General features: G+C 66.9%; 48 protein-coding genes and 11 pseudogenes (1 of these 59 running past the window's edge). 32 read left to right on the forward strand and 27 right to left on the reverse strand.

Annotated features, from left to right (window positions below):
- The 3 genes from ACMTAK_RS00865 to ACMTAK_RS00875 form a co-directional block, all read left to right on the forward strand.
- Positions 1-333 (forward strand): hypothetical protein (locus ACMTAK_RS00865; RefSeq protein ID WP_413804353.1); only part of this gene is annotated, 333 nt, incomplete at its 5' end.
- A 334-nt stretch (positions 334-667) separates the two neighbouring features.
- A complete protein-coding gene (locus tag ACMTAK_RS00870) occupies positions 668-1,030 on the forward strand; it encodes a hypothetical protein (protein ID WP_413804343.1) in 363 nt (120 codons plus the stop codon).
- A 627-nt stretch (positions 1,031-1,657) separates the two neighbouring features.
- Entirely contained in the window at positions 1,658-2,830 is a 1,173-nt protein-coding gene (locus ACMTAK_RS00875; protein ID WP_413804344.1) for a hypothetical protein, read from the forward strand.
- Between the two features lie 491 nt (positions 2,831-3,321).
- Here ACMTAK_RS00875 and ACMTAK_RS00880 read toward each other — a convergent pair whose 3' ends face one another.
- A complete protein-coding gene (locus ACMTAK_RS00880) occupies positions 3,322-5,580 on the reverse strand; it encodes an ATP-binding protein (protein ID WP_413804345.1) in 2,259 nt (752 codons plus the stop codon).
- 397 nt (positions 5,581-5,977) lie between these two features.
- On the opposite strand from ACMTAK_RS00880, the gene ACMTAK_RS00885 reads away from it, so the two are divergent.
- On the forward strand, positions 5,978-9,028 hold the full coding sequence (locus ACMTAK_RS00885) for an AfsR/SARP family transcriptional regulator (protein WP_413804346.1): 3,051 nt from the start codon (positions 5,978-5,980) through the stop codon (positions 9,026-9,028).
- 644 nt (positions 9,029-9,672) lie between these two features.
- On the opposite strand, the gene ACMTAK_RS00890 is transcribed toward ACMTAK_RS00885, so the two are convergent.
- The 11 genes from ACMTAK_RS00890 to ACMTAK_RS00940 all read right to left on the reverse strand — a co-directional run bounded on the left by ACMTAK_RS00890 (position 9,673) and on the right by ACMTAK_RS00940 (position 19,005).
- Positions 9,673-10,455, reverse strand: coding sequence for an aldo/keto reductase (locus ACMTAK_RS00890; protein WP_413804347.1), 783 nt, complete (start codon positions 10,453-10,455; stop codon positions 9,673-9,675).
- Complete coding sequence (locus tag ACMTAK_RS00895; RefSeq protein WP_413804348.1) at positions 10,452-11,048, reverse strand: AAA family ATPase; 597 nt, start codon at positions 11,046-11,048, stop codon at positions 10,452-10,454. The genes ACMTAK_RS00890 and ACMTAK_RS00895 overlap by 4 nt, the downstream gene beginning before the upstream one ends.
- Positions 11,045-11,647: a 3'-5' exonuclease gene (locus tag ACMTAK_RS00900; protein ID WP_413804349.1), complete on the reverse strand. Its 603-nt coding sequence runs from the start codon at positions 11,645-11,647 to the stop codon at positions 11,045-11,047. Before ACMTAK_RS00900 ends, ACMTAK_RS00895 begins: the two co-directional genes overlap by 4 nt.
- Positions 11,644-12,828 carry a radical SAM protein gene (locus ACMTAK_RS00905; RefSeq protein ID WP_413804350.1) on the reverse strand — a complete coding sequence of 395 codons (1,185 nt, stop codon included), beginning with the start codon at positions 12,826-12,828 and terminating at the stop codon, positions 11,644-11,646. Before ACMTAK_RS00905 ends, ACMTAK_RS00900 begins: the two co-directional genes overlap by 4 nt.
- Before the next feature lie 26 nt (positions 12,829-12,854).
- Complete coding sequence (locus ACMTAK_RS00910; RefSeq protein WP_413804354.1) at positions 12,855-13,868, reverse strand: nucleoside-diphosphate kinase; 1,014 nt, start codon at positions 13,866-13,868, stop codon at positions 12,855-12,857.
- A 23-nt stretch (positions 13,869-13,891) separates the two neighbouring features.
- Positions 13,892-14,917, reverse strand: coding sequence for a thymidylate synthase (locus ACMTAK_RS00915; protein WP_413804355.1), 1,026 nt, complete (start codon positions 14,915-14,917; stop codon positions 13,892-13,894).
- A 498-nt stretch (positions 14,918-15,415) separates the two neighbouring features.
- Positions 15,416-16,204, reverse strand: a complete 789-nt coding sequence (locus ACMTAK_RS00920) for a helix-turn-helix domain-containing protein (protein WP_413804356.1) — start codon at positions 16,202-16,204, stop codon at positions 15,416-15,418.
- A gap of 47 nt (positions 16,205-16,251) precedes the next feature.
- Positions 16,252-16,497 carry a helix-turn-helix domain-containing protein gene (locus ACMTAK_RS00925; RefSeq protein WP_413804357.1) on the reverse strand — a complete coding sequence of 82 codons (246 nt, stop codon included), beginning with the start codon at positions 16,495-16,497 and terminating at the stop codon, positions 16,252-16,254.
- Between the two features lie 704 nt (positions 16,498-17,201).
- Positions 17,202-17,348 carry a hypothetical protein gene (locus ACMTAK_RS00930; protein ID WP_413804358.1) on the reverse strand — a complete coding sequence of 49 codons (147 nt, stop codon included), beginning with the start codon at positions 17,346-17,348 and terminating at the stop codon, positions 17,202-17,204.
- Between the two features lie 875 nt (positions 17,349-18,223).
- Positions 18,224-18,691: a hypothetical protein gene (locus tag ACMTAK_RS00935; RefSeq protein WP_413804359.1), complete on the reverse strand. Its 468-nt coding sequence runs from the start codon at positions 18,689-18,691 to the stop codon at positions 18,224-18,226.
- Positions 18,692-18,738: 47 nt separating this feature from the next.
- Positions 18,739-19,005 carry a hypothetical protein gene (locus ACMTAK_RS00940; protein WP_413804360.1) on the reverse strand — a complete coding sequence of 89 codons (267 nt, stop codon included), beginning with the start codon at positions 19,003-19,005 and terminating at the stop codon, positions 18,739-18,741.
- Between the two features lie 182 nt (positions 19,006-19,187).
- Here ACMTAK_RS00940 and ACMTAK_RS00945 point away from each other — a divergent pair, with 182 nt between their 5' ends.
- The 11 genes and pseudogenes from ACMTAK_RS00945 to ACMTAK_RS00995 all read left to right on the forward strand — a co-directional run bounded on the left by ACMTAK_RS00945 (position 19,188) and on the right by ACMTAK_RS00995 (position 27,266).
- Positions 19,188-19,595: a hypothetical protein gene (locus ACMTAK_RS00945; RefSeq protein ID WP_413804361.1), complete on the forward strand. Its 408-nt coding sequence runs from the start codon at positions 19,188-19,190 to the stop codon at positions 19,593-19,595.
- A complete protein-coding gene (locus tag ACMTAK_RS00950) occupies positions 19,567-20,091 on the forward strand; it encodes a DUF6879 family protein (protein WP_413804362.1) in 525 nt (174 codons plus the stop codon). Before ACMTAK_RS00945 ends, ACMTAK_RS00950 begins: the two co-directional genes overlap by 29 nt.
- A gap of 8 nt (positions 20,092-20,099) precedes the next feature.
- Positions 20,100-20,954 (forward strand): helix-turn-helix domain-containing protein, encoded by an 855-nt coding sequence (locus tag ACMTAK_RS00955; protein ID WP_413804363.1) that lies wholly within the window; start codon positions 20,100-20,102, stop codon positions 20,952-20,954.
- A 12-nt stretch (positions 20,955-20,966) separates the two neighbouring features.
- Entirely contained in the window at positions 20,967-21,170 is a 204-nt protein-coding gene (locus tag ACMTAK_RS00960; protein ID WP_413804364.1) for a DUF397 domain-containing protein, read from the forward strand.
- A 592-nt stretch (positions 21,171-21,762) separates the two neighbouring features.
- Entirely contained in the window at positions 21,763-21,987 is a 225-nt protein-coding gene (locus ACMTAK_RS00965) for an e9imm peptide (protein ID WP_413812761.1), read from the forward strand.
- 123 nt (positions 21,988-22,110) lie between these two features.
- Complete coding sequence (locus ACMTAK_RS00970) at positions 22,111-22,545, forward strand: DUF6086 family protein (RefSeq protein ID WP_413804365.1); 435 nt, start codon at positions 22,111-22,113, stop codon at positions 22,543-22,545.
- A 180-nt stretch (positions 22,546-22,725) separates the two neighbouring features.
- Positions 22,726-24,372 (forward strand): annotated as a pseudogene (locus tag ACMTAK_RS00975) (DEAD/DEAH box helicase family protein); the annotation flags it as partial.
- Between the two features lie 28 nt (positions 24,373-24,400).
- Complete coding sequence (locus tag ACMTAK_RS00980; RefSeq protein ID WP_413804366.1) at positions 24,401-25,594, forward strand: restriction endonuclease-related protein; 1,194 nt, start codon at positions 24,401-24,403, stop codon at positions 25,592-25,594.
- 2 nt (positions 25,595-25,596) lie between these two features.
- On the forward strand, positions 25,597-26,088 hold the full coding sequence (locus ACMTAK_RS00985; RefSeq protein WP_413804367.1) for a pPIWI_RE_Z domain-containing protein: 492 nt from the start codon (positions 25,597-25,599) through the stop codon (positions 26,086-26,088).
- A gap of 78 nt (positions 26,089-26,166) precedes the next feature.
- A pseudogene (locus ACMTAK_RS00990) lies at positions 26,167-26,346 on the forward strand (RacP protein); the annotation flags it as partial.
- Between the two features lie 73 nt (positions 26,347-26,419).
- A pseudogene (locus ACMTAK_RS00995) lies at positions 26,420-27,266 on the forward strand (IS5 family transposase).
- A gap of 386 nt (positions 27,267-27,652) precedes the next feature.
- Here ACMTAK_RS00995 and ACMTAK_RS01000 read toward each other — a convergent pair.
- On the reverse strand, positions 27,653-27,955 hold the full coding sequence (locus ACMTAK_RS01000; protein ID WP_413804368.1) for an SH3 domain-containing protein: 303 nt from the start codon (positions 27,953-27,955) through the stop codon (positions 27,653-27,655).
- A gap of 276 nt (positions 27,956-28,231) precedes the next feature.
- Between ACMTAK_RS01000 and ACMTAK_RS01005 the strand changes: the two genes are divergently transcribed.
- Complete coding sequence (locus ACMTAK_RS01005) at positions 28,232-29,242, forward strand: winged helix-turn-helix domain-containing protein (protein ID WP_413804369.1); 1,011 nt, start codon at positions 28,232-28,234, stop codon at positions 29,240-29,242.
- Positions 29,243-29,329: 87 nt separating this feature from the next.
- Here ACMTAK_RS01005 and ACMTAK_RS01010 read toward each other — a convergent pair.
- Positions 29,330-29,566 (reverse strand): annotated as a pseudogene (locus tag ACMTAK_RS01010) (transposase); the annotation flags it as partial.
- A 324-nt stretch (positions 29,567-29,890) separates the two neighbouring features.
- Positions 29,891-31,144, reverse strand: a complete 1,254-nt coding sequence (ltrA, locus tag ACMTAK_RS01015) for a group II intron reverse transcriptase/maturase (RefSeq protein WP_413804370.1) — start codon at positions 31,142-31,144, stop codon at positions 29,891-29,893.
- A gap of 914 nt (positions 31,145-32,058) precedes the next feature.
- On the opposite strand from ltrA, the gene ACMTAK_RS01020 reads away from it, so the two are divergent.
- The 3 genes and pseudogenes from ACMTAK_RS01020 to ACMTAK_RS01030 all read left to right on the forward strand — a co-directional run.
- Complete coding sequence (locus ACMTAK_RS01020) at positions 32,059-33,012, forward strand: hypothetical protein (RefSeq protein WP_413804371.1); 954 nt, start codon at positions 32,059-32,061, stop codon at positions 33,010-33,012.
- 242 nt (positions 33,013-33,254) lie between these two features.
- Positions 33,255-34,277 carry a helix-turn-helix domain-containing protein gene (locus tag ACMTAK_RS01025; protein WP_461773802.1) on the forward strand — a complete coding sequence of 341 codons (1,023 nt, stop codon included), beginning with the start codon at positions 33,255-33,257 and terminating at the stop codon, positions 34,275-34,277.
- A 399-nt stretch (positions 34,278-34,676) separates the two neighbouring features.
- A pseudogene (locus ACMTAK_RS01030) lies at positions 34,677-35,039 on the forward strand (transposase); the annotation flags it as partial.
- Here ACMTAK_RS01030 and ACMTAK_RS01035 read toward each other — a convergent pair.
- Positions 35,039-36,732, reverse strand: a pseudogene (locus ACMTAK_RS01035) (ISAzo13 family transposase); the annotation flags it as partial. The pseudogenes ACMTAK_RS01030 and ACMTAK_RS01035 sit on opposite strands and share 1 nt — an antisense overlap.
- A gap of 56 nt (positions 36,733-36,788) precedes the next feature.
- Here ACMTAK_RS01035 and ACMTAK_RS52615 point away from each other — a divergent pair.
- The 7 genes and pseudogenes from ACMTAK_RS52615 to ACMTAK_RS01075 all read left to right on the forward strand — a co-directional run.
- Positions 36,789-37,408: pseudogene (locus ACMTAK_RS52615) on the forward strand (IS701 family transposase); the annotation flags it as partial.
- 517 nt (positions 37,409-37,925) lie between these two features.
- Positions 37,926-38,021: pseudogene (locus ACMTAK_RS01050) on the forward strand (reverse transcriptase/maturase family protein); the annotation flags it as partial.
- A gap of 532 nt (positions 38,022-38,553) precedes the next feature.
- Positions 38,554-40,368, forward strand: a complete 1,815-nt coding sequence (locus tag ACMTAK_RS01055) for a reverse transcriptase/maturase family protein (protein WP_413804374.1) — start codon at positions 38,554-38,556, stop codon at positions 40,366-40,368.
- The gene (locus ACMTAK_RS01060; RefSeq protein WP_413804375.1) at positions 40,365-42,131 is read left to right on the forward strand and encodes a reverse transcriptase/maturase family protein; all 1,767 of its coding nucleotides are present in this window, start codon (positions 40,365-40,367) and stop codon (positions 42,129-42,131) included. Before ACMTAK_RS01055 ends, ACMTAK_RS01060 begins: the two co-directional genes overlap by 4 nt.
- Before the next feature lie 106 nt (positions 42,132-42,237).
- Positions 42,238-42,582, forward strand: a pseudogene (locus ACMTAK_RS01065) (IS701 family transposase); the annotation flags it as partial.
- A 175-nt stretch (positions 42,583-42,757) separates the two neighbouring features.
- The gene (locus ACMTAK_RS01070) at positions 42,758-43,108 is read left to right on the forward strand and encodes a putative quinol monooxygenase (RefSeq protein ID WP_262700631.1); all 351 of its coding nucleotides are present in this window, start codon (positions 42,758-42,760) and stop codon (positions 43,106-43,108) included.
- A gap of 275 nt (positions 43,109-43,383) precedes the next feature.
- On the forward strand, positions 43,384-44,082 hold the full coding sequence (locus ACMTAK_RS01075) for an alpha/beta fold hydrolase (RefSeq protein ID WP_413804376.1): 699 nt from the start codon (positions 43,384-43,386) through the stop codon (positions 44,080-44,082).
- Between the two features lie 51 nt (positions 44,083-44,133).
- Here ACMTAK_RS01075 and ACMTAK_RS01080 read toward each other — a convergent pair whose 3' ends face one another.
- The 6 genes and pseudogenes from ACMTAK_RS01080 to ACMTAK_RS01105 all read right to left on the reverse strand — a co-directional run bounded on the left by ACMTAK_RS01080 (position 44,134) and on the right by ACMTAK_RS01105 (position 48,755).
- Complete coding sequence (locus ACMTAK_RS01080; RefSeq protein ID WP_413804377.1) at positions 44,134-45,009, reverse strand: IS5 family transposase; 876 nt, start codon at positions 45,007-45,009, stop codon at positions 44,134-44,136.
- Positions 45,010-45,223: 214 nt separating this feature from the next.
- Positions 45,224-45,412 (reverse strand): annotated as a pseudogene (locus tag ACMTAK_RS01085) (plasmid transfer protein); the annotation flags it as partial.
- A gap of 123 nt (positions 45,413-45,535) precedes the next feature.
- Positions 45,536-45,961, reverse strand: a complete 426-nt coding sequence (locus ACMTAK_RS01090) for a hypothetical protein (RefSeq protein ID WP_413804378.1) — start codon at positions 45,959-45,961, stop codon at positions 45,536-45,538.
- Between the two features lie 8 nt (positions 45,962-45,969).
- Positions 45,970-46,426 (reverse strand): annotated as a pseudogene (locus tag ACMTAK_RS01095) (SigE family RNA polymerase sigma factor).
- Positions 46,427-47,133: 707 nt separating this feature from the next.
- On the reverse strand, positions 47,134-48,015 hold the full coding sequence (locus tag ACMTAK_RS01100; RefSeq protein WP_413804379.1) for an MBL fold metallo-hydrolase: 882 nt from the start codon (positions 48,013-48,015) through the stop codon (positions 47,134-47,136).
- On the reverse strand, positions 48,012-48,755 hold the full coding sequence (locus tag ACMTAK_RS01105; RefSeq protein ID WP_413804380.1) for an SDR family oxidoreductase: 744 nt from the start codon (positions 48,753-48,755) through the stop codon (positions 48,012-48,014). The genes ACMTAK_RS01100 and ACMTAK_RS01105 overlap by 4 nt, the downstream gene beginning before the upstream one ends.
- 128 nt (positions 48,756-48,883) lie before the next feature.
- Between ACMTAK_RS01105 and ACMTAK_RS01110 the strand changes: the two genes are divergently transcribed.
- Positions 48,884-49,342 (forward strand): MarR family winged helix-turn-helix transcriptional regulator, encoded by a 459-nt coding sequence (locus ACMTAK_RS01110; protein WP_311039729.1) that lies wholly within the window; start codon positions 48,884-48,886, stop codon positions 49,340-49,342.
- 120 nt (positions 49,343-49,462) lie between these two features.
- Here ACMTAK_RS01110 and ACMTAK_RS01115 read toward each other — a convergent pair whose 3' ends face one another.
- From ACMTAK_RS01115 to ACMTAK_RS01135, 5 genes are all read right to left on the reverse strand, one after another.
- A complete protein-coding gene (locus ACMTAK_RS01115; RefSeq protein ID WP_413804381.1) occupies positions 49,463-49,594 on the reverse strand; it encodes a 2Fe-2S iron-sulfur cluster-binding protein in 132 nt (43 codons plus the stop codon).
- 430 nt (positions 49,595-50,024) lie between these two features.
- A complete protein-coding gene (locus tag ACMTAK_RS01120; RefSeq protein WP_413804382.1) occupies positions 50,025-50,990 on the reverse strand; it encodes a glycosyltransferase in 966 nt (321 codons plus the stop codon).
- Positions 50,991-51,405: 415 nt separating this feature from the next.
- Positions 51,406-52,380 (reverse strand): alpha/beta hydrolase, encoded by a 975-nt coding sequence (locus ACMTAK_RS01125; protein ID WP_413804383.1) that lies wholly within the window; start codon positions 52,378-52,380, stop codon positions 51,406-51,408.
- On the reverse strand, positions 52,377-53,240 hold the full coding sequence (locus tag ACMTAK_RS01130) for an LLM class flavin-dependent oxidoreductase (RefSeq protein ID WP_413804384.1): 864 nt from the start codon (positions 53,238-53,240) through the stop codon (positions 52,377-52,379). Before ACMTAK_RS01130 ends, ACMTAK_RS01125 begins: the two co-directional genes overlap by 4 nt.
- A gap of 41 nt (positions 53,241-53,281) precedes the next feature.
- Positions 53,282-54,214: an alpha/beta hydrolase family protein gene (locus ACMTAK_RS01135; RefSeq protein ID WP_413804385.1), complete on the reverse strand. Its 933-nt coding sequence runs from the start codon at positions 54,212-54,214 to the stop codon at positions 53,282-53,284.
- 658 nt (positions 54,215-54,872) lie between these two features.
- On the opposite strand from ACMTAK_RS01135, the gene ACMTAK_RS01140 reads away from it, so the two are divergent.
- The 5 genes from ACMTAK_RS01140 to ACMTAK_RS01160 all read left to right on the forward strand — a co-directional run.
- The gene (locus ACMTAK_RS01140) at positions 54,873-55,748 is read left to right on the forward strand and encodes a cyclase family protein (protein ID WP_413804386.1); all 876 of its coding nucleotides are present in this window, start codon (positions 54,873-54,875) and stop codon (positions 55,746-55,748) included.
- 71 nt (positions 55,749-55,819) lie between these two features.
- Entirely contained in the window at positions 55,820-55,969 is a 150-nt protein-coding gene (locus ACMTAK_RS01145; RefSeq protein ID WP_413812763.1) for a transposase domain-containing protein, read from the forward strand.
- Between the two features lie 175 nt (positions 55,970-56,144).
- Positions 56,145-57,041 carry an alpha/beta hydrolase gene (locus tag ACMTAK_RS01150; protein ID WP_413804387.1) on the forward strand — a complete coding sequence of 299 codons (897 nt, stop codon included), beginning with the start codon at positions 56,145-56,147 and terminating at the stop codon, positions 57,039-57,041.
- Positions 57,038-57,487, forward strand: coding sequence for a MarR family winged helix-turn-helix transcriptional regulator (locus ACMTAK_RS01155; protein ID WP_413804388.1), 450 nt, complete (start codon positions 57,038-57,040; stop codon positions 57,485-57,487). Before ACMTAK_RS01150 ends, ACMTAK_RS01155 begins: the two co-directional genes overlap by 4 nt.
- 46 nt (positions 57,488-57,533) lie before the next feature.
- Positions 57,534-57,671, forward strand: the 5' portion of a protein-coding gene (locus tag ACMTAK_RS01160) for a hypothetical protein (RefSeq protein ID WP_361260034.1). The gene runs 27 nt beyond the window's last position; only the first 138 of its 165 coding nucleotides appear in the window; the start codon lies at positions 57,534-57,536; its stop codon lies off the right edge, out of view.

Here is a 57,671-nt window from a genome sequence, read left to right on the forward strand (position 1 = left end):
GCCGCCTGGCGCGCCTACCGCGAAAAGCACGGTGCACCGCCCAACGGAGACCAGCTCGCCCAGTGGCTCTATGACGGTGGAGTGACCGGCAGGAACGGCAAAGCCATCAGCCCCAGCACCCTGCGCCGCTACATCGCTTCATACCCCTGCTACGAGACCTGGGCCGAACACGCCGACAGCCACGGCCACGAGCCGACCGCAGAAGAACTGAAGAAACTACTCGCCGACCGCGGCATCAAGCGCAACAACGGCGGCCTGCCATGGGAACTCACCGATCTGGAGCACCTCCTCCCCGACTTCCAAAAACGGCGCCGGCTGCGCTCCTCCGGCTGACCGGTGCCGTCATGCAGCTCCCTCACGCATCAGGCCAGGTGCGAGATACAGAAGATCAATCCAGCACGGAATCCTCCGCGCACACCCCATTCCACCCGGAGGTGCTGTGACCGACCAGACAGGGCGAGATGATGCCCAGCATCCAGGGAAGGCTCATCAGGCTCCCACTCCCGCCGGTCCTTGGCGTGGCGCTGACCAGCACAAGCGACACCAAACTGACACAGACCCGATGCAGCCTGACCGGTACCCGGCGAACGTGCGCGCACTACGCATCAACCCCGACGCCACCTCCTTACGCCTCGCCCTCCCAACAGATCAGGCCACGCAACACCACATGATCCGCAGCCTGATCGGAGGCACCACGGACCGGGCCGTCTACCACCGGCAAGCACTCCTGCACGTCCACGGCAACGGAGCCGGGAGGCGGCTACCGGTGAACCCAGCAGCCTGGGCACTCGCCTGTGCCTGGCGTGGGCTGAACCTGCCCTACCTCCTCTACGGCCCAGTCCTCGTCACCGGACCCGACACCGGCGGCGCTGTCGAGACACTCAACGACAGGCTGCTCGCCCAGGCCGAGGAAGTCACCCGCATCGTGCAGGAACTACGCGGCCAGTGGTCCACCCGACCCCCAATGTCCGAACCCGCCGCCCGCGAGGAACTGCTCGCGAACGCTCGACAAGCGACACACTGCACATGAACACCCCACCGGACGCCGAAGAAGCCGCAGCGGGCCAGCTACGCAATGGACTCCTCGTTCACCAACGCCTCCACAGCACGCTTCCAGAGGTCGGGGGAACGGACACCAGCGCGGCGGGGAGATTCCGTTCTCCCGTATGCGCATCTCGAAGAGAGCAACAAAAACCTGGACGAACTCGCGCTAGGGTCGCCGTACGCCATGTGATCAACCCGACAACGGCATGTGAGATGCGAGCGCCAACAAGCCGCTCAGCGGCATGCCATATCGGCGGCAAGGTTTCCGCAAGGCCTATGCAAGCAATCTGGCGGACAGGTGCGGGAACTCCCCTCGAGAGGTAGTCGACGCTCAGGGGGATGTCGTGTTTGCAATGCGCAGGCGTTCAAGGTCTGCATCGGACGGCCGAAGCCAGTGGATATCCACGCGGGGGCGCGGGGGCGCGTTGGTTCTCCTGTCCGCGGTGGCGCGTGTGCACCGCCTGGTTGACGCCCCGTCCCCTGTATTCGGGGACATTACGTCCACTCATGGTGTGGGCGGTGGTCTGTGATGTCAGGGGCTTTATGGCTGAATGGTCCTGTTGGCTTAGGCGCGCACAGCCGAGTGCTTCGTACGGGGTGCCGAACCGTTCTGGTGGTCGTGCCGTTTATGGTTGCCGGTATTCGGCTGATGGACGTTCTCGCGCTGTTGGGAGCGGATCACCGTGTTTGTGTGATGTTCACCGTCGCACCCGTGTCGAATGGCGCGGTGTGCCATGGCGCGGAAGAGTTCGTGCGGGCGCAGGGGGGCTTTCTTCTGCCGTGGCAGCAGGCCGTTCAGTGTGAGTTCGATCTGGTGCTGGCTGCCAGTGAGGTCGCAGTGGAGCAGTTGCACGGGAAGGTGATGCTGCTGCCGCATGGAGCTGGTGTGATGCCGTCCCGGCTGCGTGCACGAAGTGCCGGTTTGCAGGCGCTTCCGACGCACGGTCTGGATCGCGGAACACTGATGCATCGTGGACGGCTGCTGCCGACCGCGCTGTCACTCACTCATGACGATGAGCTCGCGGTGCTGCGTGAGTCGTGCCCTGAGGCGCTACCGGTGGCGGTGGTGACGGGTGATGTGTGTTTCGATCGGTTGGTAGCAAGTGTGCCGCTGCGTGAGCACTATCGGCAGGCCTTGGACGTGCGTGCGGGCCAGAGGCTGGTGGTGGTGACATCGACTTGGCAGCCGGAGTCTGCCTGGGGAAGTCATCCGGATCTGCTGGACCGGCTGCTGGTCGAGTTGCCGCCGGAGAAGTATCGGGTGGCGGCGGTCTTGCATCCCAACATCTGGGGGGTTCACGGAGCCTGGCAGGTGCGGGCGTGGTTGGTGGACTGTCTGCGTGCGGGTTTGTTGTTGTTACCGCCGCAGGAGGGGTGGCGGGCCGCGTTGGTTGCCGCTGATGTGGTCATCGGGGATCACGGGTCGGTGACCAGTTACGGTGCGGCGATCGGTGCTCCGGTAGTGCTGGCGCCTCCGGTGCAGGAGTGTTTTCTACGCCTGGGCAGTCTGGCGGAGATGGTGGGTCGCGAAGCTGTTCGGCTGCGGCTGGACAGGCCTCTTTCAGGACAGCTGCGTGCGGCCATGCACAGGCGCTCTCGGATCCAGCAGAGGTACGTAGCCGGGATGATCACCTCCCGACCGGGGCAGGCCGCACAGATCCTGAGGCGCACCATGTACCGCTTGCTGGATCTGCCCGAGCCGGACCGGACGCTCACCGTCGCTCCGGTGCCTCTGCCCACTCCCATCGGCAGCGATGAGCGCATCGACCTTGCGGAGGGGGCATGAATGACATGAAGTGCCAACACGCGCTCATCGCTCATCTGATGGTCCACTGTGACGCCAGGGGCTTGGGGGTCAGCTGCTGTCGGCAGCACAGCCGGGGTGACGCGGGTGTCGGAGTGTGGGTCTGGAGCGCGGGCATGAAGTCGCGGCATGAGTGCCTGTGTATGGTCGCTGACCGGTTTCTGGTGGTCGCTGAAGGAGCTGCGCCACGGTGGAGGCAGATTGCCGATGTGGTGACCGGCTTTCCCCGGGCGACGGCCAGTTGCGCTGTCGCGGTGGCCGAGGCCCGGTTAGCCGACGCTCCCGGATGCGCTCTTGTCACGGTGCCGGCGCACGGATCCGGGACGGTGTTCCGCACGCGCGCGGAACGGGTTCTCGTACACCACGAGCCCGAGCGCGTGCCAATGTGCGGGGTGTGCGTTCATCCTTGGCTGACTGCCGGGTACCGGCTAGCTCAGCTCGTCCGACCTCTCCGGTTGGCGGTCCGGACTCCGTCACGGGGGTGAGTGGCCAAAGCCGTCGTCGAGCTGTGCTTGGACCCTGTTGAGCGCGTCGTTGATGCGGTCCAGATTCGGCACACCGGCCTCCAGGTAGAAAGCCCGTGATTGTCGGAGACGGTCACGGGCGGTCACCAGGTCCTGCAGTTCTTCGGCGGCTTCACCCCACACCATCAGGGCTTGAGCCCGGTACTGGCTGGAGCCGGATTCGGCGAGAGTTGACCAGGCTTCCTGTGCCATCGAAACCGCTTCCCTAGGGCGGCCGGCGCGGGTGAGTGCGTCCGCGAGCCAGACTGTGGTCATTGCTTTGACAAGGTTGTCAGGCAGCGAGGCAGCCAGGTTGCGGCCCTGGGTGAGTTGGTCAATCGCTTCCTCGATCCTTCCTGCGGCACATAGGGCTTGGCCGAGCCTGCGCCGGCCGAGGGCTTCTGACCGCACCCGGCCAGCCCTGTAGTCGAGTGCGATCGCTTGTTGCTGCGCCTCGATGGCCTCATCGAAGCGCCCCTGGGAACGGTATGCCATCCCTACCAGCCCGAGGGCTTCTGCTTGAGCAAGTTCGTGTCCTGCTTCGCGCGCCGCCGTGAGCGAGGCGAAGCCCTGCTGGAGAGCCTCTTCGGCCCGGCTGAGGTTGTGGAAGGCGAAACCCAGGTGATGGTGCATGCGGGACCGGGCGGCGGGGTCGGCGCAGCGGGTCGTGGCCTCGATGCCGAGTTGATAGGCGGCCATCCAGTCCGGGAAGTGCTTGCGGTGGAGAAACATTGACCACATGGCCTCGGCCAGCTGCCATACCAGGGTGTCGCACCCGTGCTCGTAGCCGGCTCGCATCACCGCCATCAGGTTCGGCAGTTCTCTCTCCAGCGCCTCGAGCGCCTCGCGGCGCGTTGCAAAGGCGGACGGCCTGTCCTGGAGCGGATGGGCGGGACGCAAGTGCCAGTCCAGTGGCGTCACGAGCCGGTCGGCGGCTGTGGTGAAGGAGACGTAGAACTCCAGGAGCCGATGGATGACCTCGCTACGGTCGCTGCTGCTGTCCTCAACCTCGGCGCGCTGCCGGGCGTGGAGGCGGATCAGGTCGTGAAAGCGGTACCGGTCGTCTTCGCCAGTCTCCAAGATGCTCGCATCGACGAGGCTTTCCATCAATGCGGCGGTGTCGTCGACCGGCAGGTGCACTGCTGCGGCGGCCGCTTCGAGGGAGATGTCCGGACCCGGGTGAAGGCCCAGCAGTCTGTAGACGCGGGCCGCGTTGGGGGGCAGCCCGTCGTAGGAGAGGTCGAAGACGCTCATGACCGTTGCTTCCTCCACCGACAGCGCCTTCAGCCTGCGCTGTTCGTCCGACAGCTCCCGTACGACTCGGGCGATGGGCCATTCAGGGCGCATCACCAGGCGGGCGCCTGCGATGGATAACGCGATGGGCAGTCCTGCGCATAAGCACACCAGGCCCGCTGCCGCGTCCGCTTCTGCTGCGACCCGTTGTTCCCCGATGGTTCGCTTCAGCAGTTCTCTGCCTGCTTTCCCGCGCATGGGGGCCAGGGGGAGATAGGTGGCGCCGTCCATGGTCAGGCCGCCCAGGCGCCACCGGCTGGTCACCACCACCGTGCTCAGCGGTGCGGAAGGCAGCAACGCTCTCACCTGGGCGGCGGAGACAGCGTTGTCCATCAGGATGGCGATGCGCCGGCCAGCGGTGGTGGAGCGGAACAGACCGGCAGCCTCGTCGGCTTCGGCCGGTATCTGCTGCCCTGGGATGCCCATAGCTCGCAGGAATCCCCCCAAGATCGAGCCGGTCAGCACCGGTTCCCCAAAGGAGTCTGCTGCCAGGTCAGCGTACAGCTGGCCGTCGGGATACTGGTCCGCCACCTCGTGCAGCCAGCGCAACGCCAGCGCGGTCTTCCCCACCCCGCCCGGGCCGCAGATTACCGCCAGTGCCGGTGCTCCCGTCTTCTGCCGGGATCCGGCGATGCCGTGCAAGGCGCTCAGTTCCTTACGGCGGTTGGTGAAATGTGCGGGGACCGAGCGCAGTTGCCGGGGCACCACTTGCGCGGGCTGGGAGGCGGGATGGCCGGTGTGGTGGAAGTGCACGCCTCCGTGGATCGCGCCTGCCTGGAGGGTCGGACCGTGCAGGTGGGCGGATCCGCCGATGCTGTTGTGCGTCTCCTCCGTCGGTGATAAGTGATGTTGTCGCAGCCAGATCTCCAAATCGGCTTGCCACGTGGGGTCGGTGGCCGCGTACCGAGCCAGGGAGCTCGACAGTTGCAGGAGCATGGGGAGGGGGTCTTCGGCACGGGAGGCTTCCTCCCACTGCCGGACAAGCGTCCCGCGAGGATCGGACCTTGCACTCACGAGGGTACGCAGGGCTCGTCCCGCTGGTGAACTGTGCAGAGGCCTGCTAGAAATCATGGCCGATAACAGCTCCGTGGCGAACTCTGTTTCCCTCACGCGTCTCCCCCTCGACCTGGCCTACCCATCATGCCGGTCAGGCTGCACGCAGCGGAGTTCACATACAGCCACTCCCCGGTCACTGCTTTCCCTGCGAGTGAAGCCCCGCTCAGCCGTTCACCATCAGGGCAATTTCGGACCTCCCGTTATCCAGTCATGGCCATGACCATCACTCCGTGTCATTCTCACATGGGAGAAGTGCCCTATCAGCGGGAGGTCGCTGGTGGACCTTCGCATACAGCTGCTGGGCGCAGTCGGATTGCGAGCAGGAGAAGATCACAGCCCGGCCGGAACGCCCAAGGAGGGACTGACTCTTGCCGCACTGGCATGGGACGCCGATAGGGCAGTAAGCATGGACACGCTCGTCCACCGGGTCTGGGACGAGCATCCCCCGGCCAAACCGCGTGAAGCCCTGTATGCGCACATCTCCCGCATCCGCAAGGCGCTGTCCGCGCTCGCCGGTCCGCATGCTCCCGCCGTGATCAGTCGCACGCACACCTACAGGCTTCAGGTGGACCCGGACACCGTGGACCTGCGCCGCTATCTCACCCTGCTCGACCAGGGCCGCTGGCTGGCCGACAGCGGCAGCAATCGTGAAGCGCTGGACGCATTACAGGAAGCCGTTCGATTATGGGGCGGGGAGCCTCTGGCCGGCTTGCCCGGCGCCTGGGCCGCTCACCTGCGCAGCCTCGTCGAAGAAAGGAATCTGGCCACCGCGCTGCTACGCGCCGACATCGCGCTGAGGCTCGAACACTACGCTGAAGCTGTCGTCGGCCTGCAACCCCTTGCTGAGCGAAACCCGACAGACGAAGCCCTCATCGGGCGGCTTGCCCTCGCGCTCCACGGAAGCGGCCGAACCGATGCCGCGGCACGCTTACTGCAACGCACACGGCTTCACCTGCTGCGGGAGTCAGGCACCGACCCAAGCGAGGAGTTCGTGCACATCCACCGCGGCGTCCTGGCCCGCACACCAGTCACCGCATTGCTGCCCCGCACAACCACTTCCCACGGCAGCACCCTCGCGCCCGCCCCCGACACCCTTCCTCCCGACGTGCCCTGGGTAGGGCGGCAGGCTGAAATGGACCAGCTGATCGGCGCATTGACCAACACGACAGGGACGAGCACGGGGCCGGTGACCGCAGCCGCAGTCACCGGAATGCCCGGCTCCGGAAAGACCGCTCTGGCTATTCATGCCGCACATCAGATGCGCGATCATTTCCCCGACGGACAACTGTTCGTAGACTTGCGCGGCCACGCTCCCTTCCAGCCTCCCCTGACTTCCGCCGAAGCGCTCGAAAAACTCCTACGTCTCCTCAGCGCGCCTTCAGCCACGCTCCCCCAAGACCTCCCCGGACTGGTCGCGCTGTGGCGCACCACAGCCCGCAGCCGCCGCTTCATAGCCCTTCTGGACGATGCCGCCGACGCCGAGCAGATCACCCCCATACTGCCCGGTGACTCTGCCGCCGCAATCATCGTCACCAGCCGCCAGCAGCTGACAAGTCTCCCTGGTGCCCGCCATGTCGCACTGGGCGCGCTGACCCGCGCGGATTCCGTCGCACTGCTCCAACGCATACTGGGGGAAGAGCGAGTCCCCAGTACGGCGGAAGCAGCCACGCTGGCCCGACTGTGCGGAGACCTCCCCCTCGCTCTGGCCATTACCACCAGACGCCTACTCGCCCGTCCTTCCTGGAGCATTTCCGACTTCGTGGGGCGCTTCAGCCTCGCGAGTGGACGGCTGCCTGAACTCCGAGACAGTCATTACGCGATGGCACAAGCGTTCGACATCTCCTACCGTACGCTCCCCCCTGCACAGCAAATGGTTTTCCGCCGCATCGGTCTACACATTGGCACCGAGTTCAGCCCCGAAGCCACCGCGGCGCTTACCAACCTCTCACTCGGAGAGACGGAGCGCGCCTTAGAGGATTTCCTCTCCGCCAATTTGATCTCGGAGCCCGCTCCGCATCGTTACCGGCTCCATGACCTCCTGCGCGAATATGCCTCCACCCTGGCCGGGGGCGATGCGCAGGCCGACAACCAGCACGCTCTCCAGCGCCTCCTCGACCACTATCTGCACAGCGCCGACCAGGCAGACCGCCGCGCCTACCCTCACCGCCTGCGCATCCCCCTGCCCGATCCCCCTACCGCACCAGCACGGCATGCGGCCGACCCTCACCAGTGGTTCACCACCGAGGGGCCGAACCTCCTGGCCGCCTTGGAGTACACCCGCACCCACGGCTCATCGCACCAACTCGCCCTGCTGGCCCACACGCTGGCCGGCTTTCTGGGCAGCGAGGGCTATCTGCGTACAGCAGTTCCAATCCTGAGAGCAACGGTTGCCCACTGGCAGAACACCAGCGATCAACAGGCGCACGGCCGGGCCTTGATCGACCTCAGCGGTATCTGTGCCAACGCCGGCAGCTACCAAGAGGCGATCCACAGCGCCCAAAAAGCCCTGGAGCTGGCCCGGAAAGCGCACGACGAAGACCTCGAAGCCGAAGCCCTCCACCAGCTATCCATCTCCTTCTGGCACACCGCCCGGCACACGGAAGCGTTTCACCAACAGCAGCGCGCTCTGCACATCCGGTTACAAAAGACCGACCGGCTTCAGCAGGGCAGGAGCTTCAATCTTCTGGGCATGCTCAGTCTCCGCCTCGAGCGGCACAAGGACGCACTCAAATTCTTCCTCGAAGGCCTGGCCCGATTCCGTGATGTCGACGATCGGCGAGGTCAATTCATCGCGCTCAACAACCTCGCTGAGCTATACAAGGAAGCTGGCCGTCTGGACAACGCCATCAGCGCCTACCGTCAATCGATCAAGATCGCACAAAGCCTGGGCAGCACAAGCCAGCACGCCATGCTCCAGATGAACCTGGCGGACACCCTGCGCGCACACGGCAAGCCGCACGAAGCCCTTGAGTTATACAACAGTGCCCTGCCCGTGCTTTGCAGCATCGGCGACCGCCGCAGTGAGGCCATCGCCCGCAACGGCCTCGGGCGCGCCCTCCACGCCACCGGCCACAGCGAGCAAGCCCTCCCCCACCACACCGCCGCACTCACCATAGCCCGCACGATTCACGCAGCCCTCGAGGAATGCCAGGCCCTCCGGGCACTAGGCGAAGCCGAACACTCCACCGGACGACTCACCCAGGCCCGCGCCCACCTGACAGCCAGCCTCGCTCTCAGCCAGCAACTCAACGCCCCGTCCGAAGAGACCGAAACCCTCGCGGCACTGGCCAGCACACGACAAAGGCACAGCCTCTCCGACGGAACGTAAGCGCCCCGCACGGGGTGTCAGCCGTCACCGCCGCCCGAACATGCTGGCCAGGATACCTGTGAGGCAAAAAAGGGCAGTTGATGCACAACCTATCGTGTGATTTGCGGGAGACCCTCATTCCATGATCAACTAGGTGGGCCAAGTGCAGCCACAGGCTGCCGCATCCAGCCTGTGGCATATCCATCCATGGATCCGAGGAGAGGTGCACGTGCCACCGACCGGCTTTCGTCGAGCGACCCTGATGATCATCCTTGCGGCCCTTGTATGCATCCCATACATCGTCGCCTTGGGCCCCTCGACTTCGGCCACCGCCTAACCCCGGCGTGCCGGACGCCCCATCTCCGGCACGCCCTCAAGCGCTGCATCTGAACCCAGTCAACGGACCCACCGAAGGACAGGTATACCGCTCGGCGCTCCCAGGAGGACATTTGAGGCGGCCTGCTCCGGTGCCTGCCCGCTGTGAGCAGGGCCGCACGGCACGAGCAGGTCATCGCGCAGCCTGGCGACGAGTAAGTGGCTGGTCTCGACGGGCACGAGCAAAGACGCTCTTACCAGCGGTGGCCGCCAGTTCTCGTGGGGAGCTACCTTCCGCATGTGCCACTGGCGGTCAGCCGGATTCGCGGTGGCCGGCGTGGGTGTTCGCGTCATAACTGCCCGCCCGTCACGACGGTGACGAGTTGGCGGAGGTGTTCCGGAGAGCTGGTGCCGGGGATGGGTGCGACGTGGTTCCCGAGGCGAAGCAGCCAGTTGAGACCTTCGTCGATATGCCTCTGCCGTGCGAGAGTGCCAGCGTCGAGGGGCCGGTACGGCACATAAGGGATGGAGAGGTCGCGGCAGAGTTCGAGTGCGGTGTCGTGCCGGTCCCCGCTCATGTTGAGGACGTTCTGCACGGCGGCGACGGTGATGTCATTGGTGACTGTGCGGATCTGCTCGGGTGTGACCTTCGACAGGCCGATGTGCCCGATCTTGCCCTCGTCTTTCAGGGCTTGGAGTGTGCCGATCTGGTCCGGGAGGGGCACGTCGGGGTCGATGCGGTGGAGGTAGCAGAGTTCGAGCCGGTCCATGCCCAGTCGCCGTAGGCTCGCCTCGACGCATGCGCGCAGGTAGACGGGGTGGCCATGCGGGACCCAGGTGTCCGGGGCGGGACGGGCCAGGCCCACTTTGGTCGCGATCAGTACGCGCTCGGGGTACGGGTGTAAGGCATCGCGGATGAGGTGTTCGACGGTGTGGGGACCGTAGGCGTCTGCGGTGTCGATGTGGGTGATGCCGTAGGTGTGGACGGCTTGGCGGAGCACGGTGAGCGCGGTGGCGCGATCGGCTGGGTCGCCCCAGATGCCGGGGCCGGTCAGGCGCATCGTGCCGAAGCCGAGCCGGGAGACGGTCTTCCCGGCGATGGTGATGGTGCCTGCGGGCAGCGTGATGGTCATATCGCGGCCTCCTGGAGGCAGAGCTGAAGGGCGCGTTCGATGGCGCGGGTCTGACTTTCGTGGTCGCTGGTGACGCGCTGGTGCGGGTTCCCGTCGTCTGCCAAAAGGCCGTGGACGTGGCGGTCGACCAGGAGGCGGTAGCGGTGGTCGTAGTCGTGGCTCTGGTCGACGGGTGCGTCCGGGTCCAGCACGGTCGCCAGGAGGAGGTCGTACTTCGGTGCCTGCGTCGAGGCAAGGAGCCGCAGGCGTTCCCTCTCCAGCCGGTGAGCGTGCTCGCTGCGGTGCTCAAGGGCCGCGTGGTAGTACGCGAGGGCGTCGAAGGAGGCGCGGTCGACAAGGACGACGGCGGCGCCTTGTGCTGCGGCGGCGATGTCGTCGGCGATGCCCTGCGTGATGATCCACTCGGTGGAGGCAGCGGTGTGGTGCTGCATTTTCGGCAGGCCGATGGCCGCGGCGCGTTTGGCGAGTCGGCCGGTGCGGGCCACCGTGAGCCCGTGGCCGCGCAATTCCATCTGGATCCGCTTGAGCAGGGTCGTCTTGCCGGTGGAGTGGGTGCCGAGCACGCCGATGCGGATGGGTGGTTGGTGGGTCACCACAGAGTGGGGTCCTTTTCTGGTTCCGGGGCGCCTGGCAGGCCGGGCGGCACGGCCGCGGCGACGAGCTGGTCCCAGCTGTCGTAGTGGCGGGCCATGCTGATGAGGAGCTGTGCCGTGGCGTAGGCGTCGTAGGTGGCACGGTGTCGCTGGGCGGGAGCGGCCGTGAGGTCCGGCGCGGTGTGTTTGATCAGGGCGTCAAGGCTGTAGCCGGGCAGCTCCTTGTACGTGGCCTTGGCCAGGCGGAGTGTGTCGAGCACTCCGGCCGGTTCCCAGTTCGGCAGGTGCGCCTTGAGCACTCGGTAGTCCGTGTGTGCGTTGTGGGCGCAGATCCATGCCTTGCCCAGGAGCCCGTGGACCTGCTCGGCGATCTCCCTCCACGTAGGGGATTGCGCCAGAAGTCCGTTGGTCAGCCGGTGGATGCTGGCGGCGCGGGGGGTGACGGGCCGGGGTGGGCGGATGAGCCACGCTCCGGCTGTGCTGGTGTCCGGCTCGCCGTCGCGCACGGGTAGGGCGGCCACCTCGACCAGGTCGGGCGGGTTGGCACCGTTGCCTTCGACGTCCACGACGAACAGGGCGGGCCAGGTGGCGAAGTTCATGGTGCGGGTGTTCCGTTCTCCGCCGGCCAGCCGATGGGGGCACGGCCGTGCTGGCGGTAGTGGTGAGGCTTCTCGCGGTCGTGGCACTGGTAGCCGTAGCCGTGCTGGAGGTAGTAGCGCGGCGGCTCGTCCAGACCCTCGACGATGATGGCCCGGTCAGTGATCTCAACGGGCCCCGTCGCGCCAAGGGCTCGGGCGCTTTCAGTGACATCCGTGAAGTCAGGCTTGCGCCAGGCCGAGTCGCACAACGCGACCTGCTTCTGCGGGCAGATATCGCATAGTTCCCAGATGCCGTAGTGGCCGTTGTAGTCGGCCTCTCCATGGGCGTAGGCCACGCCACAGCTCGTCTTACGGAACAGCGCACCCCAGGGGGCGGAGACGTCGGCGGGGGTGCGGAAGGCATCGAGCACCCGCCGCTCGGCCGCCTCGGGGAGGATCTTGCGCCGGGCGGTGTCCTCGTACGGCACGGGCAGCCCGTGCGCCTGGTAGTAGGCGGCGATCTCCTGGCGGTAAAACAGGCCGGTGAAGACAGTGGCGTGCGCGTGCCGGGACAGCTCGCGCGCCCGCTCCAGATGGGCGTCGGAGTCGTTGAGACCGGGGACGATCGGCCGCCAGTACAGGACGGCGCGGTACCGTTCGGCGTGCTCGTAGAGGGTGCGCAGGCTCTCGGCGGCGATCTGAGAGTCCATCGGCTCGATGGCCTCGTGGTCGATGCCCGAATGGGTGACCAGCACGGTCAGGCGCAGGTTCTCGAAGCTGTTGAGGACCGCGCAGTCCTCCGCGCCAACGCGCCAGCGGGTGATGACCAGGACATGGTTGGTCAGGCCCCGATCGTCCAGGTGCCGCAGCACGGTGAACAGGTGCGGCTTGACGGCCGGCAGCATGGGGTCGGTCGCTCGGTTCAGGAGCTGGAGAGGCGTGGTGTGCGGCCGGAAGTACGGATGCTCCACGAGCGCGGTGACCGCCGCCTCGTCGCTCATCAGTCGGCGGGGGACCTTCATCTCGAAGTTGTCGAAGGTGTGCCGGATGCAGTATCCGCAGTCCAGCGGGCAGCCGATGATCCAGTTCAGCGAGAGCCCGGACTTGCGGTACTCGATCACGTCCGCCAGGGCGGGCTTCAGCCCCCCGATCTTTTCCGCGGGGAGGATCGGTAAGGGGCGCTGCTGGTACGGCTCGCTCATGATGCCTCCAGTTCGAGGGAATGGCGTCAGGTGTCGACAGACCTGTGCTGGCGCGGGGGGCTCAGTGAGGAAAGCAGGGCGCGGCGATGGGCGCCGTACCAGGTGCCGAAGTCGCGGCGCGCGGCGTCCGGGTCGTCACTGGTGTGCACGAGGTTGCGGACCAGGCGCCGCTCGGCGAGCGCGACGCTCAGACTGTCCTCCCCGAGGTCACCGCGAATGGTGCCGGGCGCGGCCCGAGTGGGGTCGAAGTGCCCCAAGAGCTGACGAAGGCGGTGGTGCACGCCCGGCTCTCCGTGGGCCAGTGCCACCGTGACGAGGCGGTTGGCGTACTCCGCGTCCAGGCAGGCGGGGATGTCGCGGCCCGGGAACCAGTCGGCGTCCACCAGCAGGTCCCAGTAGTGGACGTGCGCCTGCCACGCCTGGACGGTCAGGTCAAGCCGACCCGACACCGCGACCTGGGCTGCGCCGATCCGGTCCAGGACGGCGTCCACCAGGCCGCGCTCGACCGCGTCGGGCTTGCACAGGATGACCGAGCACCGCTCGAAGTCGGGATCGGCGGGGCGGTGGCCGTCCCTGTACCAGGTGGCGAAGTCGCGGCGCGCGGCGCACGGATCGTCACTGGTATGCACTAGGTTGCGGACCAGGCGCCGCTCGGCGAGCGCCGCGGCCAGACTGTCGTTTCCGAGGTCGCCGCGGATCGTCCCGGCCACGGCCATCGCGGGGTCGGTGCGCCCGACGAGTTGCCGCAGCCGGGCGTGGATACCGGGCTCACCGTGGGCGAGTGCCACGGACACCAGGCGGTGGGCGAACGCCTCGTCGAGGTAGGTCGGCAGATCACGGGGGGCACGCTCGGCGTCTGCGAGCAGATCGCGGTACACGACGTGGGCCTGCCATGGCTGCGCCACAAGGTCCATGAGGTCCGTGGCGGTGACGCCAGAGGCGCGGATCATGTCGAGCACGCGCGGGACCAGGCCGCGTTCTACGCAGTCCGGCTTGCACAGGATGACCGCCCAGCAGTCGAAGTCGATGCCGTCGACCACGGCGCCGCTCCGTGGCTTCCGGCTCACACCTCACCCCCGTCCACGGCGGCAGCGCAGGCCGACCAGCGGTGGCCGACGAGCCACCGCAGGCCCGGATCCAGAGCATTGAGCACCTCGGGGTTCACCGTGTCCGCGTGGTCGTGCTGGATCTGCCGATAGACCTCGAACAGCGCCAGAGCCTGCTGCCAGTATGGATCGAGACCTGATGCCTCGATATGTGCCGCACTGTAGTGGGCCTTGTTCGTGCGCAGCGCCTCCTCGTGCTCAAGGACGCGCGCCACAGTCGCTTCGGTGGTGCTCGATGGCATCGCCGGGAACGGGAACTGGATCGGCGCGGACCGGGTGACGGCTTCCAGAAGGACTCGGTGGACACGGTCGGCGTTGCGGTCGCAGATGTGGGCCGAGCCGATGAAGTGGGTGTAGGAGCCCAGCTCAAGACCGAGCTGGACGGCCGCGAACTCCTGCAGCATGGTGAAACTGAAGACGTCCGAGAGCAGACCACAGTCGAGATCGTTGGCCCGCATGTAGCAGACCATGTGCAGTCGCTCGTCCCGCACCATCAAGTGCAGCCCGGCCAGGCACGCCATATCCGGGTTGTCACTGACCGCGAGCTCGTCAGCGGCGAAGACGGGAATGTAACCCCGCTTACTGTCCCGCTCGCCGCGGAGCAGCTCCAGGACACGGTCAAAGGGCGACAGCCTGTCGCCGTCGGCCGGGTTGAAGATCGTGTGACCGTACGCGGAACCACCCAGATGGATGCCGTCCCGGGAACTGGAGCGCATGGACGGCGCGTAGTAGCCGATCATCTCCAGGTCCCTGCGGCCAGCCAGGTACCAGAGCGCTTCGGCGAAGTGAAAGACCGGGTTCACCTTACGCGCTGCCAGGAACGGCAGTCGCCGGCGCGGCTCCGACAACCGGAAGCTCGCGCCGATCACCTCATGGGCGTCGTTTCCACGGGCAGAGATGTGGTGATCGTGGTCCTCGAATACCAGCCTCAATAAGGACAGGTACGCCTCCTCGAGACCGGAGAGACTGAGAGGTGTGAGCATGATTCTCCTGGGATGTGCAGTCGCGGCCGTGGCCGGCCGGCAGGGACGCTGAGCCCGGCCGCCTCTCGCCTCACCAAGAAGCGGCCGCCGAGGGCTGCCACGGACCGAGCGCCCAGCCCGGCCGTACCGGTTCGCGGCAGCACGGGGCATTCGGTCAGGTGGCTACCGCGTCAACGGCCACCATGGCCGCAATGCTCGTCGGTCAAGATCGCGTTGAAGGGGCGATCGGTCCGATCCATCACCTCTTCCTCCCAGAAGGCTCCGAACGTTGTCCAGTACGTCCGGCCGACCTCGTGTCTTCATCCCACACCTTTCGTAGTGACCTGCTATGGAAAACCGCCCCCCCTATCCCATCCGAGGTTGGTCCACGGGAGCGAGATGGGAATTTGGCGAGGTGAGTAACTGCTTTGCTGACACTCAGTGCATTTGCCGCGAGAGGGGGATTTTGATACCGCTCGGGGCTCCGGGACCGGTGTCGACCGGTGCCCCGAGCGGGGTCTATTGGACAGACAGTGGTCCGACTCCCCGGGCGCGGTCCTCCAGCCCCTTGACCAGACCGGTCGCCTCCTTGACACGGAGGCGCCTGGAGATGCGGGCCGCAGCCTCCATCGCGGCCGTGATCACCTCGCGGCCGTACGAGGCTTCGCGGCGTGTCCTCTGCATGGGGCTGGACAGCGACAGGACAGCGGACAAGTCCCCATCGCCGTCTCCCACTGCCACCGCCAGAACCAGGCTCCCGTCGGTAGCACCCTGCACCCAGCCGCGGCACCGTGTCCCGGAGCACGCAGCGGCGTCGGTCCACGCTGCGTGGCTTTGGCTGAGCCCCTGCCACGCGAGGAAGACACGTGAGACGGGGTCTTCCCCCATCGCCACCGCCCTGGACCGATTGCGCCCACTGGCCGACGACTTGTTTCGATGGTCCTCAGCGATGCAGACCCGCTGATCGCCGCAACGCCGTTCAAGACGGACGGACCGTACGCCGGTTGTGGCTCGCAGTGCACTGAGTTCCTGCCGCAGTTCAAGGTCAGCGACCGCCTGTTGCGCCGCCATTGCCAGGCCGATCAGCCTCGGACCGGCAATGAACCGCCCCTGTTGGTCGGCCTCAAGCAGGCCCAGCTTCTCCATAGCGAGAACGAGTCGATGCACCGTGGGACGCTTCAGGCCGGTTTCTGAAATCACCGTGCCAAGACACGCCGGCTCCTCTTCCAGCACAGCGAGAATCGCACAAGCCTTGTTGAGCACACCGACTCGGCTCTGCACCACAACCGGAGCAGTAATCGTCACCATCTCCCCTCGCCAGGCCAGCCATTCGAGCGCACGGAGTGCACGCGACCTTATGATCGCATTGCTCCCGGTTTGCGGTTCGATCCGCCGCGTGAGCGCAGCTCTACACCCGCTTCAATGAGTATCTTGCGAATAAATCCGAACGAGCGCCCTGTGACATCTTTTATATCCCGAATACTCACGTCGGGGTCACTCTCATAGACGTTACTAACACTCTCGCGGAAACTTTCGCGATCCTTCCCCATAAGCCGTTTCCCTCGCGGCACACGAGGAAGGTCTTCCAACTTGGCAGTCATGGCTGAATTCCTAAAAGACGCTGGCTCGTACTTAATGACGGTCGCCGAAGAGACTCCGGCTGCGATCGTGATGGATGAGCAGCTGAGGCGAGGCTCTGAGAGCCGATGGCGAACTGCCCATGAGTCACTGACCGGCAAGTCCCGTCCGGAGTTCACCCAGGACTCCGGACAGGCGAGGGACTGGACAATTCCTTCCGTGTCGGTCCGAGCAGGCCGAGCTCCCACCCACGGCGAATAAGATGCATCGTGGTTCTGGCGTCCATCAGCGCCATCAGTGCACGCATATCCCTACGCACGACGTCCACATGCGCCCCGCTGTTCGCAGCGATCCATCCCAGATCCTGGCCGCCCGCCAAGCCGCGGAGAACTTCGCGCTGCCCCGTACTGAGCACAAGGTCCACACCGTCGTTTGTGCGCTCAGGCGGGGGGATTTCCCCCAGCAGGTAGGCCCGGTGTACGGCACCCGGCCGCTCGGGCGAGTGGAGCTTGGCCGAGGCGTACCGCAGGCAGTCGTTCACCCTGGAGGTACACACGCCCATCTGCGCGGCCGCTTCGGCCGGCGTCATACCGCTCGCTGTGAGCTGGAGGGCTTCGCGCTCGCGAGCAGACAGCCTCAAACGGCCCGGCGATTGGCGCTGTTGCCTGGTCACCATGACCCTTCCGGTTTCGACACGTATTGGTGCGCTGACACGGGGATAGGCGGCTCAGGCGGCGGTGTGCTCCGCCAGATCGTCAAGGTCCACGGCCGCGCAGCCGTGGAGCGCGACAACCTCGCGACAGGCGAGTGTCCAAGGCAGCCGCGGGTCGTCGTACGGCAGGAGCGTGAACGGCTCACCGTCCCCGTTGGGCACCGGCCTGAGGGCTTCTGGCGCGTACACAATCCCGGCCACACCCCAGGCTGTGGCCTCCTCCACCCACACCGCTGCACACTCCCTCCGCACGGAAGGACGGCCCCACACCTCAACGGCACAGCCATCACACACAGGCGGCGTGGCGGTCCTCTCCCCATCTGCGATCGACTTGCCGCTGGCCGCGTGCAGCAAGAAGAGATACCGCCCATCTGGCCGGTCATCAGTGGGTCTGCCGCAGAACTGACACAGCATGTGATTCATCGCCTGCCGCTGGCGCAAGGCGTGCACACGCCCGAGCAGTGGCGCGCCAGCCCCGTGCTTAACCGGCACCCTGATCCACAGCACGCCCCGGCGACGGTCGGCGATGCCGTATTCGTCCGCGTAGCCGATCCGCGTGCCGTCGCGACCGTGTCGTGTCGTGATCGCAGCCGGGGGCGCATTTTCTCCCGTCCAGGCAGCGATATACGGCACGCGCACAGTGCCCGCGAAGTGCTGACGCGGTCGTGGACGCCGAAGGACAGCACTGGAGTTGTCCGGCAGCATCCCGCCGACGGAGGAAACGTGCTGGTCCCGACGCATGTTCAATCCCTTCGGAATGTGCTTTGCGAGTGGAGCCCCTCTTCGGCGGCCTTGTGACTCCGCAGGGGAACGGGATGAAAGCGCCGAAGAGGGAGTAGTGGGTTCGTGTCACGCCTGGTGTGGCCGCCGCCCCTCCCTTCCTGGCAGTTGGAGCAGGGGCGGCGGCCAGCCCTCCCCCACCAGACGCAGGGGTGGTCAGTTGACACGGCCATGAAGTGACGTCGATGGACCTGCTCCGGGGAGAGCCCTCCGTCAGTTGCCGACTTCCTGGACGCTGACCGCCGAAGCCACCGCCATCACGGTCTGATGCCTGTCTCGCGGGGCGGGTAGAGACGCAGCGCCTCTTCCAGACAGGAGAGAAGGACGACCGCACTGGGCAGCTTCAGCGGAGCTCGTTCGGTGAGGTGCCACGGCGGAGTGTCCCAGCGGACCCCGCTCGTTGGCGGCAGAGTGATCCGTGCGTCGGCGCCAGCCATGACCTGGACGCCAGCGAGTGCGGAGACGTGTACTCCGCTGCCGCGTGCGACCAGGAACGTGCCCGTCTCGCCGCACAAGAGGCATGGCAGGGCCGTACTCCTCCGATCGAGCTGGACCAGCGCAGATGTGGCGGCTTTGCGCGGGGTGGTAACCGCGTCGAACTTAGTGCAGGCGGCCAGCAAGACAGCGCTGGAGTCGTGGGCGAAGGCGTTGTCCACCTCGCCCGGCTGCGTCAGCTCGGTGCCGATGCGCAAGGACCAGCCGAGAACCTCCGCATACGCGTGCACGAGGGCAGACCTGTCGCCGGTTCTCGGCGGCCACGTAGAAGTCGTCGTCACCAGGTCTCCCAGAGGCTGTGCATTGCTCCAACGCGGAAGGCAGCGTCCGGAGCCAGTGGTTCGCCCGGCGCAGCGATCTGGGGGCTGGTCTCCATCAGGTCGCGCTCGCGACGCATTCCCGGGCAGGCATCGCACTCGATCGCTGAGGCGTTGTTGGCATGATTGACGACGCGGCGGCCCGACAAGGGATCAGCCACGTGACTGAGTCCGAGACCGCGCCTCGTGACCATGCATGCCGTCCGCTTCACCTGATGGGTATCCATCCGTGGCTCCTCGTCACTCTTCGTGGCCTCACTCGGACACGAAGACGAACGTAGGTCTGCGTACGGCCAAGCCCCAAGAAGTTTGCGCGAGTTTGCAGAACATGGATTGACGGGGTCGAACGCCTCATCGAGCATCGTCATGCCGCGCAAACCTGCGCAAGACAGCGGACGGGAGAGCAACCATGCGACTACGGTTCCTTGGTAAGAACTCCACCCCCGGAGACAGCCCCACCCTGTACGCCAGCGACCAGAACAGCTACGTCGTCCAAGGCTGGAAGGTGTACGCCAACGACCTGCTCGCACAGCTCGACGTGCCGGAAGGCCAGACAATCATCGAGGTGCCACCCGAGCTGTTCGAGCATCTGACGAAGGACGGACACCCAAGCGGCAAGATCAAGACCTTCGCCGCTCCAATCATGCTCGTCACCGGACAGGGCACATGCATCTTGCAAGGCCCGGAAATGCATGACCCCGAAGCCCTGAGTCAGATGCGCATGCCCGACTATGAGACGTGCATCGAGGTCCCCAAGTCCTCGATCATGGCCCTGTTGGAGGAACACCGTGGACCTGATCACGTCCGCCCAGCGTGACGAGCTGTTCAACAGCTTCAAACGCGACGCCTTCCACCTGGAGCTGCGGGACGACTACGGATCTCCCATCGAGGACACGCCGTACAGCCGGTGGAAGAGGGGCGAGCCGGACGATTACGCGTGGCTCGCCCCCTGGATGACCCTCATGAAGCGTGTTACAGGCGAGGGGAAGACCGTCCGACGAGTCCGCGTCGTCAGTGAGCCCCATTCCCAGTACGTGGGATGGGAGCACTCGCTGACCCACCTCAACATCGAGGCCGGCGAGGACATCCGATGGCTACCGCGGCACCAGCTGCCCGAAGGTATTACTTTCCCCGCGCAGGGGAACGACTGGTGGCTGTACGACGATCAGCTCCTTGCCGTGGGCCACTTCGACCGCGACGGGCGAGTGCTCGGGTCAGAGATCGTTGAGGATCCCGCCTCCGTGGTCGAGTGCGTCCGTCTGCGCGACCTCCTCTGGGCCGTCGCCATTCCCCACGCCGAGTACAAGCCCTGACCCCACCCGTGAGCACGCAAGTAGAAGAGGCACTGCAAGCGCTGGGTGCCCGGCTGCGCGGCTTCCGCAAGGATGCCGGATTCGCAAGCGGCCGGGCATTCGCGCGTGCCACCGCCTGGCAGGAGTCAAAAGTCTCCCGCATCGAGAATGGCAAACAGCGCCCCACCGAGGAAGACATCCGCGTCTGGTGCGATAAAACAGGCCAGAACGACCACGTAGGCGACCTCATCGCCATCGTCCGCCACGTCGATGAACTGTGGCTGGAGTGGCGCCGCCTGCTCCAGACCGGCGCAGAGCAGCGACAGAAACAGGGCCTTCATGTCTACGCTAAGACCAAGGTCTTCCGCATCTGGCACCCTACGGTCGTGTGGGGGACTCTTCAGACGGCGGAGTACGCGTCTGAGACCTTCAAGCAGGTCGTCAGCTACTACGAGATCCCCGACGATGCGGAAGCCGCCACGGCCAAGCGGCTTGAACGTCAGCAATACCTCTACCGGGGCGACCGGATCTTCAACGTGCTGCTCGGCGAGCAGGCGCTCTACACCAACTTCGGAGGCCCTGAGATCATGAAGGGGCAGCTGGACCGCCTCCTGGCCGTCATCAGGCTCCCCCGGCTGAGCCTGGGTATCCTCCCGAGGTCCGCGCCCACCTCCATATGGCCGGGCAACTCGTTCTCGATGTTCGATGACCGGCTGGTCCAGGTCGAGACCTATTCAGCAGAGTTCTCCGTCTCCCAACCCCGAGAGATCGAGCTCTACGCCAAGGCGTTCGCCCTCCTGAGACAGTCAGCCGTCTACGGAACCGCAGTCCGAGACCTCATCCTCGCCGCAATTCAGCACTATAACCGGATGCCCACCGACTAGGAGACTACGACCTTGACAACGAAACCGAAGTGGCGAACCAGCTCCTACACAAAGTCCGACACCTGCGTCGAAGTAGCCGACAATCAGCCTGGCTTGGTACTCGTCCGAGACTCAAAAGACCCGGACCGCGGATGCCTGGCCCTTCGGCCAGCCGCCTGGTCATCCTTCGTGGACTTCCTCAGGGCAACGGAGGTACGGCCCGGGCGCGTGCGCTGATGGCTGAGGCTCTCTCCGCTGTCTCCGGCACGGCGGCGGCGAGCAGCGGGGCGATGCGTCTCCACTCCGCGAGTCCTGGGGTGCATCGAACCGGGTGTCCTCGAGAACGCGTGCGACGGCGCCGGCGTCCATGCCCTTCACGCGGCGGCCGATGCGGGCGAGGTCGACCGGCTCGCGGTGCGCGGCGACGCCGCGGGGCGAGCGGGCGACGCGCGGGACGCCGGGGCGGCCAAGGCGTGTTCATCATCGGCCTCGCATTCGTGGTATGGAATCGGCGAACCCGCCTGCCGAGCAGCCAGGGAGGAACGGGCCGGGCTGGCGGGCATTCCCGCCAGGTCTCCCCGATCACCGTGCTCAGTCGTCCATGGCCTCCCCATGAGGCGCCTAACAAGATCGTCGGCCTACGCCCGCAGAGCGGCCGTCTCTGCTGCGGTGAGACCGCAGCAGAGGGGACCGCGGGCTGGGTACGGCCCCATACGTCGATGCTGCGGTCGCCGAACTCCGCCTGGAGGCCCCGGACGTCAGGACCTGTCCCCTGACCGATCACAGGTTTCGTTACGGTGTCCTCGGCGGGAGGGACTTGATGGGGGACATGAAGATGAGCCGGGCCGAGGCGGTTGTGCTCGTGCAGCGGATCATGGATGCGGACTACGACTCCGAAGACGAGGTGGACATCTGGCTGGACTTGCTCGACCAGGCCCTGGTATGCCCGACTGGGCACGTCAGCGGCTTGATCTTCTGGCCGCCGCCGGACCGAGAGCTCTCGGCTGATGAAGTAGTCGCTCAGGCCCTGGCGTATCGGCCGATCCCTTTGTGAGGTCCTGGTACAGCTCCTGACGCAGGTGACGAGGGCTGCGGTGATGCCGGCGATGGGAAGACGTAACCGTGTTCGGTGATGGCAACGGCCATGGCCCGGGCGGAACATGCAGATGGAGGGCCGATGAGCCAGTACTTCACCATGGGCGAGGAGTCGCTGTGGAATCCCTCCAACGGGGCGGCTCGACTGTTCCTGTGGCAGACCGCAGTGTTCGAGGCCGAACTCGGCCTCCCGTCAGGTCTGGGGCCCATGGACAACGATGAGTGCGAGATCGACCCCGTTGCGCTCGGTGCCTTCGCCCGCGCTGTTCTGACGTACCACCAACGCACGCCTCACGCCGTCATCCTGGCCCTGTCGGAGGGATTCATCGCCACACTGCTGGTCCTCGCTCAACGCGCAGGGGTAGAGGTGCGCTGGAGACCGCCCGACCATGACCAGGACGGCCACCTGCGGGATGTGCAGGTCTCCTCACACCCGCCGGCGTCCCTGGCAGCCGAGCCGAAGACACAGAGGTTGAGGGTGAAGGTGCGAGAGCTGGACCAGTTCATGCCCCGGTGACAGCACATCCCCCGGATCGAGTTATCGATTTCAATCCCGCCCTGCACAGATCACACTTACTGCTCTGGCCGACCTGCGTCCCACACTCGATCCAGTGTGGGCTGACAGCACACTGGATCACCGAGGCAGCTAGAGTGAGCGGCTGAATTCGTCGAAGGAATCCCAGGGAAGATTCTTCATATGCCAGGTATCCGGCTCCGGAAACATCAGGTGGAGACAAAATCCCGGATTCGACAGTGGGTTGGATTCCCTGCAAGATCATCTATTCCGGAGTGCGGAGCCCGTGCCACCGTGGTGTCGGCCACCGGGTCCGGGAAGACCTACACAGCCGCGATCACCGCGCTGGAGTGCTTCCCCGGCGGCCGGATCCTGGTGATGGCGGACACCATCGACCTGCTCGTGCAGTCCTCCCAGGCGTGGCGCCGGGTCGGCCACCGCGGCCCCATGGTCGCGGTGTGTTCCCTGGAGAAGGACGAGGTCCTGGAGCGTCTGGAGGTCCGGGCGACCACGAATCCGATCCGGCTGGCGATGTGGGCCGGAACGGGACCGGTGGTGGTGTTCGCCACGTATGCCTCTCTGGTGGACCGAGAGGATCCTGAGGACCTGACGGGTCAGGGACGCGTCCGCGGGCCACTGGAGGCCGCTCTGGCGGGTGGAGAGCGGCTATACGGACAGCGGATGGCGTCGTTCGACCTCGCGGTGGTTGACGAGGCCCATATGACCGCCGGGGACGCCGCCCGCCCCTGGGCGGCGATCCACGACAACGCCCGCATCCCCGCCAGCTTCCGCCTCTACATGACCGCCACCCCCCGCATCCTCGCCTCCCCCCGGCCGCAGAAAGGCCAGGACGGCCAGGAGCCGGAGATCGCGTCGATGACCTCTGATCCGAACGGTACGTACGGCGAACGGATTTTCGAGCTCGGGCTGGCGGAGGCGGTCGAGCGGAACATCCTCGCCGGTTTTGAGATCGACGTCCTGGAGATCCGCGACCCCGAGCCGATTCTGAGACTGTCGGAGGAGGCGCTGCGCGGGCGTCGGCTGGCGCTGCTGCAGGCCGCTCTCCTGGAGCACGCGGCGAGGTGGAACCTGAAGACGGTGATGACGTTCCACCAGCGGGTGGAGGAAGCGGCGGCGTTCGCGGAGAAGCTTCCCGAGACCGCAGCCGAGCTGTATGCCACCGAGGCATCCAACCAGGCCCTGCCCGAGGCCGAGGACCTGCCGGAGTCGTCGATCGACTCGGAGCTGTATGAACTGGAGGCAGGCCGTCACGTACCCCCGGAGAGGGTGTGGTCGGCGTGGCTGTGCGGCGACCACCTGGTGTCCGAACGGCGCGAGGCCATCCGCCAGTTCGCAAACGGCATCGACGCATCCGGCCGCCGGGTACACCGGGCCTTCCTTGCCAGCGTTCGCGTGCTCGGTCAGGGGATCGACATCGTCGGCACACGGGGTGTGGAGGCCGTCTGCTTCGCCGACACCCGCGGCTCCCAGGTCGAGATCGTCCAGAACATCGGCCGCGCGCTCAGGCCGAACCCGGATGGCTCCACCAAGGTCGCGCGGATCATCGTGCCGGTCTTCCTCGAGCCCGGTGAGGACCCGAGTGACGTGGTCGCCAGTGCCTCTTTCCGCCCCCTGGTCGCGGTGCTCCAGGGCCTGCGCTCACACTCCGAACAGCTGGTCGAGCAACTCGCCTCCCGTGCCCTCACCCGGAGCCGCCATGAGCGGCGCGTGCACATCCAGCGCGACACGGAGGGCCGGATCATCGTCGCCGGCGGCCAGGGCGAGGGCGGCGGCGAGGACCAGGAGAGCGAGGCAGCAGAAATATTGCTTTTCGTAAGCGCATGTGTACATTGCGTGAGTGACGGTGCAACAGGCAGCCCGCGATCGGCTGGCCGAGGTCGACAGCAACATCGCCGACGACTACATGACGTTGAAACTGCTGGCAGCCGGCCTGGCGCGGATCCTGTGGGAGCGCCAGCATGTCCGTGAAGGGAGGGAGCCCACAACCGGCTTGCTCCCGCAAGCGTGGCGCATCGGCGTGACACGGTTGTGGTGGCGTGCGCTGGAACAGGGCAGCAATCCGCCGGTCAGCGACATGGAGGTGTTCGCCTGGTGCCGACGGCCGCTGGGGTGCTGGCCTGTGCGACTGAGTGTCTCCGACAGCGACGCAGGAAGCCTGTTGATCGACGGCGAAGAGTTGTCGGCGTTCGCGGATGAGGCAGCCCGGCTCGCACCCAGATCGGATGCCGAGGCGGAGCTCGCGGAGAACCAGACGTTCGCCAAGCTGCAAGCCGCAGCGGAGATGCACGGCCGCACAGACAAGGAGGTCCAGCAGGCCTACGTGGCGCTGCGGCTGTTCCTGATCGAGACCCCGGTGGTGTCCGACCTCGACCTGAACAAGCTCACGGGGCGGTTCAAGGAGGCGGACCGTCACGGCCGCCTGTACGTGCGGGGCTTCTTCGACGCCGCCTACCAGTACCGCAAGACCGACGGACCTGCTTCCTGCTGGGTTTGCAGCGACTGCGGCAACCCCCTACACGAGGGCGTTGAGGTGTGCGGGACACCCGGCTGCACCGGGGTTCCAGTAATCAGGCAGCTCAAGGTGCTGGAGGGCTATTACGTGCAGCACCGCGGCGTGCGGATCTGCATGCACGACCCGGGCTTGGTGGAAAAGCGCCTGTTCGACGCGCTCAGGCATCTGCCAGCAGGTCGGGCCCGGCTTCACAGGTGGCCGGGCATGGATGCCTGCGACGTCGCCGTGGAGTTTCCCAACCCGGCCGCGCCAGATGATCCAGAGCAGTCCGAGTGGTGGGCCGGGGACGCCAAGGACTGCACGAGCGCCACGATGCTGGGGCGCTCGTTCAAATGGGACCAGCGCATGCGGGCACGGCACCGGTTCTTGATCCTTCCCCAGCACAGGCTCGGGCAGAAGCACTACGTCGACGATCTCAAGCGGGAGATGCAGGGCCGCAGCGACGGCATCCGGATCATCTCCGAGGGCGACTTCGTCTCGAAGGCCCGCGCCCGGGCTCTTGGAGGCACACCATGGTGAGGATGGGCTCGCAGTGGTATGAGGATCTGGTCACCGACCTCCAGCAGACCGGCCTGGACGCGCGGCTGGGTGACCTGTCGCCGGCGGAGTTCTGCCAACTCGAGCTCGGCTTGTTCTACCTGGAACAGTGCCTGGCCGGGCAGCCGGTCGGCGCACTGTGGACGGCGCTCAACCACTACGCGGACTTGGGGCCGGCTGGCTTGGAGGTCGTCCGGCGGGTGCGGCTTCGCATGGGCAACGCGGCGCGCGGCGGACAGTGGCGCGAGCGGCTGAATGAGTACCGGAAAGTCCCGGTCGAGCTGCGGATGTTCACCACCGCCGGCCCGCCCGGGCATCGGGTCCTCACAGACGCCCTCTTCGAGCGGTACTCCTCGCCGTACCTTCCGCAGCGGGAAGGCGTCTACCGGGCTGCACTCGCCGACGCGGTTCCCTACGACATCGAGTCGGCCCACGAACCGGTGCCGCCGGGCGCGGCTCCGGCCACACCGAGGTGATCGCAGCCTTCACCGGCGGAAGTCGACTCGTAGGCTCGCAGAGGAATAGCGCAGGGTCGGAATACTGCCTCTTCACCAGTCGCCCTGGAAGCCTATGAGCGGGCCGTGATCAGCGAGAAGCTCACCGAGTGCCGCCGGTTCATTACCGGCACCGTCGCCCCGCACGCCGCGGCCCACCCGGGCGACAAGTGGGTCAGACACATCATCGCCCAGCTCAACTCCGTCGAATCCACCCTCGACCTCATCGCCACAGCCTGACCGGCCAGGGCTCCTCCAGCTTCCCGCCGACCGGCGGGAAGCTGGAGGAGCCCTGGCCGCCGAGGATACCGTCATGCGCCGACGCCGCTACCCCTCGGACACCATGAACGCCGAATGCGCCCTGCTCGAAGGGCTGCTGCCCACCCCGGCCTGCGAGACCAGCAGGGGCGGCCGGCCGGAGAAGCATCCCCGCCGTGAAATCGTCGATGCCATTCGGTATGTCGTGGATACCGGCTGTAAATGGCGGGCCCTCCCTGCGGATTTTCCGCCCTGGCGCGGTCTGGGGGTTCATGGCCCGATGGGCAGCTGCCGGGATCATCGGCCAGATCCGAGACCACCTCGCTGGCCGGATCCGCCGAGACATGGGCAAAGGCCCCCGGGCGGTCGCCACCGTCATCGACTCCCAGAGCGTGAAAGCCGCCGAAACCGTCTCCAAGGCCACCCGCGGCTACGACGCGGGTAAGAAGATCAACGGCCGCAAGCGTCACCTGGTCGTCGACACCCGCGGCCTGCCTCTGATGGTGATGGTCTCTCCCGCCGACCTGCATGACGCCGCGGCGGCCAAGGAAGTCCTCTTCCGGCTGCGGCTGATGCACCCTGAGATCGCGATCGTGTGGGCCGACTCCGCTTACGCCGGGAAGCTCGTGGACTGGGCGAGACAGCACCTCAACCTCACGATCAAGCCGGTCAGCCGTCCCAAGGATGCCTCCGGCTTCGTCGTGCTGCCCCGCCGCTGGGTCGTCGAACGCAGCCTCGCGTGGATGATGCACGCACGCCGACACGCCCGGGACTACGAACGGCTCATCCAGCACTCCGAGACCCTGATCACCTGGGCCGCCATCACCCTCATGACCAGACGCCTCGCCCGGAAAGGCGCCACTCCCAGCTGGACGAGGAAACCAGCGCCAGCCGATGGCTGACCCGCGGCAGGGACCGAATGGCGACACCTCGTCCACGACTTCCAGGACCTCGACGTAATCGGCCGGAACGATGAACGCGCCGTCGATGTCCTGCTCCGTCCACCAAGCCTTGTCCTCGCCCACTGGCCGCCCGGCCCCGCCCCACCGGATGAGCGCCAGCTCCTCTCCGGCACGGAGGCGTCGGCGCACCGACGGACCGACCGGCCCCGCGTCGTAGGTCCATGCCCCGCGAACGGGTCAGCCGCAAGGACGTACGGCGGCACATTGCACGGTGGGTCAGAGATAGGAGTCCGCGGCCGATACGGACACCGAGCCAGGGCTCGGTGTCCGTATCGGCCGCCAGTCGGCGGCCCGCCGCCGCACGATCAGCTCACTTGCTGGTGCAATCAGCAAGGAATGGTAGAACCGCCGCCTTTCAGGTAGCCGTTGTAAACCCAGCCGTACTTCGTCGACGCCGTACGCAGGTACGTAAACCCGTCGGTCGTACAGAAGTAGTCGACCTTGTTGACAGGGCTGGCGGTGTTGGTGACCCTGCATTCCCAGGCCGGACCGTTGCGAAGGCTGACGTCCCGCAAGAAGTACTGCCCGTAAGGGCCGGTGTCACGGTTGGTTCCGGAAACGCCACAGGCGACGGCTTCCGCGGCTTGCGCGGCAACTGCCGCAGGCGCCAGCTGCACCGCCAATGCCAAGGCGGCCCCGGTCGTGAGTAGACGAATTGTTCGACCCATGCTGGTTGTACCCCCGGATTCTCTCTCAGAAGTGATGTGCACGCTTCGCGGCCGCGAAGGACCTGCGAAGCAGCGCCGCCCTCATGATCTTGCCTCCCTGGAGAGGTCGATCGAAGTCAGGCGATCGCAGCGATGAACTGCAGGATGGGACGTTGGCCAGGATGGCTGGGCGGCTGATCGAGCGTCGACGTGATTTGACCTAGCCCGAATAACGACATCCTGGACATGCTCCGTGCCATGCCGGTACGCATCCACTTCACCACCGAGGACATGGCCCGCACCCGTCTCGCGGAGGCACCCCGTCCATTTCTTGAGCTGAACATCGCGCTGCGGCAACTGCAGGAACGCAGCCATCCGACCCGGTTCGGGCCCTGGAGGCGGGAATCGTTGCGGTGCCTGTCCCCAAAGGTGCAGCAGTTGTTCGATCTGATCCCGTCAACGGGCTGGTCGGTGGGCTTCCTCGGACTCCCCGCGGCCGAGGACATCGGAGAGGTGCTGGATCAGATCCGGGCTATGCCTGCTGCCCGGGTCCGGAAGGACATGGAGGTCTGGGTCAGCCGCGACCATCAGCGTCCGGTGCCGGCCTGGACGCAGTCACTCGGCAGTGACAAAGAGGTCCTGCTGGAGTTGACCGATGTCGCAGCCCACGTGCACCAGCACGTCATCGCTCCCTACCAGCAGCGCATCGATGCCCTCAGCGCTGCAGACCAAGCGCTGCGTAGACGTCAGGCCGCCCATGGCGGACTCCATACCTTGCTGTCCGGACTCAACCCCCGCCATATCAAGTGGAAGCCGCCTGTTCTGGAACTCGCCATGGCCGACGGTGCGGACGACGACATTCATCTCTCCGGCCGTGGCCTACTGCTGATTCCATCGGTCTTCGGGGTCGCATCCCCTGTACTGGGCGTGAGCGCCGAACCCCAGCCGTATCTGACCTACCCCGTCTGCCGTGACGACACAGACCTCGCTCTGCCGCCTATGGAGACCGCACGGGTCCTCAGCACCGTCCCCAACTCCATGACCACGCTCCTCGGCCACACTCGGGCCATCGTGCTGTGGACCATCGCCCATCATCCCGGCTGCACCACCACCGAACTCGCCCGCCATGCCGGTATCTCCCCGGCCAGCGCCAGCCAGCACGCGACTGTTCTACGCACCGCCGGGCTGACCACCACCGTCCGCCACCACAACACCGCCCTTCACACCACAACCCCGCTGGGCACCAGCCTCCTCAACACCACCGCTTGAGACTGCGCTGCATATTTCGCGAACGGCGCACTCTCGGCTGGTTCCGTCCCTTTGCGGTGCGTGAGCTGGACGTTCAGAAACAGGCACGAAGTAGCCGTAGACCGTGTTCCAGTGCGGGAAGTCGTGCGGAAGGTAGCGCCACTGGACGCCGGTGCGGTCCACATACAAGATCGCGTTCGTGATCTCGCGCAGGTCGTGTTCGGGTGGCCGGCCGAAGTCCAGGGCCCTGCCGCGACGCTCGAAGCGCCAGGCGGACAGCACCGGCCCGATCAACTCCCAGCGGGCATCGGACAGATCACTCGGATAGGGGCGTCGCGCAGGCATGCTCCTGACGTACCGCTCCGGACCGAGTGCGCCCAGGCGCACGGCAACGACGACGGAAGCACACAGCGCAAAGCCCGGCTTCTTGGGATGAGACAGACACAGGCCACCTCCCGCCCCACTTGTCACCCCACCTGTCCATCAGGCACCACACTCATCAACAATCTCCGCACCACCACAACCCCGTGCCGCGAAAATCGGCAGACACCAGGGCATTCAAGGTGAAAACGACCTCTCAGTGGTCGGGTCGCCCGGGGGAATCTCACCCCCGGGCTCCCACAGAACGGAGCGTGACGATCTCTCGTCACTCCGCTCTTGTCATCCTGATCACCAGAAGCCCGGTGTCCATGCCCAGTGGGCGAAGAGCCTGGGGTACTGGCGGGTGACCCGTTTCCAGCACGCGTGGGCCTTCTTGAACTTCCGGAGCCGTCGGTACTTCTTGCGGATCCAGCGCATCAGGTAGGCATTGATGCGCCGCAGGAGGTCGTGCAGTGCGGAGCGGTAGTACGCGCCGTAGTACTGCATCCAGCCGCGCACGATCGGATTGATCCGTCGTGCGAGCTCAAAGAAGGTGAGGTGCATCCGCATGTGAAGCCGCCAGGAGCGGACTTCTCTGCCGATCTTCTTCAGGGCGTCCTTGCTGATTGCGGGCAGGAAGTTCGTGAAATTCACGCCGTGCCTGCTCCGCGCCTTGCGGGCCTGGAACGTGAAGCCGAGGAAGGTGAACGACGTGTGCTCGTACGAGCCACGCCGCTTGCCGTCCTTGCAGTACACGATCCGGGTTTTGTCGGGGTGCAGTCGCAGCCCGACTTCTTCCATCCTGTTCCCGAGCGCCGCCAGGACCTCGCGGGCCTGGTGCTCGCTGGCGCAGTGCACGACCGCGTCGTCGGCATAGCGCTCGAACTGGATGCCCGGGTAGGCCCGGGTCAGCCATGTGTCGAACGCGTAGTGCATGAACAGGTTCGCCAGCATGAGCGAGACCGCGGACCCCTGTGGGGTGCCCCGGTCCCGGATCTGCAAGGTGCCGTCGGGTAGTTGCAGCGGGGCTTGGAGCCATCGCTGGACACACAGCTTCACCCAAACGGCGTCGGTGTGAACCTCCACAGCCTTGACGATGAGGTCCCAGCGGACGCTGTCGAAGAACTTCTGGATGTCGAGATCGATCACCCAGTCGCGCTTCCAGCAGCGTTTCCGGCAAGTCTCCACGGCGTCAAGAGCCGACCGCCGAGGCCGATATCCATAGGAGTCCTCGTGGAAAATTGGGTCCACTCGGATTCCGAGATGTCTGGCCACCACGGTCTGTGCAACTCGGTCAGCAACAGTGGGGATGCCAAGCATCCTCGTGCCAGCACCGTGCTGTTTCGGGATCTCCACCGCACGCACCGGTGGTGGAAAGTACGTCCCCGACGACATTCGGTTCCAGATCTTGTAGAGGTTGCCCTTCAGATCCTTCTCGAAGTCCTCGATGGACTGCCCGTCCACTCCTGGTGCACCCTGATTCCTCCTTACCTCCCGATACGCCTCCAGCACTTCCCACTTCGAGATATCGAACGGCTTTTCCGGCGACTTCAGCCTGTCCATCGGTTCCTCCCGGAGGACGTCCGGTTGACCTGACACACACAGCCACGGACGACCCGGCCCCTTCGCTCCGCCCCCGTTACAGGGGCTTCAGCGCTACTACGAGCCGGTCCGCCAGCACGTCTCGCGACGGTACTCAGCACCTCGCGGGTCCTCCGCTTGGAGCGCTCCCTCTTGTCCCTCGCTCTGAGGGCACGGTGTCGAGACGTGCCTTCCCACGTTCCGTGCAAGAGCAGCAGATCAGGCTCACGCCACCTCCGTACCGGACACCACCTGGCCAATAAGCGGGCTCCCGCCAGACTCTTCCCGGGCTCAACACGAAACGCCCGGTTTTGATGCCACCTGAAATCAATAACGGCACTTCGTCGGTGATTCACTTGCGTTCGTCTTCCTGATCCCCACCTGACGCCTCGTGGGCGCCTTTTCCACATCGCTCACCACGATCGCGTCACCGCTCTCGCAGCATGTGGTGGTTTGAAGCCTCCCCCCACAGGGCGGCTTCGAAGGGCCATACCTTCATCTCTTGCACAGCATCACTTTCTAGAGCCTGCCTATAGGGCTCCTTTCTGTGTTCGTGGCGCACCATGTTTTTGATCCCCAGGGCCTACGGCGCCTTGGTTTTCACGGCCCGATCGAGCGAAAGACAGGTCTGCCGCGAGCCTGACCCCATATCAAAGGGGGGAAGATTCTCGCCTCACAGGAGGAGCCGTGAAACCCGCTGTCTCCTCCTTGGTCCGAGGATGGGCCGCTCCCTCCTGGCCGACCAGCCGCGTGAGCAGCTCGACGATCTGCGTCTGATTACGGTTCACCACGATTGAGGCAATTGGGTTATTTATACGAAGAAACGCCATATGCGACCCCTGGTGTGGCTAGGTTCTGTCCGGGATACCCGAAAACGGCTACTCGACGGAGACTCCATGAGAAAGATCCCGCGCCCATACACACGCGCGTTGAGACACAAGTTCTCCACCTACGCCCTGCCGCTGGCCCTTCTCGGCCTGCTGGCGGGACCGGCCACAGGCCCGGCATTCGCCCAGGGGCACGGCGAAGGCGGCAATGGCGGCAGTGGCGGCATCAGCGGCAATGGCAGCAAGATCGCCTACAGTTCGATCCCCCAGCAGGTGCCGGGAAACGTCTCCAGCCTGGGCTTCGAGGCGACCTCGACGAGTGAGTTCGGGGACGAGGTCGGACTTGCCGCACTCACCCAGCCCGCCTCAGCCACCCCCGGACAGCGCACCCTCAAGTCGCTGCACGTGGTGATGTCGAGCCAGAAGTGCCAGAACGGGAGCCCGTCCGGCGGCGACTGCCTGACAACGCCGGGAGCCACCTTCACCCACCCCATCACGGCAAACATCTACGCAGTGGACAACTCGGGTCCCGTCCCCGCCCCCGGCGCTCTCCTCGCCACCGTGACGAAGACATTCAACATCCCCTACCGGCCTTCAGCGGACCCGGTGAACTGCACAGGATCGAACGCGGGCAAATGGTTCAGCCCGGCCGACAACACGTGCTACAACGGGTTGGCACACACGGCCAAATTCGACTTTCCCGGCGTGACCACCCTTCCCGACCAGGTCATCTGGACCGTCGCGTACAACACCACACACGCCGGCTACAACCCGATCGGTGAAAGCGCCCCCTGCTTCACCTCAGGCAACGGCTGCCCCTACGACTCACTCAATGTCGGGGCGCAGACGTTCCCCGGAGCACCCTTCGCAGGTACTGACATCGACCCGAACGGCGTCTTCATCAATTCGAGTTCGGCCTCGACATACTGCGATGGCGGCGCAGGCGGTACGGGAACTCTCCGGCTCGACACCCCCTGCTGGACAGGGTTCACGCCCCTGGGCGAGATCAAGACCAAGGGCTGACCGGCCGCCAGGCCTTCTCCTGGCCCAGCCTGGCCCCCACTCCGGGCGGCCGGCCCGGGCCACCGGGCAGGGCGGCGCTCGCCAGTACCTGATCGGGGACTTCTCCGAGCAGGACTGCGACACCTACCTCGCCCACCGCTGGCGTACGCGGGCGCTGAACCGTCTGAGCGCCCGGCACCAGCGGCCGCCCGACTGAAGCGGCGGTCTTCTCGATCGATGTCCCGCCGGGCACCATCGGTTGCATGCCGGTTTGCGCGGAGATATCAGGACAGGGCGGTACGGGGCCGGTGGTGACGGTGGGCACCGATTCTCTCCCGGCGCCGGAGCGGTTTGGCTGGTGGTGCGAGATGGTCGGCCACGAAGTCATGCCTGTGGCGGCACGCAGCGCGCACACGGCTGTCTTCCAGGGCCGGGCGGAAGCCGTCGAACTGCCGCACAGCCAGGTGACGGCCTTCGATTTCTCCCCGATGACAGCCCGCCGCTCACCGGTCCACATCCGCCGCCACGACCCTGAGAACTACTACCTGCTCCTGGTCCGAGACAGCTCGGTCCGGCTGGAGCAGGCGCGCGGCGTCGCCTGTCTCCAAGCCGGCGACATGACCCTGTTCTCCAGCTCGCATCCGCTGGCCTGCGAGTTCCTTGACCAGGGCCGCCAGACCCGCCTGACGCTGATGCGGCTGCCGCGCCCCGTCCCGCCGCTGGCCAGCGGCCGGGCTGACCGGCTGCTGGCCGAGCCGCTGCCGTCCCGGGCCGGGTCGGCGGCCTTGCTCGGCCTGTACCTGGCACAGCTGCCGCAGGCCGCCCGCACCTGCGGCCCGGCGGAGCTGGTCCGGCTCGGCGCCATCGGGGTGGACCTGGCCGCAACCTTGCTGGCGGCCCGGCTCGGATCCCAGGACACCTTGCCCGCCGAGACACGCAATGCGGTGCTGCTGGCCCGGATCAACGCCTTCATCGACCAGCACCTGGGCGACCCCGAGTTATGCCCCGCGGCCATCGCCGCCCACCACCACATCTCCGTACGCACCCTCCACCTGCTGTTCCAAAGCGAACCGGAAACCGTCAGCGCCCGGATACGTCGGCGCCGCCTGGAACGCTCCCATGCCGACCTCACCGACCCCCGGCTGCGGCGGCGGTCGATCAGCGCCATCGCCGCCCGGTGGGGTTTCCTGCGCCCGGCGGACTTCAGCCGGGCGTTCCGCGCCGCGTACGGCGTGACGCCCAGAGAGCTCCGGCAGGCGGCGCTGCGCAGTCTGCCGGATGCGTAACGGACTGCGCAGAGCGACAAGCACGCATCGCCAACCCGCAGCCGACGGCGCGCGTCATGATGTGAGAGGGTAATAAGTTTGACTATAGGCCTTTCAGGCGTTGAGTGTTCTTTATGTGATTTATCGAGGATCTGTTCATGGCTCGATGCCGTGACGTTGCATGCCCCCGGCCGATAGCGTGGCGGAAGTTGTCGGCGTGGTCGGGCGCTCCGGGGACGTACGGCCCGAAGGCAGTCGGCACGGCATGCCTCGGTCTGAACGCCGCCCGGCCGATGGCACCTGCTCCCGCAGCTTCGATCGCCTGTCCCGGGGCCGGCGGCACCGCCCGTATGTTCAGCACGACCTAGTAGGACTCCGTTAGGTCTGTGTGTCGACCGTCTTCGGGGGCACATGGGGTGTATGGACACACATGAAGTCAATCGTGTTCGGGCGTCGTTGGCGTTATTCGTGGCGGATGTGTTCGCCTCGGTGCCGCGCAAGGACCAGCGGGCCAAGGGTGACTGCTATCTGCGGGGACTGATGCTGGACGGTCGACGCAAGTCCATCCAGGCCATGGCCTCGCGGCTGCCGGACGGAAACGAGCAGAACCTGCAGCAGTTCGTGAACCAGTCCACATGGGATCCGGTGCCGGTGCGTCGGCGGATCGCGGAGCGGATGGTGCCGCGGATCGGCCCGGACGCCTTCGTGGTCGACGATGTGTCCTTTCCCAAGGACGGCCGGATGTCGGTGGCCGTCGCCCGCCAGTACTGCGGCGCCCTTGGGGCCTGTGTCTGAATAACTGTCAGAGTTGATCTGTGCGGGTGTCGTCGTGTGACGGTAGGCGGGTTTGTAGTTGGGTGAGGGTGCGGGCCGGGGTTCCGGGTAGCGGAGTGACCGCGATGCGGTGCAGGTCCAGGAGGCGGTGGCCGTCCTGGAACTGGTTGGACAGGTTGGTGCGGGTGACGTTCAGGAGCTGGGCCAGAAGTGTGCTGGTGGCGGCTCTGCGGCGGCGTAACAGGGCGGTCAGCAGGCGGTGGTAGTGGTCGAGGCTGCTGGTCTGTGGGTGGAGGTAGCTGCGCGGGCGGTGGAAGCGTCGTTGGAATGCTGCCTCGGCCAGGGCGTCCCAGTACGGTTCCGAGATGGCGACCAGGTGGTCGAAGTCAGCGCGTGGCATGCCGGTCAGGGCCGGGTCGGTGAGCATTGCGGTCAGGGCGGGATCGATTCGCTGTCGGGTTGGTGCCGGGTCGGGGGGCCTGGGTGCGATCGGTGCCAGGGTGTAGTTCCAGTCGCCGTGGAAGGCGTGGGGTGTGATGGGAAGGGCATGGAACTCGGCGGGTGGCACTGCGGTGCCCAGGTCATATCGGCCGGTGTCGAGTTCAGCGCCGATGCTGAGCCCGGTGCGGGTGGTCGTGGCGGCGATGGTCTCGATGACGACCTGGTAGCTGGTCAGGGGTCTGCCGCGCCAGTTCGCGGTGATGTGGCAGAACATCCGGTGTTCGATCTTGTTCCATTTCGATGTTCCGGGTGGGAAGTGGCAGACCGTGATCTCGAGTCCGCTTTCCAGGGCGAAGGCGGCGAGGTGCTTGTTCCATGTCCAGCGGCGGGGGTCATTGGAACCACCGCAGTCGGCGGTGATCAGCAGCCGGCCGGCGTCCGGGTGGTCCTTCCGCCCGCGCTGCTGCCACCAGCGGCGGATGGATTCCACCGCGAACTCGGCCGTGTCGTGGTCGGTCCCGACGTTGACCCAGCCGGTGTTGCGGGCGATGTCGTAGATCCCGTAGGGGATGACCACGGGCTGGTCACTGGTGATGAACGTGTGGCAGTCCACACGGATGGGCGTCTTGCCCGGCCGCCAGATGCGGCCAGGCCGGTCGCGATTGCCGAGCCACTCCTTGGCCTTGGTGTCCACGCTGATCACCGGCTGGTTGTCTTCGAGGAAGGCCGCGGCAGTGGCGTTGATGTGCGTGAACTGAGCATCCCGGTCCGGATGACTGGCGCCTTCCGTGGTCTTGGCGGTGCCCTGCAGGCTGTATCCCAAGGCGTGCAGCAGCCGCCCCACGGTCGCCGCGCTGACCGGATGGCCCTGAGTGGTCAGCGTCGAGGCCAGGGACCGCAGCGAGAGCGTGGTCCAGCGCAACGGCGAGACCGGATCGCCCCGGGTGTGCGGCTCGATCAGCGCCTCAAGCGCGGGCAGCAGACCGGGGTCAGTGACCGTCACCGGCTTACGGCCGGCTCCTGGAGCCCGAATCCGCCCAGCAGGCAAAGGGAGCCCGGACAGCTCGGCGATCCCGCGTGCGATCGTGGCCGCACTGGCGCCAGAAGCGGCCGCCACCATTGTGATCCCCCCGTGGCCAAGCGCGATGGCCTCGCTGGCCAGGTAGAACCGCCGGAGCCGCTCATCGAGATGGGGAAGGAACTGATCGAACTTCGCCCTCAAAGCCACAACCGAAGCCCGAGCGGCCGTACATGCACTCACACCTCAGTGTCCCGTCAACACCCGTACACCGAGCGGTAATTGAAATACAGGCCCCCGGCCGCACCGAGAACAGCCAGGTCGGCGTCTTCCTCGCCTACACCACGCCCCAAGGACGCACGCTGATCGACCGTCGGCTCTACCTGCCCGAGCACTCCTGGTGCACCGATGCCCGGCGCCGCCGCGCTGCCGGGATACCCGAGACGGTGCAGTTCGCCACCAAGCCTCGCCTGGCCGGGGAGATGATCACAGCCGCCCTCGACGCCGGCACCTCCGCCGCCTGGGTGACAGGCGACGAAGCCTACGGCCAGGATCCCCAGCTCCGCGCCGTCCTGGAGGGCGAGGCACCGGCTACGTGATGGCCGTCGCCCGCTCCATCCGGGTTCGGATCAACCACGGCCGCACTCCCGTCCGCGCGGACACCCTCGCCGACCGCCTGCCCGCCACGGCCTGGCAGCGGCACAGCGCCGGGCCGGGGGCGAAGGGCCCGCGCTACTACGACTGGGCCTGGATCCACATCGGCACCGATCACCACCGCTATCTGCTGATCCGCCGGAACTGGACCACCGGTGAACTCGCCTTCTACTTGTGCTGGTCACCTATCGCGGTGACGCTGGCCGAACTGGTCCGCGTCGCCGGTGTCCGCTGGAGCGTCGAGGAGTGCTTGTGCGCCACGAGGCGCTCTGCCGTATCCCCGGTTCAGCCGGGAGGAATTGGAGGGAGGTTCCTGGGTTCGATGGCTTACCTGATGCCGAAAGGCTTATAGGGACAAGAGCATGCCAGAAAACCAGCGACCGGGCCCAGACGCCAGGGGCGGTGCGTTGGGGAACCCGCGCGACATGGTGAAAGCTGTATTGCCTGAATCCCAATCTCCAGGGATGGAACTTCGCATCCTCCGGAACGGCGTCTGGAACCGGTGCCCGTGCCCTGCGGCGGCGATGAAGCACAACTGCCGCACCCTCTGGGAACGGGACGATGCCCAGCGAGGGTATTGAAGGAGATGAGTGGGACACCTACATCGCGCTGCTACGTACGGCAGAGACGAACGTGGGATCGCCTAAGGGACGCGAGTCCTAAGGCGACGGAGGCCCCGTAGTAGTCGTGGGAGTCACGCCCCACCAAGGACGGCGGGAAAACCGTCGGCAGGGCGAAGGGGGCCAGGTGATCGGACATCGAGAGACCGAAAGGTATGCGAAATGCAGAGCGCCGAGACGGTGCTGGGTGTCCTGCGTGAACGCGGCAGGAAAGGGCTGCCGTGCACCGAACTGTATCGACAACTGTTCAACCCGCGTGCGCCGTGAGGCGCTTCACCGTATCCCCGACTCAATCGGGAGGAACTTGGAGGGAGGTTTCTGGGTCACCTGGCTTACCTGGACGCGAAAGCGCGAGGGGACAAGAGCATGCCAGGAAAGCGAGTGGTCACCTGGAGGCGTCCAAGGTGATGCGTCGCAAGGCCCGCGCGACATGGCTAAAGCTGGATTGCCTCAAGCCTAATCTCCAGCGGTGAAAGAACACGCCCGTCGGAAAGACGCCCGAAACCGACGCTATGCCATGCCTGATCATCTGCTGGTTGGTCAGGCAACCTCCATGGCATGGAGCGACGCCCAGCGAGGGCGTTCAAGGAGATGAGTGGGCAGCCTAAATCGCGCTCGATACGTACGGTGAAGACGTACCACGGGATCGCCTAAGGGGCGAGAGTCCTACGGTGACGGCGTTCTCATAGTAGTCACGGGAGTTACGCCCCGTCGAGGAACTCGGGAAAGCCGAAGTGCAGGGCGAAGGAGAACAGGCGATCAAGACGTCTGGTGATGAGAGGCATGCGTAATGCAGAGCGCTGAAACAGTGCTGGGCGTCATCCGAGAACGAGGCAGGCGTGGCCTGCCTCTCGAAAGGCTGTATAGGCAGCTGTTCAATAGGGGACTCTTCCTGATTGCTTACGGGCGTCTGTACCGGAACGACGGTGCCATGACACCCGGAGTCAACGGGGAGACCGTGGATGGCATGTCGTTGGAGAAGATCGACACGATCATCGGAGCATTACGCACCGAATCGTATCGATGGACACCAGTGAAGCGGGTTTACATCGAGAAGAAAGGAACGAAGAAGAAGCGCCCGCTTGGCCTTCCTCCGTGGTCGGATAAATTGGTAGCGGAAGTAGTTCGTCTTCTTCTTGAGGCGTACTACGATGTCCAGTTCTCTGACCGGTCTCATGGATTCCGGCCCGGACGGGGTTGCCACACCGCACTAACGGAAGTGGTCAACACCTGGAAAGGAACCCGATGGTTCGTCGAGGGTGACATCTCCGACTGCTTCGGGACGCTCGACCACGAGGTCATGCTCTCAATCATGTCCGAGAGGATCCACGACGGCCGGTTTCTGCAAATGATTGGCCGGATGCTCAAAGCCGGGTACTTGGAGGACTGGCGATGGCACCCCACATTCAGCGGTGCCCCGCAAGGTGGAGTGGCATCACCGATTTTGTCCAACATCTACCTGGACCGGCTCGATCAGTTCGTTGAACAGCGATTACTCCCTGAGTATAACCGGGGCGACAGACGCCGGGACAATCCCGCATATCGTAGCGTCATCAACCGGATCGCGAAGGCCAAACGGATCGGAGACAGGGAAACGGTGAAGGCCCTGCGGGCCCAAGCGCGTTCCCTCCCGAGCCAGGACCCAAACGACCCCGGATACCGACGTCTGAACTATTGCAGGTACGCCGACGACTGGTTACTCGGATTCGCGGGACCGAAGCACGAAGCCGAGGAGATCAAAGCACGGATCCGTGACTTCCTGCGGAATGAACTCCGCCTGGAACTCTCGGAATCCAAAACCCTGATCACCCACGCCGCCAGCCAGGCGGCGCGCTTCCTTGGCTATGAGATCCGGGTTCAACACGCCAATGACAAGATCGACCATCGCGGTCATCGGTCCATCAACGGCGCCGTCGGACTCTTCGTGCCCAGAACCGCTATTCAGGAGAGATGCGCGCGCTACATGCGCAACGGGAAGCCCCAACGGCGAGGCCATCTGCTGCACGACAGTGACTTCAGCATCGTCGCGCAGTTCGGAGCCGAGTTCCGCGGGGTCGTCCAGTACTACCTGCTGGCCCAGGACGTCTACCGCCTGAGCCACCTCCAGTGGGTCATGCTGGTCTCCATGCTGAAAACCCTGGCAGCAAAGCACCAAACCTCCGTAACGAAGATGGCCCGCAAGTACAAAGCGACCATCGACACACCAGGCGGACGGCTCAGGTGCTTTGAAGTCACGGTCCCACGCGACGGAGGAAGGAAACCACTGAAGGCCCGCTTCGGCGGGATCCCACTCAAGCGCCAGCGCGCTGCCAAGCTGACCGATCGCGACTTCGGCCAGGCACTTCCTCGGAACGAGCTGATTCACAAGCTGCTGACCGAGAGTTGCGCACTCTGCAATTCCCGGACGGACCTCCAGGTCCATCACATCCGGAAACTCGCGGACGTCAACAAGCCTGGCCGCCGCGAGAAACCTGAATGGATGCACCTGATGGCACGGCGGCGACGCAAAGCACTCGTCGTCTGCCGTCTCTGCCACGAACACATCCACGCAGGCAAGGCCACAGCAAAACTCGGAACTGACCACTGGAGAGCCGAGATGCGGTGAAAGCCGCCTGTCCGGTTCGGGAAGGGGCCGTCGGAAAAGGACCTCCGCCAGAGGCACCTCGCCGGCGGCCTACTTCACAGATATATCTGCTGGCCTATGGTCACATCTACTCCAACAAAGGGTCGATGACGCCAGGGGCCACGCGGGAGACCGTGGACGGCATGTCGCGGGCGAAGATCGACCGCATCATCGATGCGATGCGCCACGAGCGCTACCGGTTCAGCCCAGCCAAGCGGACCTACATCCCCAAGAAAAATGGGAAGTTGCGCCCGCTCAGCCTGCCAACGTGGTCGGACAAGCTCGTCGGTGAGGTGGTGCGCCTGTTGTTAGAGGCGTACTACGAGCCGAGGTTTTCCGACCGGTCTCACGGGTTCCGGCCCAACCGGGGATGCCACACCGCGCTGCGCGAGGTGGCCAACACCTGGGCCGGGACGACCTGGTTCATCGAGGGAGACATCGCCGACTGCTTCGGGTCTTTGGATCATCACCGGGTGATCGAGATCCTGTCGGGAAAGATCCGCGATAACCGGTTCCTGCGGCTGCTGCGCAACATGCTCCAAGCCGGATATCTGGAGGACTGGGTATTCAACGCCACCCTCAGCGGCGCGCCGCAGGGCGGCTGCGCATCCCCCGTCCTGTCCAACATCTATCTGCACCGCCTGGATGAATTCGTCGAGACGGTTCTGATCCCGGAATACACCCGAGGGGCACGCAGGGCCCGTAACCCTGCCTACCTAGAGGTGGCCAACGCACTCGCACGAGCCCGTCGCCGCGGGAACCGTGAGGAAGCCCGGCGGCTTCGCGCTCGGATGCGCACGCTGCCGAGCTCGGACACCCACGACCCCGAATATCGGCGGCTACGGTATGTGCGGTACTGCGATGACCACCTGCTTGGGTTCACCGGACCCAAGGCCGAGGCCGAGGAAATCAAACAGCGACTGGCGACGTTCCTGCGCGAAGACCTCAAGCTGGAACTGTCCCAGGACAAGACGCTGATCACCCACGCCCGCACCAATAGGGCGCGTTTCCTCGGCTACGAGATCAGCGTGCAGCACGACGACAAGCAGCGCACCAAACGCGGCCACCGCGCCGTGAACGGCGCGATCAGCTTGCACGTGCCGGCATCGGTGATCAAGGCCAAGATCGCTCTCTACTCCAAGCGCGGTAAACCCGCGCGCCGCTCCCAAGTGATCAACTTCAGCGACCACGACATCGTGCGGATCTACGGGGCCGAGTACCGAGGCGTCGTCCAGTACTATCTGCTCGCCGGTGATGTCCGACGACTACACCGGCTGCGGTGGGTCATGCTGACCTCCATGCTCAAAACGCTGGCCTCCAAGCACCACACGTCGGTCCGTAGGATCGCGGCCAACCACAAGGCCAAAATCCAGACCCCACACGGGCCGCGCACGTGCTTCGAAGCCATCGTTGAACGTGGGAAAGGCAGCACACCACTGGTCGCCAGGTTCGGCGGCATTCCGCTGCGACGGCAAAAGAATGCGGTCATCACCGACCGCCACCCGGGTCGGCTCACCTACCCCAGTCGGGAACTGATCGACCGGCTCCAACGGGGCAAATGCGAGCTCTGCCAGCACACGGGCGAGGTGGAAGTCCACCACGTCCGTAACCTGAAGGAACTCGACCGAGCCGAACCCGCCCAGTGGAGACGAGCCATGGCCAAGCGGCGCCGCAAGACCCTTGTGGTCTGCGCCGACTGCCACGACCACATCCACCACCGGGAATCCTCCCCGCTCACGCAGTAGTCACCGGAGAGCCGGATGCCCGGAAAGCGGGCCCGTCCGGTTCGGAGGGAGGCCGCGCGGAAAAGGACCAGCACACCTGGCACCTCGCTGCGCGGCCGACCCTACCCAGGCCGCCAAGAGCCAGGTCGGCCTGGACCATTACCAGGTCCGCAACTGGACCAGCTGGCAGCGGCACATCACGCTCGCCATGCTCGCCCTGGCCTTCCTGACCGCCGTCGCCACCAGCGCGGCCCCCAACCGTTGCGCTGATCCGCACCACCACACCGCCCGCAGGAACGATCCGGTCTCCTTGACCGTCCCGGAGATCCGCCACCTCCTCACCCTTGTCTTCAACCCGCCAGCCGTGACCGTCGCCAGACAACTGCACTGGTCCACCTGGCGCAGACGCCATCAGGCAACAGCCCGGCGCAGCCACTACCGACGACGAACCGCCGACGAACCCACTGGATAGATCGCAAAACTGCACTGGAGAACAACCGACCACTTCCTCACCGCTCAACTGGCTCTTGCACCTGACGCCGATGTCAGGGTTTACCTTGCACGGGCTGCGCCGTGGCTCTCAGACTGCGCACGGCGTCATCGAGGCGGGCCGGTCCGGCTCTGCACCGGAACACGAAGGATGAGAAATGAATGCGCTCCAGGACAAGGCGGCCGCCATCGCAGACACCGAGCAGACGGCCATCATCGTTGCCGGCCGGGTCTTCGTCCCTGTCAGCGACATCGAAACGTTTATCGCCGAGGCGCAGGCGACCTACCCGATCGCTGCGGCGAACCCGGGAAACGTGCTGATCTCGTTCTGTGTGGAGGACGCGGCGGCCGGAACCGTCACGGTGCTCGAGCAATGGGCGTCCCAAGAGGCGCTCGATCGGCACCTTGCCACACCGGAGGTCATGGCGCTCTTCACCAAGTGGGGCCCGCACATGCGCAATGAGGTACGCAAGTTCGACGTACTCAACGAGAGAGATCCCCGAGCCTGAGACACCGGCATCAAGGCTGGATCGCGCCGGCACCGCCACAGACGTCCCAGCCCGGACATCTTGTCCTCTGGGAGCGTCCTCGACGATGTCACCACGTTGTAGCCTCCGACCACCGCACCGATCTTCAGGAGTCCACACCCCCGATGATCACGCGGTGGCCGTACCCGTTCCCAGCCGGGGCCGCGACAAGATCGCGAAACCAGACTGGAGTACTAGGGCGTGTATCGAAAGTATTTCTGGAAGCGGCTGTTGGGTCGCTTCGCTATGGTGCGGCCATGGCGAACTACGTGCTGGTTGCAGGTGCGCGGCTCGGATCGTGGGCGTGGGATGAGGTGGTGCCGCATCTGAAAGCGGCCGGCCACGGCGTCTACCCGCTGACGCTGTCCGGTCTCGCCGAGAAGCAAGGTGTGCCGGCCGGGCAGCAGACGCACGTTCAGGACATCGTTGGCGAGGTCGAGCGTCAGGATCTGCGTGACGTCGTCCTGGTTGGTCACAGTTACTCGGGCATCCCAGTCGGTCAGGCCGCCGAGCGGGTCGGCGACCGGCTGGCAGGCGTGGTTTTCGTCGACTCCAGTGTTCCGGCCGATGGCGAACCGTTCGTCTCCTCCTGGCCGGACGGCGGGGTGATGGTGAGGGCATCGATCGCCGAGAACGGGGGATTTTGGCCGGTCGCGCCTGCGGCCCACTTCGAGGGCCACGGTCTCACCGATGAGCAGATCGCACGGATCGTTCGCGGCTCGACGCCGCACCCGGGCGCCACGCTGACCGAACCCGCCGTGCTGGAACGGCCGCTCAGTGACCTCCTGGCGACGTACATCAAGTGCACGCTCGGTGACCCCGAGCCGAGCGACGACGTGACAAAGCTACTGGTCAGCGAGCACTGGCGGCTGATCGAGATGGACACCGGCCACTGGCCGATGTTCTCCCAGCCGTGCGAACTGGCGCAGATCCTCCTCGACACAGTCGGGGAGTGACCGCAGTTCCACGCTTGCGGACTCTTTGTCGGCGTGTATCACGAGCGCTGGTCACAGCCATTCGTTGATGGCCGCGACGAGGAGGGTCGCCTCGTAGCGGACCGCCAACTTGTCGTATCGCGTGGCGACGGCTCGGTGCCTCTTAAGGCGGTTGATGCCGCACTCGACCGCGTGGCGCTCGCGGTAGTCAACCGGGTCGAAACGTGGCGGCCGACCGCCACGGGAGCCGAGCTTCCTGCGGTTACGGGCCTGGTCGACCTTGTCGGGGATGGTGCAGCGGATCCCCCGGCGGCGCAGGTAGGAGCGGTTCCTGCGCGAGGCGTACGCCTTGTCAGCGCGCACTCGATTGGGACGGACGCGCGGCCGACCCGCCCCGATGCGGGGCACGCGGACCTTCTTGAGCACCGGTTCGAACTGCGGCGAGTCCCCACACTGCCCAGCCGTCACCACGATCGACATGGGCTTCTGACCCTGCTCGACGGCCAGGTGCAGCTTGGTGGTGAACCCACCGCGCGAGCGTCCCAGGCCGTGATCACAGGGCTCGGTGAAGACACCGCCCGGCGGTTCCTTCTGCAGGTCACCCTGCTTCCGGGCTCCGGCAGCATGCTGGTGGGCTCGGCACACAGTGGAATCGACGCTCAGGTCCCACGTGATCGCACCCCTCGCGTCGGCCAGGGACTGGAGGCGGGTGAGGACCCTGTGCCAGGTGCCGTCCCGCTGCCATCGGCGGAATAGGTCGTAGATCCGGCCCCACGGCCCGTACTCGACAGGTACGTCCCTCCACGGAACCCCTGTCCGAACCCGGAACCGTATGCCGTCGATCAGCTGCCGTCGGGGCCAGACGGGCGGCCGCCCCGCCTTCGTCCCCTTCGGCAACAACGGCTCCAACACCGCCCACTGTTCGTCCGTGAGATCCCCCCGTGCCATGAACCGTGATCATTCACAGCTCAAGATCCACTTTCGATACACGGCCTAGGCGGATCTCCGCCCAGCCTCCATATCGGCAAGCCGGTTTGAGGTTCCTGCGCTGGGATGCATCAGGGGGGCGGTCGGTGAGTGCTCTTCGAGGATCCGCGTGATGCTCGCAGCGCGGGAGCAGGAGAACATCCGGGCCGTCAACGGCGCGGTGCGCAAGACCTTTCGTAGGGCGGACCCGGCGGACCTTCGGCGGCACCGGGGCCACCTCGCGGGAGCGGGTCACCGTCCGGGCGACGAACGCCCGCAGCCGCGACGGAGCCACCGTCAGGCCACACACGTCCATCATCTCCCGGTAGATGAAGGCAAACCGCGTCCGGACGATCGGCAGTCCCACCAGTGTGCGGGTGCCAATAAATCATCCACGCAGGTCGAGGGCCTGATCACCGATCTTCGGCGCTCCTCGACGTTCACCCCGGGGTCTTCACCCACGCAGGGCCCCGGCGGCATCATGATCTGTCGTGCTGCTGCGCCTGGTCTACCGGGTATCCGGCCGCCGGGCCGCCGCGCCCTGGACCCCCGAAACCGACACCGCCCCGTGCGGGTCGTTCGGGCTCTGGTGCGGGGTGGCTCCTGCCGTCGGCTGGAAGGGGGAGGCCGCCTCGGAGTTCTTCGGCGCGGGCGCGGTCGGGTGCGGCGTCGTAGGGGCCGTCGGGCCGGTTGTGCCGATGGGGGCCAGAGGCGGCGTGGTGCGCTCGGCGTCCGTCCCGGTCAGGGCGACGGCCACGACGACCGTGGAGGCGACCGCCAGCGCGCTCACCGCGGCGAGCGCGGTCCTGCGGCGCCGGATGCGTCGACCGCCCGCGATCCCGGCGTCGGTGACGCTGGGCAGCGGCAGCTCCGGGTGCGAACGGAGGACCGTCTCGAAGGCGGCGTGCAGGGCGTCGTTGTCGTGCTTGTCCATGTCCGGTCTCACCTGCCGGTCCGTTCGCTGGTCAGGCGCTCGACGATGTCCTTCAGCCGGGCGAGTCCGCGGGCACTTTGGCTCTTGACCGTCCCCGGGCTCACCCGTAGTGCGTGTGCGGTCTGCTCGACGGTCCAGTCCTCCCAGAACCGCAGGACCAGCACGGCTCGGTAGCGGGGCGGCAGTTGCATCAGGGCTTCTTGCATCATCAATCGCAACTCCGGGGTGGCCGAGTCGGTGGAGGGCAGATCGGGCGGCTCGCTCACCGGCTCCTCAAGCCAGCCCTGCTTGCGCTGCTGGTCGATGAACTCGCCCCCAGGCCGCGTACAGCTTCATCAAGGCAGTCTGGGTCAGGTCCTGTGCCTGGTGCCAGTCACCGCACAGCAGGTAGGCGCTGCGTCTCAGCTGTGCCTGCCGAGCCTCGGCGAATTCCCGGAACTCCCGATCCCGGACGGCTTTCCTCACTCTTGCCGACCCTCCACTCGCACACTCCCCACCTGTAGTACGTACGTGGAGCGGGCCTGCGGGGTTGCACGGTGCGGCAGGAAAACTCTCTCCCCCGCTGCGTGCAACCCGTCCGTGTCCGTCGCCGTACTCCTCTCACACAAGGGCTTTTGCGCCACGAGTGACAGCCCGAGACCGAGACAGAGGATGACCGTTGTCAAGGCACGGTAAGATCACACAGAGCCGCCGCAGGATGTACAGCGTCGTCGTCGGAACCGCTCTGGCCGCCGTAGGTACCATCGGTGTCGCCTCCGCGGCCCCGGCCCACAACGCCGCTGCCGCGTCCACCGCACACGACGCCGCGCCCGTCGCCGGTGCTCACAGGGTCACGACCACCGGGGCGAAGGCGGTGTCCACCGCCGGTGCTCACAGGGCCATCCCCGCCGTGGGGGCCCTGCGGGTGCTATCCGGCCTTGGGAGCTGACCGCGGCCCAGAGGGCGAGTGCGGTGGACTGACCGCCGGGCACCCACACGTCGCCGGGGCACGGGCTTTCGTCCGGCCCCGGCGAAGTGTGTGGTGAGCAATGCGGTACGCGAAGCCTGGGCCCTGCGATCTCCACAGTCGTCATCGCGTCGCCGCCGCCGGCGCACGGCATCCGGCCTCCTCCCGGCCGACTGGCTGTGAAGCAGGACGGACGCCCACCCGGCGGACCCATGATGACCACCCGTCAGGTGGGCGGCGGGGCCCCCTGGGTGCGGTCCGGGTAGAGCGCCTGGCTGCTGCCCCAGAGGCTGCTGCGATTGAGGTGGTCAGGGTGCCGCCGGATCATGGCACTGTAGAAGCGCTCCGGTGTCGGCTCTGTTTCCAGCAGCTGGTCGGTGTCGGCGAGGTAGCGGCGAGTCTCGCGGATCTGCCGGTCCGCGTCGTCGTCGTACCGGTGGTTCTTGTGGCCGGCGACGATTCGGCGTGCGCCGAGTGCTTCCACAGCGGCGATGGCACGGCGCCAGGCGTCGCGTCCCCCGTCACGGGATTCGACGAGGTACTGGTGGACGCCGTTGTAGACGACGTCGCCCGCGACGACCAGGTCGAGGTCCGGGATGTGCAGCACACTGGTGTCGTCGGTGTCGCTGTGCCCGACACCAAGGACGGACAGCGCGTGTCCTTCGAGGACGAGCCGGTTTCCGAGGTCCTCGGCGGCGACGGCCGTGACGGGTGATGCCGGGATCTGTCCGGGAAGGATCTTGTCCCAGAAGCCCGCGCGCGCCTCGGCGGCGCGGTGCATCTGCGCGATGGTCCCGCCTGTGGCCACCACCTGGGCGCCGGGAAACCGGTCGGCCAGACTCGGGGCGGTGAACCAGTGGTCGCCGTGCGCGTGGGTGGCGAAGATATGCGTGAGCCTCCGGCCGATGGCGCGGACGCGGTCCGCGACGGCTTCCGCCTGGGCGGTGGTCAGTGGCGGGTCGACGAGTACCGCCTCGTCACGGCCGAAGACGAGCGTCGTGGACACCGGCGCCCAGGTGCGGGCGCCCCCATCGGGCGTGCGTCCCGGCAGGGCGAGTGGGATCGCCTCGGACACGATGACCTCGTAGCCGAGCCGGGTGGCGCTCACCGCGCCGCTCCGAGCGAGACCAGAGCTTCCTCGGCCTGGGCCCGGTTCAGCAGTTGCACCAAGCTTCCGGGCTGCGTCGAGGCGGAGGCCGCGACGGCGACCGCACCGATCTGCGCGGAAGTGACCTGGGCGGGGTCGACGGCTTCGACGAAGCGGGTCGCCACGGGACCGAGTTCGAGGAGGAACACGCGCTTGGCGCCCTGAAGCTCGACGGCAAGCACCTGGTGCATCATCTGGAGCGCGGTCTGCTCCATGCTCACCAGGCCGCTTCCGGGGATGGGGACGTGGGCGGACTCGCCGACGACGATGGAGTACGCGCCCTGCCTCGTCATGCGCGGCAGGGCCGCGCGCAACACGGCCATGTGCGCGGTCGCCAGGCCCACGAAGGCCGCCTGCCAGTCCGCCTCGTCGATCTCCCACAACCGCCTGCCGTGCCACCAGCCGCCGATCGGGGCGACGACGTCGTCCACGCCGCCGAGCCGGTCGACCATGGTCGCGACGAGCGCCTCCGCGCCCGCGAAGTCGGTGTAGTCGTGCTCGAACAGGTGCAGGCGCGCGGTTGCGGCCTCGCCGAGCAGTAGGCGGAACTCCTCCGCCCGCTCCTTGCTGCGTGTGGGCACCACCACCTGCGCGCCCGCCGCGAGATAGGAGCGCACGGCGCCTTCCCCGACCCCTCCGGTGCCGCCGGGGATCAGGACTCGCCGACTGGAGAGGTCGGGATGAGGGATGCTGTCGGACATCAGGATGCTCCTTCGGCCAAGTCGGGGTCGGCAGCAGATCCCGCCGACTCCTTGTGTTGGGCTGTCCAACGTTGGCTTGCCCAACGTAACACTGATCGGTTGGGGCGGCCAACGTTTATAGTGAGTCCATGGGTGATGCGAACGACGACCTCCAGCCACCGGCACGACTGCGGGCACTCACGAGCTGGCAGGCGAGCAGGGTCTCCACGATCGGGGCCCGCATGACGGCGAGGTACATGCCCCTGACGGCGCGCTCCGACTTCGCCGTCCTCGCCGCACTGGAGGAGTACGGCGCGCTCAGTCAGGCCGATCTCGGCAGGCGGCTCGGCCTCGACCGCAACGACGTCAGCGGCATCGTGACCCGGCTCCAGACCGGCGGTCACCTCGACCGCCAGGCCGATCCAGGCGATCGACGCCGCAACCTCGTCACCATCAACCAGGCCGGCAGGCGCTATCTCGAACAGATCCAGCGGAACGCGGACAAGGCCCAGGCCGAACTGCTGTCGAGCCTGGACGAGGACGAGCGCGGGCAACTCCACGCGCTCCTGGTGAAGGCCTTGGAAGGACACAAGCCCGAACCCGCGTAGCAGGGTCCGGTACGGAGCCCGGTCGCGAACACCGGCACCGCGCCCGCCGAGGATCTCATCCGGGTAGATCAGCCGACACGGCGGTCTCCTCCAGCCGGTCCACAGAGCTTCCGATCTCGGTCACGCTGCCCTGCTTTCCTCCGAGTCGACCGCTGCGGCCACGGCGTCGATGATCGCCGAGCGGCCGGTGCACCGGCACAGGTTCGCGGACACGTACGCGCGTATCCGCTCGCGGTCCGGCCTGGGGTACACATGCCCTGCTCGCAGCCGAGATTGGTGCCCGGCGGCCCAGATCGGTTCGCAGGGCGCTTGTCAGCGCGGATCCGATGGGGACGGACACGTGGCCGCCCCGGCCCGATGCGGGGCACGCGGATCTTTTCCACGGCGGGTTCGAACCGCGGTGAGTCCCCTCGCTGCCCACTGGTCACCACGATCGACGTGGACTTTTGACCCTGCTCGACGGCCAGGTGCAATGTGGTGGTAAACCCGCCGCGCGAGCGTCCCAGCCCGTGATCACCTGGCTCGGTGAAGAAACTGCCTCACCTTCTCCCTGGCCGGCCCCTGCGCCCGGAAGCCGCCCGGCCGAGATCCGGCGTGCGGTGCCGGGCCTCGGCCGGTGGGCCGGGGCCGTGGGCTGCCGTGGGCTGGGGCGCCCTACGTCCCCGGCAGCAGTGGTGACCGGTCAGAGCCGGTCCAGGAGGGCCTTGACGACCCGGTTCGCGTCGTCGAGGTCGGCGAGTTCCTCCGCGACCGCCTTCGCCGTACGGGCGTACGAGGGGTCGGAGATCACCTGGCGCACGGCGTCGCCCGCCGATGCGAGGTCCTCGATCTCCACGGCGATGCCCCGGTCGGCCGCACGCCGTGCGTTCCAGGGCAGGTCGGCGATGAAGGGCCGGATCACCTGGGGCTTGCCCAGGGCCAGTGCGGCCAGCAGTGTGCCCGTCCCGCCCGCGCTCACCACCACGTCCACCGAGGGCAGCAGCCGCGCCAGCGCTACGAAGCCGACCGCGTGGACCTTGTGCCGCAGGCTCTCGTCGACGTCGAACTCGCCAGGTTCGACCGTGGCGAGCACGGACACACCGGCGCTCGCGATCGACCGCACCAGCGACCCCATCGCGGCGGGGTCCTGCACCGAGGTGCCGAAAGCCAACGCGGCGACCGGTCCGTCGGGTGCGGGCAGGGCTCGTCCACCGTCCGTTGTGCTGTGGGGTTCCGGACGGAGTGGAAGACGGCCGGGGAAGTCGTCGCGTTCCGTCTTCGGGAGCAGCGCGTCGGGATACGGGTCCACCACCGCGATCGGCGCGGGGCGTGCGACACCGCGTGCCGTGTACTCACCCTCCGCGCGATCGGCCATCGCCTGCAGCAACTGCTCGGGCATCGGTCCGGTGATGCGGTGCTCGGCCAGTGGAACGCCGAGCACGGCGGCGATCAGCGGGCCCATCGCGTCGACGGTGTCGTGCACGACGAGGTCAGGCGCGAACCGCCGCGCGACCTCGACCGCCTCGTCCACGACACCGTCGACGCGCACCGCGCCGAACAACTCCACAGCTCCGGGACCGGGCTTGGTCCCGTCCTGGCCGTCACCGAGGCGACGGCCGGTTTCCGTGATCGGCCCGTCCATGGACGGGCCGACCTCGAACACGTCCATGGACGGCACCAGCGCCGCCGCCCCCGGCCCGAGAGCAACCCGACCGTGTGCCCGGCCCGTTGCGCGGCAGCGGCCAGCGAAAGGCAGGGGGGAACAGATGGCCGGGTGCTGGAACGGCACTGAAGATGATGCGCACGATGAACTCCAACTGTCGTAGAAGAACGAATGGGGGACGACGCCGTGACCGCGGAGAGGCGGTGCGCACGCGGTGTCCCGCGGAAGGGGGCGTCGGGCACTCCGCGTTCTGCTCGCCCCATATTTGTCCGGCAGGCCCGCCCGGGCGCGGCTTGCGCGGGTGCCGGGTTGTCGTACGCGGAGGCTGCCGCGGCCGGGTCGGGGTGTGTCCTGTGTCCGCGGGCCGCGGAGCGGACCACCACCAGGGGCGGGATGGGGACGCGGCGAGGGGGACGCCCCGTCACTCGCCGTTGGTCCGGCCGAGGAGCCGTCGCATCCAGGCGGCCCGGGTAGCGGACGCGGTCCGCGACAGGGCGGTGTGCGGGGCCATCGCGTCGAATCCGTGGAAGCCGCCCGGCCACAGGTGCAGTTCGCACTGGACGCCGGCCTGCACCAGCCGGGCGGCGTAGTCGACGGCCTCGTCGCGGAAGGTCTCCACCGAGCCGACGTCGACGAACGCGGTGGGCAGGCCGGCCAGGTCCGTGGCCCTGGCCGGTGCCGCGTAGACGCTGACGTCGTTGCCGCCCCTGCGCGCGCCGAGCAGCGCGTTCCACCCGGTCTCGTTGCTGGTGGCGTCCCAGATGCCCTCGCCTTCCAGTTCCCGGCTGCTCGGTGTCAGGAGCCGGTCGTCGAGCATCGGGCACATCAGCATCTGAGCCAGCAGCCCAGGACCGCCGCGGTCGCGGGCGAGCAGGGCCACACCGGCGGCAAGTCCCCCGCCGGCGCTCGTACCGGCGACGACGACGCGGCCGGCGTCACCGCCGAACTCGGCGGTGTGCTGGTGAAGCCACAGCAGGCCCGCGTAGCAGTCCTCGATCGGAGCAGGGTCGGGATGTTCCGGCGCCAGCCGGTAGTCCACCGACACCACGACCGCGCCGTTGTCGACGGCCCAGTCCAGCACATTGCCGAGGCCGGTCCGGTTGTTGCCGATGATCATGCCGCCGCCGTGCAGGTAGTAGATGACGGGCGCCTCGGGCGCCAGCCCGGCGGGCCGGAGGACGAGCATCGGGACCTCGGGGGCGCCTGCGGGCCCCGGGGTGGAGAACTCCCGCAGTTCCACGGTGCCGTCGCGTGTCAACTCCTCGTCCAGGACGGCGAACGCGGGGTTGGCCCGCAGCGCCCCGATGTCCCCGGGGGTGACGGTCGGTGACACATGCTGCTGCACCACCGCCAGCACCGGGGCGAGTTCGGGATCGATCGGCGGATGTGTGGTCAACGTGGGCTCCTCGGTGCGGGGTTGCTTGTGCCGGTGAAGGTGTCGGCGACCCAGCGCGCCACCCCCGCCGGATAGGGCGCGCTCAGCCCGAGCACGATGTGGTCGAACCCGCCGTCAAGCGCCTCGCGGACGGCCTGGCGGGTGTCGTCGGGTCGGTCGTAGGAGACGGGCAGGACGATGGACCGGGTGATCTCGGCCGGGTCCCGGCCGATCTCGGCGCACAGCCGGTCCAGCCTGGCGCTGACCTCGATCGCGTGGTCGATGCTGCCGCCGGGCATGTTCCACCGGTCCGCGTGTTCGGCGACGACCCGCAGCGTCCGGGTGGCCTGGCCGCCGATCACCAGCGGCGGATGAGGCCGCTGCACGGGCCCCGGGGCGCAGAAAGCGCCCGCGAGTCGGTAGTGGTCGCCCGGGAAGTCGAACGGCTCGGTGGCGGTCCACAGCCGGCGGATGAGGGTGCATGCCTCGGCGAGAGCGCCGACCGCGTGGGCGGCGTCGTGGTAGGGCAGGCCGTGAGCGTCGTACTCACGCCGGGCCCAGGGCACGTCGGTGCGTGAGCCCGCGCCGATGCCGAACTCCAGCCGGCCGCCGGAGACGACGTCGACCGTGGCGGCGATCTTGGCCAGCATGGCCGGCGGACGGAACCGGTTGCTCGTGACCATCACGCCGAGACGCAGCCGCTCGGTCCGGGCCGCCAGCGCGGACAGCAGCGTCCATGCCTCGAAGGTGGGACCGTTCGGGTCGCCGCCGAGCGGCATGAGGTGGTCGAACAGCCAGGCGTGCTCGATCTGCGGGATGCCGTCCGCCTCGCGCCAGACCCGCAGCAGGTCCGCATAGCCGACCTGGGACGGCGGGGTCATGATGCCGAAGCTGGGCCGGCGGGTCGGCCGGGGGGAGCCGGTCACTTCGAGTCGATCCTGCCCAGCGGCTCGGCGGCCGCGGTGAGGGTCTCCCGGGCAGTGGGCCACGCCTGGGCGTCCAGGCCGAGTGAGGTGCGCAGATAGGCCAGGGTGGCCTGCTGGACGAGTGCGACGCGCTCGGGGTTCTCGTCGGTGGTGCGCGCGTCGTTGGAGCCCTGGATGCCGCCGAGGCCGTGCTCGGCGCCGAAGAGAGTGAGCAGGTCGGTGGCGCCCGGGGCGAGGTGGTAGCCGTCGGTGAACCAGTCCGGGCCGCGCACCGTCAGCGGGGACTGGTCCCGGTCGCCGGCGACGATCAGGCTCGGAACCTTGAGCTCGGAGAAGTCCGGGCTCATGAAGGGGAAGTACTGGGCGGCCAGTGGGGACAGGTCGTCGCCGCCGGTGCCGGGCAGGCACAGCAGGACCGCGGCCCGCACCCGCGGGTCGGCCATGCTCTCGCCCGGCGTGCCGTCGGCGTCCACGACCCGCGCGCCGACCAGGGTGCTCGCCGACTGGGCGCCCCAGGAGTGTCCCGCGACGGCGACGCGGTCGTGGTCGATACGGCCGGCGAGGCCGGGTACCTCGGCCTCGATGGTGTCCAGGTGGTCCAGGACGCCGGTCAGATCGTCGGTGCGGATGCGCCACACCCGTGGAGTGCGCGGGTCGTCCGGGCCGAGGCCGAGGGAGTCGAGGTGGGTGGGCTGGACGACGATGAAGCCATGCGCGGCCCAGTGGGCGGCCAGCGGTGTGTAGTCGTCCATGGTCAGCGTCGCGCCGTGGGAAAAGACGACGACCGGCAGGCCGCTCCCGGCCGTCGGCGCGGTGACACGCACCTGGAGGTCCTGGCCGCTGCCGGGAGCGGGGAGGGTGACGGGCCGCACCGAGAGAACTGGGGCGGTCGCGGGGGGTTGCGGGGCCGGTGAGAACGAGGCACTCATCGTGATGACCTTCCTGACGCGGGCATGGGCACCTGAGAATGGCGACCGTCTGACAGGATGAAACGGAGCAGTGCTCCGCGAAATACAATACGGAGCAACGCTCCGATTTGCAATCCGGGAGTCGTGGAGCAGGGTGGGCCCCCTCCGCTCGGCCGTCAGGGTGCCGCGGCCGACCTGCTGGGAGTTCGGCGGTGCGGGGACCGGGGGTTGGTGACTCTGTCGCGGGGAGCCGCTGTTGACCAGGTGCGGGCGGGTGCTGGATCTGTCTGCGCATGACGGTTCGGGCGGCACTCGGAAGGGGGTGGCTGCGGTCGGGTGGGCGGTCCCTTGCGAAACGGAACGATGATCCGTAAAGTGATCCGGAGCGGCGCTCCGATTTGCGCTTTCCGTGGAGCCCGCCCGCCTCACCGAACGCGCAAGGGGTCCGCGCTACCGCGGCCGAGCCCGGCTCGACCGGGCCCGAGCGACTCGGCTCGACATCGCGACGCTCGGCCGTCCTCGGCGGACAGGGCCCGTCGCGTCCCGGTGGGGGCATGACCGGAGCGCTCGGCCCCGCGCGTACGTCCGCCGCCGCCCGGCGCGCCCCTGCGGAGGTGGGGCGGCCAGCTCTCATCCGATCCCACCATCAAGACCGCACAGCGGAGAGGACATCGCCGACATGGCCGAGAACGAGGAACTGCCGAGCAACTGGGGCCGCTGGGGCGCGGACGACGAGCTGGGCACGCTCAATCTGATCACCGAGGAGGCCGGGGCCAGGGGTGCCGCGGAGGCTCGTACCGGACGGGCGGTGTCGCTGGCCCGTCCGATCCAGCCGACGCCCTTCGTCAGCGGGCCCTTCGCACCCCTCGCCCGTGACAGCTCGCCGGTCCAGCAGATCATGCAGTACGCCGGTGACGTGCCCGCGACCGTGGACATGATCCTGGTGACCAACCATCACGCGAGCTCGACCCACATCGACGCTCTGGGCCACCAGGTCCTGGACGGCAAGGTCTACCCGGGGCGTCCCCTCGCCGAGAGCGTGACACCGGCCGGGGTGCGGCACGGATCCACGGCGGCGTTCGCCGCCGGGATCTCCACCCGGGGCGTCCTGCTCGACCTCGCGCCCGACGGACCGCTGCCCGCCGCACACCCGATCACCCCGGAGGACTTCGAGGCGGCCGAGGCCCGCCAGGGCGTACGGCTGGAATCCGGGGACGCCCTGGTGCTGCGCGGCGGGTGGGCGGGTGTCGTCGACTTCGAGAAGCCGCTGCCGGGCGTCACCCTGGACGCGGTGCGGTGGATGCACCGGCGCGGGGTGTCCCTGTACGCCGGTGACCTCGGCGACGCCTACCCGCCCCTGGAGACGGCCGTTCCCGCCCCGCTGCACCGCGTCGCTCTGCCGCTGCTGGGCATGCCCCTGATCGATGTCGCGGAGGTGGAGGAACTTGCCGCCGTCTGCCGGGAGTTGAATCGTCACACCTTCCTGTTCGTGGTGGCGCCCCCGCGCATCCACGGCCTGACCGGCGTCCCCGTCAACCCGCTGGCCGTCTTCTGACGGACACCGCCCGGACATGCTCGCGGCAGGACTGCCCGGACTCCGGCGCCGGGGCACCCCTGGTGGACGAGGTGTTGACCGCGTGTGGTCGGCTGGATGCCAAGCCCCGTCCCCTGTCGAGCCGGTTCATGGTCTACTTCGTGCTTGCTCTGGCGCTGTTTCAGCAGGACTCCTACGACGATGTCGCGGAGAACTCGAGGCCGCGTTCTGGCGCGGGATGAGAGTTGCCGCGGTCGACGGGTTCTTGCTGGACGTGCCGGAGAACGATACGACACGTGCCGCTTTTGGTGGGCAGGTGGACAGTGCCGGTCGGCCCATCGGGTTCCCGCAGACCGGGGTGGTGTCGCGGCTTCAGGAACGCGAGTCAGAAATATAGATTAGTGCTAATATATTTTCATGACTCAGGCACAACGCCAAGCGGTCGTCGAGGCAGTCAGGGACGCTCCGATCGACCTGGGCGGCGAACTGGAGGCTCTCCGCCTGGAATTCGAGGCCCTGCTCGCCTCCCGCCCGATCCCTGCGGACGTAGTGGCCGTACCGATCGAATTGGGACCCGTGTCCGGGCTGCGGATCTCGACCGGCTCGACCGTGGCAGGTCGCACTGTTCTGTTCGTGCACGGGGGCGGGTTTGTCGTCGGCAGCGCCATCGGAGCCGTCGGTCTCGCATCGGCAGTGGGCGGGGCGGCGGGCACGGAGTCGATCGCGGTCGACTACCGGCTCGCACCCGAGTATCCGTTCCCCGCGGGGCTCGACGACGTCGTCGCCGCTTACGCCGCTTTGATCGACAGCGGAACACCAGCAAGCTCCATCGCGATCGCGGGCGAGTCGGCCGGGGGCAACCTCGTGCTCGCCACGCTCGTCGCGCTCCGCGACCGCGGCCTGCCGCTGCCGGCGTGCACTGTAGTGATGAGCCCCTTCGTCGATCTGACCCTGGAAACCTCCTCCCGGAGCGGCAGGGCACAGCTCGACCCCGCGCTGTCGACATCCGCTCTGCGACAGCGGATCTCCGAGTACCTCGGTGACACCGACCCCCATCACCCCCTGGCCAGCCCGCTGCTCGCGAATCTGCGCGGCCTGCCGCCGCTGCTCGTGCAGGTGGGCTCGTACGAGGTGCTTCTCGACGACGCACTCGAACTGGCGCGCAAGGCAGCCCACGCGGACGTCGACGTCGCCCTCGAGGTCACGGCCGGTGTTCCGCACGTCTTCCAGACCCGTGCGGCCGTACTGGACGAGGCCCGTGAGGCGATCGAGTCCGTCGGCCGGTTCATCGACCGCCACACCCAACGCCAGTGACCAGCCCCCATGCCGACAATCCCGGTCGCGACTGGCGCGCCTTCGATGATCTCGTGCGGTTCGAGACCGTGCTATGGGCCCGAGTGGACGCGGCACTGCGCTCCGAAGCGGGACTGACACTGGGGGATCTCTCGGTGATGACGGTCGTCGCCGGACTGGACGGCTGCAAGGTCACTGATCTCGTGCGGGCACTCGCGATCACGGTCGGCGGCGCGAGCCAGGCGGCGGACCGGGTCGTCCGCCGGGGGCTGTGCGAGCGCCGCACCGACCCCACCGACGCCCGCTCGTCCGTCCTGGTCCTCACCGCCGACGGGCGCGGCCAACTGGCGAGAGGACGACCGGTCGCCGACCTGGTCCTGCACGAGCACTTCTCCGTACTGGGTGAAGCGGCCGGCAACATGTTCCGTGAAACCCTCCGCCTACTCCGCACCGCTGCGCTCGACTGATCCCGGGCGCCGCCTGGCGGCTGGCGATTCGCGCGTCGGTCGGGACGTGGCCGCCGACCGCGACCACCGCCTGCTCGTCCTCGCCGACGTCTGCGACGACCCCGACCCGCAGCTCCACCGCACCCTGATCGACTTGGTCCTGCCCATGCAGGCCGACATCCTCGACCTCGCTGCCTTCGAATCC

It is taken from the genome of Streptomyces lacaronensis, from assembly GCF_047337785.1.
GTDB classification, from domain to species: Bacteria; Actinomycetota; Actinomycetes; order Streptomycetales; family Streptomycetaceae; genus Streptomyces; species Streptomyces lycopersici.

Bases quoted from the DNA above. Each gene is read 5' to 3' on its own strand.
- ACMTAK_RS00870 (WP_413804343.1), top strand. From the start codon at position 668: ATGATCCGCAGCCTGATCGGAGGCACCACGGACCGGGCCGTCTACCAC.
- ACMTAK_RS01005 (WP_413804369.1), top strand. From the start codon at position 28,232: ATGCCGGTACGCATCCACTTCACCACCGAGGACATGGCCCGCACCCGT.
- ACMTAK_RS00940 (WP_413804360.1), bottom strand. From the start codon at position 19,005: ATGGATACCCATCAGGTGAAGCGGACGGCATGCATGGTCACGAGGCGC.
- ACMTAK_RS01135 (WP_413804385.1), bottom strand. From the start codon at position 54,214: ATGAGTGCCTCGTTCTCACCGGCCCCGCAACCCCCCGCGACCGCCCCA.
- ACMTAK_RS00965 (WP_413812761.1), top strand. From the start codon at position 21,763: ATGAAGATGAGCCGGGCCGAGGCGGTTGTGCTCGTGCAGCGGATCATG.
- ACMTAK_RS01140 (WP_413804386.1), top strand. From the start codon at position 54,873: ATGGCCGAGAACGAGGAACTGCCGAGCAACTGGGGCCGCTGGGGCGCG.
- ACMTAK_RS00880 (WP_413804345.1), bottom strand. From the start codon at position 5,580: ATGCTCCTGCAACTGTCGAGCTCCCTGGCTCGGTACGCGGCCACCGAC.
- ACMTAK_RS00985 (WP_413804367.1), top strand. From the start codon at position 25,597: ATGGGCTCGCAGTGGTATGAGGATCTGGTCACCGACCTCCAGCAGACC.
- ACMTAK_RS01120 (WP_413804382.1), bottom strand. From the start codon at position 50,990: ATGGACGTGTTCGAGGTCGGCCCGTCCATGGACGGGCCGATCACGGAA.
- ACMTAK_RS00900 (WP_413804349.1), bottom strand. From the start codon at position 11,647: ATGAACTTCGCCACCTGGCCCGCCCTGTTCGTCGTGGACGTCGAAGGC.
- ACMTAK_RS00905 (WP_413804350.1), bottom strand. From the start codon at position 12,828: ATGAGCGAGCCGTACCAGCAGCGCCCCTTACCGATCCTCCCCGCGGAA.
- ACMTAK_RS01075 (WP_413804376.1), top strand. From the start codon at position 43,384: ATGGCGAACTACGTGCTGGTTGCAGGTGCGCGGCTCGGATCGTGGGCG.
- ACMTAK_RS01130 (WP_413804384.1), bottom strand. From the start codon at position 53,240: ATGACCCCGCCGTCCCAGGTCGGCTATGCGGACCTGCTGCGGGTCTGG.
- ACMTAK_RS01020 (WP_413804371.1), top strand. From the start codon at position 32,059: ATGAGAAAGATCCCGCGCCCATACACACGCGCGTTGAGACACAAGTTC.
- ACMTAK_RS01070 (WP_262700631.1), top strand. From the start codon at position 42,758: ATGAATGCGCTCCAGGACAAGGCGGCCGCCATCGCAGACACCGAGCAG.
- ACMTAK_RS01055 (WP_413804374.1), top strand. From the start codon at position 38,554: ATGCAGAGCGCTGAAACAGTGCTGGGCGTCATCCGAGAACGAGGCAGG.
- ACMTAK_RS00945 (WP_413804361.1), top strand. From the start codon at position 19,188: ATGCGACTACGGTTCCTTGGTAAGAACTCCACCCCCGGAGACAGCCCC.
- ACMTAK_RS01080 (WP_413804377.1), bottom strand. From the start codon at position 45,009: ATGGCACGGGGGGATCTCACGGACGAACAGTGGGCGGTGTTGGAGCCG.
- ACMTAK_RS00890 (WP_413804347.1), bottom strand. From the start codon at position 10,455: ATGACCATCACGCTGCCCGCAGGCACCATCACCATCGCCGGGAAGACC.
- ACMTAK_RS00915 (WP_413804355.1), bottom strand. From the start codon at position 14,917: ATGCTCACACCTCTCAGTCTCTCCGGTCTCGAGGAGGCGTACCTGTCC.
- ltrA (WP_413804370.1), bottom strand. From the start codon at position 31,144: ATGGACAGGCTGAAGTCGCCGGAAAAGCCGTTCGATATCTCGAAGTGG.
- ACMTAK_RS00925 (WP_413804357.1), bottom strand. From the start codon at position 16,497: ATGACTGCCAAGTTGGAAGACCTTCCTCGTGTGCCGCGAGGGAAACGG.
- ACMTAK_RS01090 (WP_413804378.1), bottom strand. From the start codon at position 45,961: ATGGACAAGCACGACAACGACGCCCTGCACGCCGCCTTCGAGACGGTC.
- ACMTAK_RS00920 (WP_413804356.1), bottom strand. From the start codon at position 16,204: ATGGTGACGATTACTGCTCCGGTTGTGGTGCAGAGCCGAGTCGGTGTG.
- ACMTAK_RS01110 (WP_311039729.1), top strand. From the start codon at position 48,884: ATGGGTGATGCGAACGACGACCTCCAGCCACCGGCACGACTGCGGGCA.
- ACMTAK_RS00970 (WP_413804365.1), top strand. From the start codon at position 22,111: ATGAGCCAGTACTTCACCATGGGCGAGGAGTCGCTGTGGAATCCCTCC.
- ACMTAK_RS01105 (WP_413804380.1), bottom strand. From the start codon at position 48,755: ATGTCCGACAGCATCCCTCATCCCGACCTCTCCAGTCGGCGAGTCCTG.
- ACMTAK_RS01025 (WP_461773802.1), top strand. From the start codon at position 33,255: ATGCCGGTTTGCGCGGAGATATCAGGACAGGGCGGTACGGGGCCGGTG.
- ACMTAK_RS01150 (WP_413804387.1), top strand. From the start codon at position 56,145: ATGACTCAGGCACAACGCCAAGCGGTCGTCGAGGCAGTCAGGGACGCT.